Raw genomic sequence first — 56092 nt, 5'->3', positions numbered from 1 at the left:
GTTTCAATCGCTCTTTTGCCTCAGGCCAGTGCTGCAGCCGATCAGGTGAAAATGCTGTTTGATTGGATTCCTGGCGGAATTCACAGCGCCTGGTACGCGGGCGCCAAAAACGGCTGCTTTGCCGATCTCGACCTCGAATTCTCTTTTGACAGAGGCTCAGGAAGTGTCGACACCGTGGCCAAAGTCGCCGCTGGCTTGGGCGACATTGGCATGGCCGACTTTGGGACAATGATGCTGGGTGTTTCGAACAACGGGGCCAAGGTAAAGGCCCTGACGCCGATCTACAGTGATGCCCCATTCGGGATCATGACTGTTGCATCGACCGGGATTGGGTCTGTGTCCGATCTGGAGGGAAAAAAGCTGGCGTCCGGCCCGGGCGATGCTGGAATACTGATGTTACCATTGGCAATGGACCTTGCCGGAAGCGATTTTTCGAAAGTTGAATCCGAGAAGGCAGATTTTTCGGCTCTCCTCGGGCTTCTTCTTCAAGGAAAAATCGACGGGCACACCACGTTTCTTACGACGTCGAAAATTCTTTCGGCTGTCGTCAGCAATGCGGGCAAGACACCCCAGTTCGTGCATTTTGGTGAGAGCCTAGATATGTACGGAAGTGTGTTGATCGCCAACGAACAATTCCTGGCCGAGCGTCCCGATGTCGCGCGGCGCGCAATGGAGGCAACCCAATGTGCCCTTAAGGCTGCGCCAACCGATCCCGAGGCAGCCGTTGATGCCTTGCTCGAACTGTTCCCCGAGAAAAAGCGCGAGTCCGAGCTGGCCGCGATTGGTGGTGGGATCGAGTTGATCTTTGACTCGTCTGCACATGCTGAGAACGGGTTCAATTGGGATGAAACACGGGTGCGCACAACCCACTCGAATACGATGAAGGCGCAGGGACAGGCCGCTGAGTTCGGCAGCATGTCGGATTACATCCACAATTTCTGAGCCAGGTTGGCACAGGCGGTCTTCTGAATTGCCTGTGCTCACCAACCGCTTCTGGCTCAGGTACAATCCCAAAGGTTTCTCGGCAGGTTCTCTGTGAAAGACGTTCAGATCGAAAATGTCTCTAAGGTTTTTGGAGCGGGCGGGGCAAATCCGTTCACTGCACTGAAGGACGTCGATCTTGCAATCGACGGCGGCGCGTTTTTGTCATTGCTAGGTCCGTCGGGTTGCGGGAAATCTACGTTGCTGCGTTGCATCGCCGGATTAGAACAACCGACGCACGGAAACATCAAAGTCGGCGGCGGCCCAGCCAAACCCGGTTTTGACAACATTGGTCTTGTGTTCCAAAGCCCGAACCTTCTTCCTTGGTTAAGTGTTCTTGATAACGTTCTCTACCCGGTGCGCGTAAAATCCAGATCGCTCGTCAAGCAATATCGCGTTCAAGCAATGGAATTGCTTGAAAAAGTCGGGCTGTCCCATGTGGCCAACCAATTACCGGACAGCTTGTCTGGCGGAATGCAGCAACGGGCGGGGATTGCACGGGGGCTGGTCATGGACCCGGATATCCTGTTGATGGATGAGCCATTCAGCGCGCTTGACGCAATGACGCGCGAGGACCTTCAATTTGAGCTCATTCGTCTTCACCAGGAAACCGGAAAGACCTTTGTGTTCGTGACGCACTCGATCCCCGAAGCCGTATTCCTGTCAACGAAGATCGCCGTGATGGAGTCCTTTCCCGGCAGAATTTCCCAGCTGCTGAATGTCGATTTCACCTATCCACGTGCACTGGATATATTGAATTCAGAGCAGGCAATTGAAATCGAACACACCATCAGGGCTTCGATTTACGGAAAGACCCCAGTCGAGGTTACCACCGGAGAGGGCCACTAATCATGCGTCCCATCATCTTGCCGATTATCAGCCTCGCCGCACTTCTTCTGCTTTGGGAGGTCTATGTCTGGGCGTTCGAAGTTCCCGCATATCTCTTGCCAGCGCCAAGCTCGATCTGGGCGTCCGGAAGCCAGATACTGGGCGCGATGCCGGTTCACATCTGGGCGACGCTTTTCACTGTGCTCGCAGGTTTCGTCGTCTCCGTCCTTATCGCTATTCCGCTTGGCGTCCTGATCTCATTGAACCGGATCGCATCAGAGGCGATCTACCCGCTTTTGGTGTTTGCCAATGCAATTCCTGTGATCGCAGTCGCTCCCATTATCGTTGTTATGTTGGGGACCGGAATTGAATCGCGTCTGGTTATAAATTTCCTTGTGTGTTTTTTCCCAATCATGGTGGCAACGGCGACCGGCATATTGGACACGCCAAAGGCCTATCTCGACCTCAGCAGATCAACAGGTGCCGGTTTTCTGACGGGCCTTTTGACAATCAGGATGCCACACGCCGTCCCATTCATTTTTAGCGGCCTCAAGATCGGAATAACCCTATCGGTCATCGGCGCCGTTGTCGGCGAATTCATCACGTCAAACAGGGGGCTTGGTTACCTGATCGTATCTGCGACGACCAACTTTGACCTCGCACAAGCGATGTTTGCTGTCATCGTTCTTGCGATTATGAGCGTGATCTTGTTTCAGGGCGTCCAATACATGCAGAAATATTTCTTTCCATGGTCGATCAAGGCTCAGACATTGAACTAACGGGCGATCGGTCCGATTCCGAACCAGAGGCAGCACACTTGAGAAAAGCTTCACGTATTTTTCTGACTGTTGAGTTCCCAGCTTCGGGTGAAAATCTTCTGCGGAGCGATGAACTGACGGTCCTTCCCAATGTGGTTATCTGAAGAAACAAGCCATTCAGAAATGGAAGTCGAACAGTCGCAAAATCTGCTACCTGTAAGCTCGGGCTACGCCCGATCTTGCGCTCGCAGCGAAAGTCCGGTCTGACGGGCCGCACCGCGGCGAGGAAGGGAGGTGACCAATGTCCGGAATGGGCCGTTCATGTTGGGGGCGTGCGGCCCCTCAGGCGAACATGCTGCAACCGATCTAATGGCCGCGAATAGCCCTTATTGACCAATGCCGCAGTCTGCTTGAATGGCCGCTTCGCTTGGTGATGACGATAATTTCGATATCGCTGAAGTTTGAAAAATCGGCAGTACCAAAATTGATCCCGCCGTTACTCGCTTCATTTGCCACTACTATTTCGTGATAATCTCGGGGCCCATAAATGTGTTGGGCAAGACCGTTGAAATCCATGGCACATAAGTCACAAGGATCAGGAACACAAAGAGCACCGCGAGAAATGGCAATGCGGCACGCACCACGCTCATCATAGGCATACCAGCAACCCCTGAAGTCACGAAAAGGTTCAATCCGACAGGTGGCGTAATCATACCGATCTCCATGTTTACGACCATAATGATGCCAAGATGGATTGGATCAATGCCCAGCTCGATCGCAATTGGGAACACCAAAGGTGCGACGATGACTAATAGACCCGACGGCTCCATGAACTGGCCGCCGATCAACAGGATGATGTTGACGACGATCAAGAACATGACCGGCCCGAAACCGGCTGAAAGCATCGCATTGGCGATATGCTGTGGGATTTGTTCGTCCGTTAGAACATGCTTCAAGATAAGCGCATTCGCGATCACGAACAGCAGCGTAACTGTCAGCTTACCGGCATCGAACAATGTACGTTGCGTGTCTGGATGGAAAAACGCCGTTACAATGGCCCAAGGACGGCGGCGTAATGGAATGCTGCCGGGGGTTTCATTCACCGCCGCTGCGGACAGGCTGCGCGCCTGTCTATCAGCGAGTGGTCCCATATCCTTGTAGACGAAAGTCGCGATGAAGAACGCGTAGACTGCGGCGACCGCTGCCGCTTCGGTTGGCGTAAAGATGCCGCCGTAGATGCCACCAAGGATGATGACGATCAAGAAAAGTCCCCAGCCTGCATCGCGGCCAGAGGCGAGGATTTCGCCCCAACCCTGCCACTCACCCTTGGGCAATTTTTTAATTCTGGCGATGACATAGATGGTCGTCATCAGCATGAAACCGGCGAGCAATCCAGGGATGACCCCAGCCAGAAACATCCGACCGACCGAAACCTCAACCGACGCGGCATAGACCACCATTACGATCGACGGTGGGATCAAGATACCCAATGTCCCAGCAGTACAGATGACGCCTGCGGCAAAATCCTTGGAATAGCCCACCTGACGCATACCGCCGATGACGATCGTTCCGATTGCCACAACTGTTGCAGGGGAAGACCCTGACAAAGCAGCGAACAACATGCACGCGAAAACCCCAGCAATCGCCAAGCCGCCCGGCAAATGTCCGACGCAGGCGATTGAGAACCGAATGATGCGTTGCGCAACGCCGCCCGTCGTCATGAAGGAGGATGCCAGAATAAAGAACGGGATGGCGAGAAGCGTATAGTGGCCTTCAAACGCACTGAAGAGGGTTTGGGCAACTGACGCCAGAGAACTGTCCGAAAAGACCAATAGGAACAGGACTGACGACATGCCGAGCGAGATCGCGATTGGCACGCCGATGAGCATGAGACCGATGACCAATGTGAAAAGGATGACAACTTCCATTAGTTTTGTCCCCGCATCTGTTCACGAATTTCTTCCAATTCGTCTTCAACCTCATGGCTCGCAACGACACGGTCAGTCTTACCAATCCAGAGCGCCCATCCCGCTTGCACAAAGCGCAACAGCAAGAGCGCCATCGACAAAGGAAGAACAACGTAAGGTATCATGCGTGGAATTTTTTCGTATTCTTCGCCCTCGTTGAACACACTCTCCATCCATCCCAAAATGGCGGGATGCGGGATATCGTTGACCTCGTACCATCCCTTGCCGCGGTAGGTTTCTTCAAAGCCAAGTGGAAACCAGCGCCCTTCAGTTCCCGGAAGATTGGCGAAGTTGGCCCAGTAATCCCAAGCGCCTTTTAGCATCAACAAGCTGAATGAGATGCACACAGCCACGGCTGCCAACCCCATGATGCGGCGCGGTTGCGAGGGTAGTGCATTGACCACAATATCGACGCCGAGGTGAGCGCCTTTCTTGACCGCGTAGGACGCCCCAAGAAGCACAAGCCATCCGAACAGAAAGACGGTTAGTTCTAACGCCCAAAGAATGTTCTGATTGAAGCCGTGGCGCGTCACCACATTTGCGAATGTGATCAACGTCATAGCACCTAGGATGCCTGCAATCAGCGTTTCCTCAATGCGGTCCGTGAACGCTTTTGAATGATCCATCCTGAACCCTCCCTTTGAGCATCGAGGGCGGATTGCCCGCCCTCGATTGAATTAAGTTCAGCTTCCAGTGTTGAAGGACTGTGCGGCATCGATCATGTCCTGACCGACGTCACCAGAGAACTGTTCCCAGACAGGCTTCATCGCGTCGACCCATGCCTGACGCTCTGCAGCTGTCAGTGTGCGAACCTCTGCACCTGTATCAATGATGGCCTGACGGTTTGCTTGGTTGACCGCGTAGGACTCAGCATTGCGAAGCTCGGTAACCTCTTTCAAGATTGTAAGGAATTGCTCGCGCACATCCGCGTCTAGGCTGTCCAACCAATCAACACTAGTCACGACCAGATAGTCGATAACACCGTGATTGGTTTCAGTGATGCCGTCCTGCACCTCGAAAAACTTCTTGCCGTAGATGTTCGACCAAACGTTCTCCTGTCCATCAACAACACCCTGCTGCAACGCTCCATAAACCTCGGAGAAGGCCATCTTTTGTGGGGCACCCCCGATCGCTTCCATCTGCGCCACGAGAACGTCAGATGACATCACGCGGAACTTCAGCCCGTTAGCGTCGGTTGGTGTCATCAATGGCACGTTGGCGGACATTTGCTTCATGCCGTTGTGCCAGAAGGTCAAACCCTGAAGGCCGCGACGCTGCATGCTATCGAGCAAAGCTTGACCCGCTTCGGACGCTTGGAACGCATCAACCGCTTCGATGTCTTCAAACATGAAAGGCAAGTCGAAGATGCGGAATTGTTTGGTGAACTTTTCAAATTTTGACAGCGATGGGGCCGCCAATTGAACGTCACCCTGAAGCAGTGCTTCGAGCACTTTATTATCATCATAAAGGGTAGAGTTCGGGAAGACTTCAAGGCAGGCTTTACCGTTCATCTCTTCGTTGACGCGTTGCTCAAGAAGCGTCGCGGCGATGCCCTTGGGATGCTTGTCAGTGTTTGTGACATGGCTAAATTTGATGACCATTTCGCCCTCATCGCAAGCCGCCATTGCGGATGTCGCGCCAAGTGCCAATGTCATGGATAGTGCTGTGCTAAGCAGAAACTTCATTTTTTCCTCCGTTGAACCGTTGTTGCCGCGCCTCTTGTTTTCTTGGGCACGGCCTATGTCGTGAGAGATTACTGGGGTTTTGTTCGAAGATTAGTCGGCATAACTGATCAGTTTTCCCGATTAAACTTTCCGGTTTAATCTGAGATAGTGGATAAAATTCATGTCCTCAGGGAGTTCAAAATGTTCGAGGAATTCGTAGAGGAGCGTATTGATGGCGATGGTGCGACTTTGTTCGTCCGCCGCGCTGGACCCGTCGGTGCGCCGCCGCTCGTCTTGTTACATGGCTACCCGCAAACATCTGCCATGTGGCACGGGGTTGCACCGATTCTGGCACGTTCCTTTCAGGTCGTTTGCCCAGATTTGCGTGGATATGGTCGATCAGACAAACCAGCGTCCAACGCATTGCATGCGCCCTATTCAAAGCGCGCAATGGGCAACGACATCGTTGCGGTCATGCGGCGTTTGGGGCATGAGCGTTTTCTGGTGGGAGCTCATGATCGGGGTGCGCGCGTGGCACATCGGATGGGATTGGACCATCCTGATCACGTCGCGGCTATGACATTGCTCGACATCGCACCAACGCGAGAGATGTATGCCGATACCAGCGCTGCATTCGCGCGTGCTTATTGGCATTGGTTCTTTTTGATCCAACCACACCCTTTGCCTGAACAAATAATAGGTGCAGACCCGCAAGGGTTCTGGAAGCTTAAATGTTTTAATCAAGCAGGCGGCGAAAACCCTTTTGCTCCTGATGCTCTAGCCGAGTATTTGACTGCCTTCGAAGACCCCGCTGCCATTCACGCAAGCTGCGAAGACTACCGTGCCGCCGCGTCGATCGACATTGAACACGACGATGCCGACAAAGGGCGAAAGCTCGACATACCGATCCAGACGCTTTGGGCAAAACGCGGCGTGATTGAGACCTGCTATGATGCGCTTGGTCTTTGGCGGCAGCGAGCTTCGCACGTGAGCGGCGAAGCGCTCGACACGACACACTACATGGCCGAAGAAATCCCCGAAGGTATCGCAGCGCGCATGTCTGATTTCTTTGCCCGCAACCCTATCCACGCGGAGGTCATGAGATGAACCGTACCCTTTATGACAAACTGGTCGACACCCACAAAGTGTGTGATCTGCCCGATGGCGACATGCTGATCTATGTCGATTTCCACATCATGAACGAATACACCAGCCCGCAGGCTTTTTCTGGGCTCGATTCAAAGGGTTTGAACGTTTGGCGACCAGAGGCGCATCTGGCCGTGGTCGATCATGTGAATGCGACCCGCAGCAGTGAGCCCCATGATGCCGCCTCAAAATTGCTAATCGACAATTTAGGGGCCAATTGCACCAAACATGGCATCGCCTTTTACGGACTTGGTGATCCGCGACAAGGTATTGAGCATATTGTCGTGCCAGAACAGGGTCTGGTTGTACCGGGCATGCTGATTGCGTGCGGGGACAGCCATACGACCACTTATGGAGCCTACGGCGCGTTGGGCTTTGGCATTGGAACTTCCGAGGTTGAGCATGTGCTTGCCACCCAAACGCTACGCTACAAACGCATGAAAACAATGCGCGTCACTGTTGACGGTGAGACTGCGCCAGGCGTGACGGCGAAGGACATCATCATGAAAGTCGTGCAAGTCGTCGGCGCAGGTGGCGCAAATGGTTTCGCGGTGGAGTTTGCGGGCTCCGCTATTCGCGGTCTCGATGTGGCTGGACGAATGACCGTTTGTAATATGGCCGTTGAGTTGGGCGCGCGGGCGGCCTTGATTGCCGCCGATGACATCACGAAAGCAGCGTTGAAAGGCCACGCCCATAGCGGTCAGTTCGCATTCAAAGGTGAAAACTGGATGAGCGACCCCGAGGCAGTCTTTCATAAAGAGGTCACGATTGCAGGCACCGATATCGAACCGTTGATTACGTGGGGCACCAGCCCTGATCAATCGGTGCCGATCACTGCAAACGTGCCGGTCGCGTCAGACTATGTCTCTCCGAAAGTCAAAGCCGCTTTGGAACGCTCCCTGAAGTACATGGGGCTAACCGAGGGGCAATCCGCCAAGTCGATTGAGATCGACACGGCCTTCATCGGGTCTTGCACGAACAGCCGGATCGAAGATTTACGAGAGGCGGCCAAAATACTGGAAGGCCGGAAAGTGGCGACGGGCGTCGAAGCCATCGTTGTACCGGGGTCCGCAATGACACGTATCAAGGCCGAAGCCGAAGGCCTGCGCGACATTTTTGAGGCCGCAGGCTTTGAGTGGAGACCTGAAGCGGGCTGTTCGATGTGTCTGGCGATGAATGACGATATTGCCATGGACGGCGAGAGGGTCGCCTCATCAACCAACCGTAACTTTGAGGGACGTCAGGGCCGCGGCGCACGCACGCATCTTATGTCGCCTGCAATGGTTGCGGCGGCGGCGGTGACTGGGCATCTGGCTGACGTGCGAGACTTCAAACAAGAGACAAGCACATGAATAAAACCATCAAAGGGATTGCCGCCCCATTACCGCTGACCAATGTCGATACTGATGTGATTATGCCTAAAAGGTTTTTAATCACGATAACGCGTGAAGGATTGGCGGATGGTACTTTTGCCGACTTACGCTTTGAGAGTTCGGGTCAAATACAGCCTGATTTCGTCTTGAACAAGGCGCCTTGGACGCAGGCCAACATTCTGATTGTAGGTGACAATTTCGGCTGTGGTTCGAGCCGCGAACATGCCGTTTGGGGCATGCGCCAACTTGGAATTGATGCCTGCATCGGGACTGGATTTGCAGGGATATTCTACGACAACGCGCGCAAAAACGGCCTCGCACTGCCTATCGTCTCCACCGACACGCGCGACAGGCTTTTGCAATTCGCCAACAATTCCAACGGGGCTGAAGTGACAATTGATCTTGCAGCTCGAAAGATAACTACGGGTGAAATTTCAGCATCTTTTGAGATGGATGACGCAACGCAAACAGCGCTGATCCGAGGGCGCGACGACACCCTCGACTCGCTGGAATATGCGGACGCAATCCACGCATTCGAAGCCAACCTGGATGACAAAATGCGGGTAAGCGTCAGAAAATAGACGAACGAAGGGGCGCAAATTGGACATCAGACAGTTAGAATGCTTCGTTGCGGTCGCAGAAGAACTGCACTTCCGAAGGGCTGGTGAACGGTTGGGATTAAGCCAATCTGCGCTATCTGAACGAGTCTCGGCTTTGGAACACGAACTAGGTGCGCGTTTGTTTTTCAGAACGACCCGGCAAGTCAGCCTGACACAAGCGGGTTCGGAGTTCGTTCAAGACGCCAAAAGAATTCTCGCCGATATTGAAAAATCGGTTTCCAATGTGCGCCACACCGCCGAGTCTGATCTCCGCCACATCCGTGTGAGCGGTGTCGACGAAGCAATTTCGATGTTGTTACCCAAAGCTCTTATTGCGTTTCGCCGGATCGATCCAAAGGTCCACGTACAAGTATTGGAAATCTCGTCCTCTGAGCAACATTCACAAGAGCTGATTTCCCATCGTACAGATGTGGCTTTTGTGCGAACGCCGCAGGAAGACGAATTTATCTCCAGTGAACTAATTCATCGCCAGGCGATCGTTGTGGCCCTCGCCGACACCAACCCGCTTGCAGGCTCAGCTTCCCTTTCCGCATCTGATATCGCCGACCAACCGATAGTTGGGTATCCCAAACACGCACGCCCGATTTTGCACGAGGCTTTGTGGAGCGGTTTCCGCCAAATTGGCGCACAGCCAAACGTAGTTTGCGAGATCATCGACAAATCCACTTTGCTGCAATTCGTGGCTCAAGGCCTTGGAATTTCGTTAGTGCCAGCTTGGGTCATGAATATCGCCCCGCCAGGTGTTTCCTTCGTTCCGTATGCACCATGCGAAAACCTAATTGACCTTTATGTTGCGTTTCGAAAGTCGGGAAACTCAGACACGGTCAAAAGGTTTGTAGACACAGTCAGAACAGTCCCCAAATAGAGCTTTAAAATTGCGATTATCTTTTATGGCATCGCGCTTGGACCCATTGCTGTGTTTTACGAACGCTTTAGTTGCTTAGCTCTGGAAGCAGCCGTTTCTTAAGAAGCCGTCACAGTCCGGTTTGTCCGCACATTTCCCGTTCGTCGACCTAGAGATTTTGCTATCGCAGCGAATGACCGGAATGCGGGCTGCAACCGCAGAATGTTAGCGGGATGTCGAAGGTCTCTTATGGGCCGTTTACTACAATTTTCTTTGAAAATTGCGGTGTATCTCGTGATCTAAACGCGGCATTGCAAAGTTGTTCGACAACGCTGGTTGCGCCCCCCCGCAACCATCGTTCTCAAACAAGCCGCCGCAAGGTGGCTTTCTTCGTTTTGGGACATGCCCAACACCAACAACCCCGCTAATTCCCCAACCAATTCAATGGCTAACGCGCCGTCCTCTGGGATCAACCTGATCTCGGTCAACAGACCGCGAATGATAGAGGTCGCTTCCGCTTTGGCGGATGGCTCATTCAGAGCGGCACTCACTCGGACCGCGGGTCGCAATATCTATCGATCAAGTATACCGAACGGCTGGCGAGGCGAAAATCGCCCCGTCTGTCGGCAGCGTGGGGGCTTCCTATGACAAAGCATGGCCGAAACGATCAACGGCCTGTTCAAAGCGGAGGTCATTCACCGGCGTGGGCCGTGGCGCAGCTTCGATGCTGTGCAATACGCCACTCTCGAGTGGGTCGACCGGTTCAACAACCGGCGCCTGCTGGAGCCTATCGGGAATATCCCGCCAGCAGAGGCCGAAGCAAACGTCTACGCCGCTCTGGAAAGATCAGACATGGCCGGGCAACTAAGGCAAGTCAGCATCTGGTAAACCCGGCGCGGTTCATTTGTGATTTTGTTTCTACTTTTTCGCTATTAATCTTCGACTGGTGCAACCTTCACGGCACACCCTTTTTCCAGGGACACATAGGCAGCTTCCGCCAGTAAAAGCGCGCGCATGCCATCGTCAAACCCCACTTCGGGTTGTGTTTTGTTCAGCACGGCGCTGACGAACGAATCCAACTGGTGCTTGAACGCGTGGGTGTAGCGTTCGATGAAGAACGGTTCTAACGGGGCCGCTGTTCCAGTGCCCGCAGCGGTAAAAGTCTGCATTCCATGCGGTGTTCGGTTTGTGCTTTGGACCATACCCCCGTCACCATGTGCCTCCAGACGCTGATCATACCCATAAGGCGCTTGCCGCGCATTGTTGATAAACACCTGCCGTCCATTGGAAGATTTCATCACGATCATTGCGCAATCCACCTCGTTCAGGCGCGCCCCGCGTGCGGGATCAATCAACGGCGCCGCATAGGCGAAAACTTCAACCGGTTCATCATCGTCCAGCAAAAAACGGGCAAGATCAAAGTCATGGATCGTCATGTCCCGCAACATACCGCCAGCGCCGGTCAGATATTCATCGCTGGGCGGTTCAGGGTCACGCGACGTGATCAAAACTTGCACCAGATTACCAATGTCTCCGGCGCTGATGGCGGACTTCATCTGTGCGTGGCCGGGATCAAACCGCCGGTTAAATCCGATCTGAACCGGAACGTTGCTCCCCGCGATCTTGTTGCGACACGCCCGCACTCGATCAATATCCAGATCAATTGGTTTTTCACACAATACCGGTTTGCCAGCCTCCACAGCCTGCTCGATAAAATCGGCATGGGTGCTGGTGACTGAGGCGACGACAATCGCATCGACGTTGTCGTTGTTGAAAATAACCTCGGGTGTCGCGGCCACTTGGGTTTGAATGCTTTCAGCGATGGCCTTGGCTGCGGCGGGCACCGGGTCATACACGGCGGTCAACCGGCTTTGTGGGTGACGATCGATCAGGTCGGCGTGCATACGGCCAATACGGCCACAGCCAATAAGGGCGATATTCAGCATGGTTTGTACTCCCGGCTGGCTTCTGGATTGTCCGAGCTAAAGGGCAGCGCCATCAATTCTGCCCAAGCTTCGTCTGAAATAGGGAAGTTCGCCCAATCTACAGTTTGCTGGACACGTTCGGGTTTAGAAACCCCGCAAATGGTCGAGGTGACACGCGGGTCGCGTACCGAAAACTGCAACGCAGCGGCGCCCAGTAGAATACCGTGGCGCGAGCATATATCCTCGATTGCGCGGACAGGGGCCATCGCGGCATCATCAGCCTCTTGATAGGTGATCATCGAACTGCTGGCGGAACCTCGGGCCAAGACGCCACCGCAATAGGGGGCTGCATTGAAAATGGCGATGCCGCGAGCATGGGCCTGTGTAAACATTTCATCAGCTTCGCGATTGAGCAGAGTGAAACGGTTGTGGTTGACCAGCGCGTCGAACTCCCAGTTGGGCAGGATTTGAGTCATGATGCCCAAATCCCCCATGGCCAGCCCGACCGCGTCGACCAATCCCTCTTCTTTCAATTTGAACAGCTCATCCAGCGCGCCGCCCTTATCGGTAATCTCTTCGACGGACCGGCAGTATTCCGGGTCGTGCAGGTGCAGAATGTGCAACCGATCAAGGCTGAGTGCCTCGAGGCTTTCTTCGACCGAGCGACGGACCCGGTCTGCATCCAGACGGTTGTCGGAAAACCCGCGATCCAGCTTGGTGGCAAGGATCGTGTTTTTGGGCAGACCGCCGCGTTCCCGGATCACTGCGCCCAAACGTTCCTCGCTGCGGCCCATGCCATAGTTGCGGGACGTGTCGACAAAGCCTGGGGATAGGTCAAACATTGCGTGGATTGTCGCCCGTGCCTGTTCTTCGCTGACTTCATACCCATAGGTATCGGGCATGCTGCCCAACGGTGAGGTTCCAAAGCAGATCGAAGCAACGTCGAAGGGAAGTCTGGGGGCGGAATTGCTGGAATAGCTCATTGGATGATCCCGGTTTAAGTTGATGTATGAATGCAGGCGCAAGGATGGCTGTCCCGCCGAATGATAAGCTCGGGTTTTTGATTTGCGCAATCGGTTTGTGCCCTGTTGCAACGAGTGCGAAACCGACAACCAGATGGCGGATCAATCGGGCTGGGTACTTCGCCCTCAAGAATGATCCGTTGCTTGCGTTCGTCTGGTCTGATTTCGGGCATCGCAGACAGTAATGCCTGCGTGTACGGATGCAGAGGGTTTTGGTAAATCTGGTCCCAGGTGCCGATCTCAACGATATTGCCCAGATACATCACCGCCACCCGATCCGAGCAATGGCGGATCACCGACAGATCATGCGCGATGATGATATAGGACAGGCCGTATTGGTCCTGAATATCCTCTAGCAGGTTGATGACCTGCGCCTGAATTGACACGTCCAGCGCCGAAAACGGCTCGTCACATACGATGACTTCGGGGTTGACCGACAAAGCGCGTGCAATGCCGATCCGCTGCCGTTGTCCACCGGAAAACTGGTGCGGATAACGGCTGGCATCTTCGGCCCGCAGGCCCACCCGGGTCAAAAGCTCTTCGATCCGGGGTTTCCACTGCGCGCGGGGCAGGATGTCTGGAAAAATGACCCATGGTTCGCTGACGATTTGTCCAACGGTCATACGTGGATTAAGCGAGGCAAAAGGATCCTGAAAGATCATTTGCAATTCGCACCGCCGCTTGCGCATGTCTTTAGCCGACAGGGCGAACAAGTCCTCGCCCTTGTACATCGCCTGACCGCTCGTGGGTTCCACAAGTCGCAGCAATGCGCGGGCCAGCGTAGATTTCCCACAGCCAGATTCCCCCACAACTCCAAGGGTTTCCCCTTTGCGCAGGGTAAAGCTGACATTGTCCACGGCTTGTACAACCCGCTTACCGTCACGCCCGCCACCCGGAGCCGGGTAGTGTTTGATCAGATTTGAAACTTGCAAAAGTGGTGCAGCGTCGGAGCTCGAAGGTGTCGTTGCCGGATGCTGTAAAACGTCAGTCATTTGCGACCTCTTCTGCGAAATGGCAGGCGCTGAAATGGTCCTGTCCGATGTCGGTAATCTCGGGCACAGAAGAACGGCATACATCACGCGCCAGCGGGCAACGCGGCGCAAATACACAGCCTTGTGGCAACTGGCTCAACTTGGGCGGAGAACCACTGATCGCAACCAGTTTCTGCCCCTTCATTTCCACCTGTGGGATCGAGTTCATAAGTCCGATCGTATAGGGGTGTGACGGGCGATCTATGACCTTGGCTGTTGGACCAGTCTCCACTGGGCGACCGCCATACATCACCATCAACCGGTCGGTATTTTCAGCCACAAGCCCGATGTCATGCGTGATCAGGATCAGAGCCATCCCACTTTGTCGTCGCAAATCGCCCAGTAGTTTCATGATCTGCGCCTGCACAGTCACATCAAGCGCCGTCGTCGGCTCATCAGCGATCAGGATGTCCGGGCCCAGGGCAATTCCCAAAGCGATCATAATACGCTGGTTCATGCCACCGGAAAACTCATGCGGATAGCTGTCTACCCGCTCGCTGGCCGAATGGATGCCGACCGCCTCCATCAATTCGACGGCCTTGGCGCGCCGTTCACCGCGCGACATTTGGGGCCGATGAACCTTGAACAATTCTCCGATCTGCGTCCCGATTTTCAACCCCGGATTAAGTGAGGTGATTGCGTCTTGATAGACCATAGAAATGCGGTCGCCGTGGATTTTCCGGGTGACGGAAGCCGGCGCATTCAGCAGCTCTGTTCCGCGATAATCGGCTGAGCCCGTTATCATCGCGGGCGGGCTCTCCAGCAATCCCATCATTGCACCGACGCTCACGCTTTTGCCGGATCCGGATTCCCCTAGTATTCCAAGGGCCTCGCCAGCGGTCACCTGAAAGTCTATGCCGTTCACTGCATACACATGGCCGCGCGGTGTCTTGAACGACACTTTCAGATCGCGCACATCCAGAATGGTTTGTTGTTCCTGCATATCTCTCATCACATCAACCAACGCCATCTTTGAACCGGATCCATAACCGCGCGGAACCAATTCGCGACGAGGTTAAGGCTTAGTGTGGTCAGAAATATTGCCAGACCGGGCAGGGTGATCATCCACCACGCCTCGCGCATGTATTCGCGCCCACGCGAGATCATCAGCCCCCAGGACGGTTCGGGCGGCAAAAGACCAAACCCCAAAAAGCTCAGACCAGCTTCGGCCAACACCAAAAGGGCAACTTCGAGCGTGGCCAGAACCAACAAAGGCGAAATCATATTAGGCAGGATATGCCGCAGCATAATACGTGTATCGCTTGCGCCAATGGCGCGCGCTGCCTCGACAAATGAGGACTCTTTAAGCGACAACGTAATGCCGCGCGCCAGACGGGCATAAACCACCCAGCGAACCAAGGCAAAGATCAGCACCATATTTACCAGCCCGCCGCCGATGATGAACAACACAAATAGCGCGATCAGCAATGACGGCACTGCCATAAAGGCATCCACGGCACGCATGATGATCGCTTCAACGGCGCCACCATAATACCCGGCCAGAACACCCATAATTGTGCCCAGAACACCGGACACAAAAACCGACACCAAAGCGACAAAGATCGATGCACGGGCACCAAATATCAGGCGAGACAACATATCACGCCCCAATGCGTCAGTGCCCAACAGGTGAAACTGTTCGCTGCCATCCATACCGGTTGCGGTGGAAAGGGGCGGTAATCTGTTGGCAAAAATATTGGGCAACAACGGATCATAGGGCGCGACGAAATCGGCGAACACCGCGCTGAATATCAACGCCACCAAAAAGATCACAGACGCCAGCACCAGCAAATCTTTGAACAACGCGCGGACGATATCACGTGTGCCGATACCTTCGTCGCGTTCGGTGTCATCTGCGGGGGGCGGGGCGGTTTGTGAAAGGGATTCTTCGGTCATCGTTTCATCCAATCCGCAAACGCGGGTTCAAAAAGGCATACGCCAAATCGACCAACAGGTTAATTGTCAGAACCATGAGAACCAGCAGGAACACTGTTGCCTCGACCAACGGAACATCCCGTATCGATAGGGCATCTACGGTCAGGGCGCCGATGCCGGGCCAGCCAAAGATGGTCTCAATAATGATCACGCCTGTGACCACATTGATGGTTTCATCGCCAATGGTTGTCACAATTGGAATGGCCGCGTTTTTCAGAGCATGAAACGACGCCACGCGCCGCATGGGAATACCGCGCCCACGGGCTGCGGTCACATATGGCTTGGCCAGTTCATCCAGCAACGAACTGCGCGCGATCTGCGTGATCCGCCCAATGGGGCGCAAAGACAGCGCCAAGGCAGGGAGGATGACATGCGCAAAGCTGCCGTAGCCAGAAGTCGGCAACCAGGCAAACTGGACTGCGAAAACCAATACCAGAATCAAAGCGAACCAGTATTCGACAATTGATACCCCGGCCAACGACAGAACCCCGATTGCGCGATCTGGCGATGATCGCGGATGGACCGCCGCATAGAGGCCCATAGGTAAAGCCACCAGCACAGCGAAAAGAATAGTCGCGCCCGCCAGAAACAGGGTCGCAGGCAATCGTTCCATCGCGATGGGCAGCGTGTCCATAGAACTCGCGTCGCCGCCCTGAAACATCGAGTTGCTCATGCCAAAGCGATAGGTTTGCCCCAGATCGCCGGTTGCCAGCCCGAAAAGGAACCGACCATATTGTTCGGCCATGGGATCTTCCAATCCCATTTGTTGGCGCAACGCCAGGACGGCCTCTTCGCTGGCACCATTACCCAGCACCATACGGGCAGGATCACCGATTTGCCGGTTGGCAAAAAACACCATCGACATCACGACCACGAGAAGGATTAGCGAATTGACGACTCTTTTAAAAATATAGGTATTAAACGCGCTGTTGAGTTTCATGATGACCCGAGCATGACTGAGGTAAAGGAGGGGGCCGTAGACTTGATGCCCCCTCCCAGAAGAGCGGGTGCGCAAGGGAGGAGGCGCAACCCGCTTAGGTGGCGAGTTACTTTGTTTCTCGCATGTTCACCGCGATCATGCGGTGATCGACACCAAAGTCCCACTCAAAGCCCTCAGGCACACCGTAGGCCCGCTGTAACAGGCCAACGGGGGCCAGAATGTAGCGGTTGTGACCTTCGACTACCAAAGCTTCTAGAGCCTCATGACGTGCGTCGCCGACAAGCTGAGCCGCTGCATTGGCCCGCTCTTCGAAATCGGGATCACAGAACACCGACACCAGACCACCGCAGGAATAATGCGCGCCAAAAGTCAGCGCGTAATCCATCAAGGGATTGGCTTGGACGTGCAACCAAGCGTAGGAACGATCTTCGGTTGGTTTTGACACTGCGCGCGGATTGAAAATACCCGGCTCTTCGACGGCAATCCGGGTCGGAATGCCGACTGATCCCAGCATGGCACCGATGGCTTCGACCATTTCACCGTTGCGTGGGGTAGACCCCAAACGCGTGGTGACTTCAATCGTTGGGATTTCATTGCCGTCCGCCTTTAACTTTTCGACAATGGCGCGTGCACCCTCTGGGTCATAAGGGTATTGGCCGATTTCATCTGCGAAACCGGTTGCAACAGACGGCAACATTTGCCCGGCCAGCGGTTCGCTCAGTGCCATCAGATTTTGGCGAATGCCTTCCCACTGGATGCCAGTGAAAATGGCTTTGCGGAATTCTTCATTCTGCAACAGAGGATGTGCACCCTGATAGTCCAGACGGAACTGCAGAAATGTGTCGGATCCCTTGAGCATACAGTCGATACCGGATGCTTCGTTGAACCGGTCACATTCTTCGCGGGTCATAAACATGGCCACCTGGGCCTCGCCACTTTCAACCATCGCAGAACGGACAAGTGCTTCGGGGCGCCAGACAACTTTCAGGCTGTCATAATAAATCTCGCCATAAGTATCATCGGCTGTCGCGCCCCACCAATCGTCATTGGCCGTCGCGGACCAGTATTGCCCCTGCTTCCACTCATCAAAAACATAAGGGCCGGTGCCAATCGGGTGTACATTGTGCCCGTCCGGGTTCTCTAGAATTTGCTTTGCAGAGGTGACGCCGCCCAAATACATCCGACGCGGCAGCAAAGGATCAACCCCGTCGGTGATCACGGCAACCGTGTCTTCATCAACAACTTCTGCTGAGATTTGGGGGCCCATCATGTCCCGAATGACATAGCTGTTTTCCGCGCTCCACAGCCAGTTGATACTAACGGCCGCGGCCTCTGCATCCAAAACAGAACCATCGTGGAATTTCACCCCTGGGCGTAGATCAAAATGCCAGACCGTTGGTTCGATTTGCTCCCAGCTGACGGCCAACATTGGCAGAACTTCGTTGGTTGCGGGGTCTAGCCGAGTGAGCTGTTCGATGACATTCCGTAGACCGATTCCGTTGACTTCCTTGTGGGCAACCTGAGCCTGCATGGATTGCGGTTCCTGATTGCCAACAATGACAAGCTCGCCTCCTTCAGCGGCGTAAATCGATGAAAATGAAAGCGCTACCATTGTCGCAGATAGGCTGGCTATCCTCATAGTTTTTTGCATCCGTGTCTCCTCCCGGGCAAATTTTGCTGATAACTCCAAACGATGACGAAACACGCCATTTGGTTGCCGAAATCAGCAGTTTTCAGGTAGATAACCTGAATGTTCCTCCAGTAGACGTAGCGTAAAGCTGCATCTCGAACACGACGATACGGAAGTCGTGTTCAAAATGCAAGCGGTTGCAAAAAATTTGCATTTGTGCCTTGCTTTGCAGTAATAATGACAAGGCTGTGCAGAGCGTTGCGTAACGTAGTCTGGATATGGTCAAATACACTGGGAGCGATCCCAGAGACCGTAAGGCGACCGAATCGCAGATGCGCCGCAAAGAAATCAAATAGGCCGGTATTCCCTCTGGGGGCCTACGGTCGAAAAGGACAAGAATGACGCAGGGGCGTAAAGTTAGGAAAACCCACGGGATGGTAACGGCCCGGGATGTCGCCAGCGAAGCTGGGGTCTCTTTGACCACTGTTTCGCGCTGTTTTGGGGGCGGCGACCTTGTTACGAAAAAGACCCGGGAACGGGTGCTGCTTGTGGCGGATCGGCTTGGGTACAGCCCAAATATTGCGGGGCGCGTCCTGGCGAGCCGAAGGTCACGCCTGATTGGCCTGATGGTGGATGACTTCAACGATCCGGAAAATCTGGACCTGTTTCGATTCGTTTCCGCAGAAGCGCAAAAACGCAATTTCCACGCAATTCTGTTGAATACTTACCGCGAACGCGCCGAAGTCGGCTCGGATTCAATTGAGGCCGCGCTCTTGCAACAGGTGGACGGGTTGTTGGTAACTGCGAGCCATCTCAGTCAGGAAATGATCGCCCGCTGTGCCGCTCAGGACAAACGAGTGGTCATTGTTGGGCGTAAGTCGGGGCATCCTGATTTTAGTTCAGTGTATTGCGATAACGAAGATGGTGCTGCTCAAGTGGCGGATTACCTGTTCGCTCAAGGCGTTCAACGACCCGCATTTGTCGGCGCTAACCCGGAGGCAACAGTGACGCTTGAACGTCGCTCTGGCTTTGTTCAGAGAATAGAACAGCTCTACGGTATGCAGCCGATTGTCCGAGAGGCCGGCATTAATGACTATTCCAAGGGTTACGCCATCGGACAAGAGATGCTGACCCTGCCCAGACCTCCGGATGGTTATTTCTGTGCGACTGATCTTTTGGGTATTGGTCTTTTGGATGCGATGCAAACCGAGTCAGGGGCAAATGTGGACAAGCCCCCTTGCGTCGTAGGCTTTGGGTACTCGATGCTGTCACGTCTGACACGGTACAAACTGGCGTCGGTCGCCCTGCCCATGGAAGACATGGTGCGTACCGCAACGTCCCATCTGATCGACACGCTTGGAGATGCCATGACCGGACCAGAACGCATTGTATTTCCGTGTGAATTGACGATTCCCGCAGAGGATACGACGCCCGTTTCCGTAAGCCGTCCGTGAGCACATGTTTTGTCGTTTTTGGAATGGATGACTTGCAAAACGGCGCCCGACATCGTTCTGATGATTTGAGCAATTAATCGGGCGATCCGATAAAAAAGTCATACGCTATTAGCGCTCATTCATCGGACTCCAGCCTGCCGCGCGCATTGGCGTCAAAACGTCTTGGGCATGGCGCGGATCGACAAAAACGGAAGGCAGAATTTTGTCGATTGGAGCCTCCGGCCAGGCCTGGACAAGCAGATCTACCGCACCGCGTGCATCCTTGGTCTGACCTAATTCATGATAGGCCGCTGCCAAATAGCTGAGCGTGAGCGCGCCAACGGGCGCTCCTGATTGAACTGCTGCGCTATATCTGTCGGCGCTTTCCTGAAAGTAGCCAAGGTGAAACTCGGCAGACGCCGCAACATTGCGAAAAACAAGCTGCTCCGACACCGCACCGTTCCCCACATTTGCGTCGGCCACTTCTAACGCGCGCTCAAAATCCCCGCAGAACAGCGATATGATGGCATCAAAATTGAGCGTAAAGAGATCGTCTGGATCCAGACTTAATGCGCGCTTGGAATGCGCTGCGGCATCGCGACATTCGGCGTCAGAATATGCCGCCATCGCGGCGGCCGAATGCGACCATGCTGCATCCGGTGCTAGTTCGACGGCCCGCTGCGCAAGGTCCGTTGACGACAACACATGCTGTTCACGGGCGGGGCCTGCTGGCATTTGAACAGCCAGCAGTGCCTTTACCTGTGCAGAACCTGCGAACCCGGCATAATAAGCAGAGTCCAAATCGATAACCCGTTCAAAAAGCGTCAAAGCGGCCATCAACCGTTGCCGATCCAAAGCTGGAAACATCAAACGTCGTGCATCATCAGCCAGGTTTCTGGCTTGTAACTTCGCTGGAGACGCAGAAAACAGCGCTTCACGAACGGCCGTTTCTGACGCTGCTGATTGCGAAGGCTGTGATTTCTGTGGAAGAAACACATCAAACTTTGCGACGGCAAACGAGATGACTACAGCAGCAGCGACACCCAAAACCCCCACCCAAAGGAACGTTCGCGACGATAACACATTTCCTTTGGATTGTTCTGTAGTCTCTACGCTGCCTTCTGCGGGAACGAGTTCGTAGCGGGGTATGTACCCACCGGAATCAATGTAAATGCGGAGCGGATCAGAAAGCCCGGACCCTCGATAAAACGCGTCCAACCGTCTTCTCAGGCGCAATGCATCAACCCTGACCACGGCCAATGGATCAGACCCCTGATGAGAAAGAATTCCATAAATGTCTTCTGCTATTGTTTTGGCGCGGATGGCCGACCCACGACCTGCCAGTTCCTCCTCGACCACATAACTGAGAAACGATTTCAGTCGCGTTGCGCCGTCAAACTCAGTGCTTTTCTGAATGCGTTCAACGCCATCTCTTACGGCCTTGGAACTCGGGTCTTTGGTGTCCGAAATTCCGGGTTTTTGCGTGGATTTAGAGCCATTGGACATTGCATTTCCCAGCAATACGAGGCTGTTAACCTTCTGAAATTAAACATGTTACCCCGTAACGTACCCCAAGAAACCTATCAAGGCCACAAGAGTCTGAATTAACCTTAGTGACACCAAATCAAGGCGGCCAGAGATTGGTCCAACTCATGTTTCGGGAAAGGTCAAATAAGGTGGGGGCGTTGGAAGCGAACTTTTCTGCTCATCTTACCAAAATCAAGCTGCTCAGGCAGATGGATCAGGATTTCGACCAGATTTGTCGCGATTACGAACACCTCACCGCGTTGCTCAACGACCAGGAAAACCGGCACGTCGCGGCGGCACTTCAAGAAAGCCTCTCCGGACTGGGCGCGGAGATCAGGCAATACCTGAGACCCGAAATTGGGAACAACGCTTTGAAGGATTGAAGCAGCGTTTTGTCGCCACCGGAGTCCTTACCTGATGGCACGGATCACCGGCACCAACATCAATTTGCAAAGAAAGGCCAACACAATGAAACGATTACTTATATCAACGGTCGCGACTCTGGTCGCTCTGTCTGGGCAGGCCAACGCTCAGGATGGCGCCATTATACACGACGCGGAGTACTATATTCTCGAAGCTCAGAATGGCGAACGGTGGGCCGAAGATGACACCCGGATTGATGCAAAACTCGCCGCACTTCGAGGGGCCAACGCCGGCAAGCCACCCAACATTGTTTACATTCTTCTGGATGATCTCGGGTTCGGTGAAATCGGGAGCAAAGAGCTGAGCGTTGTTCGCGGATACGATACCCCCGCAATTGCGAAACTTGCGCAAGAAGGCCTGAGCCTTCAGCGTATGTACACCGAACCGTCATGCACTCCCACCCGCGTCGCGATGATGACAGGGCGGCATCCTGTCCGAACTGGCACAATGGAGGCAAAGGCGACAATCTCGGGCGAAGGGCTGCATGGTGACGAGGTGACGCTGGCCGAAGTCCTAAAGGGCGCGGGCTATTACACGTCGCACGTGGGCAAGTGGCACTTGGGGGACATTCAGCAAGCTTTTCCAAATGAACAAGGTTTTATGCATGCCGAATTTCCTGTTCATCAGCAGGGTCAGCTGGCGATCATGCATGCCGATGCCGAAGTGGCGGATGTCATACGTGGCGTAGATCCATCCAGCGCCGCCCAAACTTTTACGCTTGATACGACATTCGTTCCCAACCCGGCCCATATGGTAACAGGCGTCGAGATTAGGGACGGCCAGATGTATGAAATTGGCCTAGAGCCCGGCGAAACCTGGACGCAAGACAAATACGTTGAGATGAATGAGCGTTATCAAGATAACGCATTGGCGCAGCTGCGGAAACTGGCGGCGCAGGACAAGCCATTTTTCCTGAACTATTGGCCACTTTTGCCCAGCACGTTCACCCGGTCCGACATTTCCGAGTTCAAGACCCTGAATGGCGGTGTCTGGGCCGAGTCCATTGTGCAGGTCGACGAATGGGTCGGCGAAATTCTTGACGAGATTGACGCGCTGGGCCTCGCGGAAAATACGATCGTCGTGGTGATGGGGGATAACGGACCCTTCATGGAGTACCGCGGTCTGTCGGGTGGTGATGATCGCGTATACCGGGGTGGCAAGGCGCAACATCTGGAAGGTGGCGTTCGTGTGAATGCATATATGAGATGGAAAGGCGTTACCGAGCCGGGAAGCTACGCAGAGGATATGCTGCATGTCACCGATTTGTTCACAACTTTCGCACGCATTGCCGGTGCCAAAGACCAGATTCCACAGGACCGGATCATCGACGGGCTGGACCAATCTGGTGTTGTGCTGCTTGGCGAAACACATGGTCGGCGAGACTACGTTTTCGTTTATGAGGCCGCCGTTCTGAAGTCCGTTGTTAAGAACAAATACAAGATGCACTTGCCCGCGCCCGGAACCAATCCGATCATCGCGCCGATCTTTGATCTCTACAGAGATTCTCGCGAAATGCGTGCGATAGATTCGATTAAGTATGGCCCATGGGCGGGTGGGCAGTTCGTCGCGATGGTTAAGCGCCATATGGCAAACCGAAAAACGTACCCGGACCGCGAAGCTATTGTTAAAGTCCCCTATGAGGGCATCGTCAATCTGCGCCCGGAAACCCAAGAGATGGTTGAGCATTTTCTGAAAACACCAATGAAATAAGGGATTTATAACGCTTGGGGCGGCATCTCACACAGAGACTGCCGCCCCCACTTCCATCGATTAATGCCACAAATATTTGACGGTATTTGAGCCGCCCAACGACAGCCTGATTTCCCCGTCAATTGAAACGTCTAAAGATCAGCAAGAGAGCGCTTGAAACTCGATTATGTTGCTGCCGGGCTTGTCGCGTTCATGGGGCGGACACGTCAAAAAGTGACGCTCCCTCGCGGCTGGCCTTGTTTTTGATCTGCCAATTGACTACCCATAAGCCACGCGGGGGAGTCTCAACTGAGAGACTGAGAGGCGAATAGCAGCATAGCTGCAGTGTCGCGACCCTTTGAACCTGACCCAGTTGATACTGGCGTAGGAAGCATAGGGTGCACATCGCTCTTTATCCTGATGTGCGATCTGAAGTGGCGGTCCATATGGCCCGCTGGTTTCCCAAGCCGAAGCTCATCTGGTGTCTTTTTGAGTTACTGCTTGAGGAGCACCAAAAATGAATATCCCCAATCCCAAAATCACTTCGGGCGCATTGCCCGCGTCACGTAAGATATATGTTACGGGCAATCTGTACCCAGACGTTCAGGTCCCAATGCGCGAAATTGCTGTGCATCCAACCGCTGGCGAACCGCCTTTGCCGGTCTATGACAGCTCCGGACCTTACACTGATCCTGATATTGCGACCGATATCCGCGAGGGGCTCGCGTCATTGCGCAAGCCATGGATCATGGCGCGCGGTGATGTTGAAACGTATCAAGGCCGTGACGTCAGACCCGAAGACAACGGGTTTGTTGAGGGTGACAGGCTGACACCAGAGTTCCCGGTACGCCCGCGCCCTTTTAGGGCAAAAGATGGCAAGGCCGTCACGCAGCTGGCCTATGCGCGCGCGGGTGTGATCACCCCCGAGATGGAGTTCATCGCCATTCGCGAAAACCAATTGCGCGAGCCGGCCCCGTGTCATCGTGACGGCAATGATTGGGGCGCAAATATCCCTGACTATGTCACCCCGGATTTTGTACGCGACGAAGTGGCGGCGGGACGCGCGATTATCCCTTCCAATATCAACCACCCCGAATCCGAGCCAATGATCATTGGTCGCAATTTTCTGGTGAAGATAAACGCCAATATGGGAACCTCGGCCGTGACGTCGTCAATGGAGGAGGAAGTCGACAAATTGGTGTGGTCCATTCGCTGGGGGGCTGACACGGTGATGGACTTGTCGACCGGGCGTAACATTCACAACACCCGCGAATGGATCATCCGCAACAGCCCGGTTCCGATTGGGACCGTGCCAATGTATCAGGCCTTGGAAAAGGTAAACGGCATTGCCGAAGACCTGACTTGGGACGTCTTTCGCGATACGTTGATTGAGCAGGCTGAACAGGGCGTCGATTACTTTACCATTCATGCCGGTGTGCGTTTGCATATGGTGCCTATGACCGTGAACCGCGTGACCGGAATTGTCAGCCGGGGTGGCTCGATCATGGCCAAGTGGTGCCTGCATCACCACAAGGAAAGCTTTCTTTACGAGCACTTCGAGGAAATCTGCGATATCTGTCGTGCCTATGACGTGGCCTTTTCGTTGGGCGACGGCCTGCGTCCTGGATCAATTGCCGATGCCAATGACGAAGCCCAGTTCGCCGAGTTGGAAACCCTTGGGGAACTGACCAAGATCGCGTGGGCTAAGGATTGTCAGGTGATGATCGAAGGCCCGGGCCACGTCGCCATGCACAAGATCAAAGAGAACATGGACAAGCAGTTAGCGTGCTGTGATGAGGCACCGTTTTATACACTTGGGCCACTCACAACGGATATTGCGCCGGGATATGACCACATCACCAGCGGCATCGGGGCTGCGATGATTGGTTGGTTCGGGTGCGCGATGCTGTGCTATGTGACGCCCAAGGAACATCTGGGATTGCCTGATCGGGACGACGTCAAAACCGGGGTTATCACATACAAAATTGCCGCCCATGCCGCCGATCTGGCCAAAGGCCTGCCCGGAGCGCAACGGCGCGACGATGCGTTGTCGCGAGCCCGTTTCGAGTTCCGCTGGGAGGATCAGTTCAACTTGTCGCTGGACCCGGACACGGCGCGGGAGTTTCACGATCAGACCTTGCCAAAACAGGCTCATAAGGTGGCGCATTTCTGTTCCATGTGCGGGCCCAAGTTCTGTTCGATGCGGATCAGTCACGATATCCGCGCGGAAGCTCAGAAAGAGGGTATGGAGGCAATGGCGGAGAAGTTTCGTTCGGCTGGCGATCTTTATGTGCCTGTTGAGCAGAGCGCGTTGGAGCCGGGCGAGTGATCACCATTGCCGGGGCAGGCGTGGCAGGTCTGGCCTGTGCATGGGAGCTGGCGTCTCGCGGTGCGCAAGTGACTGTGTTCGAGGCGATGGAATCGCCCACTGAAAATCCATGTTCCTGGTTTGCCGGAGGTATGCTGGCACCGTGGTGTGAAGGTGAAACCGCCGACGCCGAAGTGGTCAGGCTGGGTGCCGGTGCGATTGGCTGGTGGGAGCAGATCACACCAGTGGAAAGACGTGGAACGCTGGTTGTGACACCGCCCAGAGATCACACCGAGCTGGCCCGGTTCGCGCGCCGGACCCAAGGGCACAAGTTGATTGACGCAGCCGGGGTGGCACGGTTGGAACCCGAAATGGAGGGGCGCTTTAATCAAGCGCTTTTCTTTGAGGACGAGGCGCATCTGGACCCACGTCGCGCCTTATTGGATCTGACGGCAGCAGTTCAGGCGCTGGGCGTTGAAATCCGCTATGAAACGCCCGCACCGGAACAAGTTGATGTCGATTGCCGAGGGGCGGCCTCAAACCTACCTGATTTGCGGTTTGTGCGCGGTGAAATGGCGATCATCGAGGCGAAGGACGTGATTTTGACTCGAACCATAAGGCTGTTGCATCCGCGTATCCCGCTATATCTCGTGCCGCGCGGTCAGGGGGGTTATATGATTGGCGCGACGATGATCGAAAGCAATTCGACACGGCCGATCACAGTGCGTTCGATGCTCGAAATTCTGGGTGCGGCCTTCGCCCTGCATCCGGGCTTGGGCGAAGCCAGTCTGGTTGAAACCGGAGTCGGGTTGCGCCCTGCCTTTGCGGATAACATCCCTCGCCTGCGCCAACAGGGCGCCACCACCCACATCAATGGGCTCTACCGCCACGGATTCCTGTTGGCCCCCGCGTTGGCGGGCCAATTGGCACAACAGTTTTTTCAGGAACATACACATGAAGATTATCGTGAACGCCGTCCCGCATGAAGTGACCAGCAGGATTATGTCAGTAGCATTAAGCGAACTGGGTTTCACTTCGAACGCCATGGCAACCGCGTTGAACGGGCGTTTCATTCCCAATATGGCGCGCGAAACGACAGCCCTGACCGAAGGCGACAAGTTGGAAATCTTGGCCCCGATGCAAGGGGGATGAATAATGCAGCTTTATGATACGGAAATTTCGTCGCGCTTGATGTTGGGTACGGCGCAGTATCCATCACCTGCAGTGTTGCTTGACGCGATCAGAGAAAGTGGTGCGGAGATCATAACCGTCTCGTTGCGCCGCGAAACGGCAGATGGATCGGGGGCAGGATTTTTTGATCTGCTCCGGCAATCCAATTGCCGCATCCTGCCCAATACAGCGGGATGTCATTCAGTCCAAGAGGCCGTGACAACGGCGCATATGGCGCGCGAGGTTTTCAACACCGACTGGATCAAGCTTGAGGTGATCGGACATTCCGACACCTTGCAACCTGACGTCTTCGCCTTGGTCGAAGCGGCGCGCATTCTGTCTGATGATGGCTTCAAGGTGTTCCCGTATACCACCGATGATCTGGTGGTTGGCGAAAGGCTGATAGAGGCAGGCTGTCAGGTTTTGATGCCATGGGGTGCGCCGATTGGGTCAGGTCAGGGATTGCGAAATCCCGGCGCCTTGCGGGCAATGCGGGCGCATTTTTCAGATGTTCCACTGATCGTGGATGCCGGGATCGGACGACCTTCGGATGCTACGCTGGCGATGGAGTTGGGCATGGATGCGGTCTTGTTGAACACGGCGGTCGCCAAAGCAGGTAACCCGAAAGAAATGGCACGGGCCATGGCGCGGGCGATTGAGGCCGGGCGCGCCGGATACAACGCCGACCCAATGGACCGGCGCGATATGGCCGTTCCATCGACACCAATCCTTGGCTTGGCGGAGCTGGCATGATGGAGCGATTTTATCTGATTGTCGGTCATGTTGGACGGCTCGAACTGCTTGTTCCGCATGGTGTTCGGCTCGTCCAGTTGCGGATCAAAGATCAGCCTATGACCGAGGTGCGCCGCCAGATTGCGCGGGCCCGCGATTTCTGTGCTGTGCATCGGGCCCAACTTGTCGTCAACGACTACTGGCAGGCCGCGATTGAGCTGGGCTGTGGGTTTGTCCATCTTGGGCAAGAGGATATGGCGCAGGCGGACTTTGCGGCACTCAGACGGGCGGGCATCCGGTTTGGTCTGTCTACCCATGACGAAGCCGAGCTTGACCGCGCGCTGTCGCATGACCCTGCTTATGTCGCCCTTGGGCCGGTCTATCCGACGCTTCTGAAAAAGATGAGTTGGGCGCCTCAGGGGCTGGACCGGGTGAGCCGATGGAAGAAAATGGCGGGTCAAACGCCACTTGTGGCCATTGGTGGCCTCACGCCTGATCGTTTGCCCGGTGTCTTTGCCGCCGGAGCTGACAGCGCTGCAGTTGTCACGGACATTCAGCAAGCCGACGACCCCGAAGCGCAAACCCGCATGTGGATCCGGGCGTGTGCGACATGAACCGATATGCACGCCAGATGATCCTGCCCGAAGTGGGCACCGAGGGCCAAGCGCGTTTGGCGCGCGCGCATGTTCTGGTCGTCGGGGCGGGCGGGTTGGGAAGCCCTGTTCTGCAATATCTGGCGGGGGCCGGCGTTGGGGTTGTGACCCTCATCGACCCTGATCATGTTGAAGAAAGCAACCTGCACCGTCAGCCTCTGTATCGCATGTCCGATTTGGGACAGGCCAAGGTTCATGCTGCGCGTGCGCATCTGCTGGCCTCCAACCCGGAGGTTAGAATTGAGGCCCATCATCTGTCTTTGCATCCCGGAAATGCGTCAACATTCGTGGCGCAGGCAGATGTTGTCATTGACGCTGCAGACAGTTTTGCCGTGTCCTACATTCTGTCCGACACGTGTCAGGCGCACCGGAAACCATTGATCGCAGCCAGCGCTCTGGGTCAGACAGGATATGCAGGCGGATTTTGTGGCCCGGTTGGCGCGCCATCGCTGCGCGCGGTGTTCCCTGACTTGCCAGACAGGGGCGAAACATGTGCCAGCGCGGGTGTTCTGGGGCCGGTCGTCGGCATGATCGGGGCGCTGCAGGCGCAGATGGCGTTGCAGGTTGTGTTACAGCATGACCCGTCGCCACTGGGTCAGATGATAACACTGGATTTGCAACATCTTCGGTTTGGCGGATTTGCCTTTCTTGGGGCACCGGAACCACCAAATGCAATCTCCTTTCTGGAAAAAGCGGACCTGTCGACAGAGGATCACGTGATAGAATTGCGCGATACCAGCGAAGCACCGAACCCTGTTGTCCCGTATGCCAAACGGCTGACAAGGCGAGAGGCACGTGACGTGACGATTGAGTCTGACAAACGTGTCGTTTTGTGTTGCTCAACCGGATTGCGTGCATGGCGGGCCGCAACGGAATTGCGGTCAAAAGGGCACGAAACCCTTGCCATTCTCGCCGCGAGCGCCTGCGCATGAAGCGTGTATTGCTGATCGGTGGCACAGACAGCAGCGGCGGTGCCGGGCTGACCCGTGATTGCGCTGTTGCGCATGATCTGGCGTGTTTTGCCAAACCAGTCGTGACCTGTGTCACTGCCCAGACGAACTCGGCCGTGTCTGCCATCCATGAAATGCCCGCGTCCGTGATTGGCTCGCAGATTATGGCAGCTTTTGAAGATACCCCACCGGATGCCGTCAAAATTGGAATGACCGGTAGCCAATCTGCCACAAATGCCATCGCCGATGCGCTGACCAACAGGCGTGTTCCGGTCGTTTTGGATCCGGTTTTGCGTGCCTCCTCGGGAGGTACTCTGGGCGACAGCGCAGCATTAAAATGCCTGTTTACCATCGCAGATATTGTAACGCCCAACCTCGACGAAGCGGCCATATTGAGCAACCGTCCCATTGCCGATTGCGAGCATGACCTGGCACTTCAGGCACAAGAACTGTGTGCCCAAGGCGCGCGCGTCGTTTTGATAAAGGGTGGGCACGGCCAGGGGGATATGTGTTGCGATCATCTTTTCGACACTGTGGGCGCGTGCAGGTTTTGCCTGCCCCGGCTCAGGCAAAACAAGCGCGGAACCGGGTGTTCGCTGGCAACAGCCGTGGCGTGTCATATGGCCAATGGCCAGGACACGCGCGAGGCATGTCGCAATGCCAAAGACTATCTCCACCGCTGGATCGCAGAATAAAGCTTTACCCAGCGCAAAAGAAAAAGTCTGACGCGATCAGGGAGCGCGTCAGACCAGTGGTTAAGACCCAATTGCGGTCCGTCGTGCCTTACAAATCGAACCGATCCGCGTTCATGACTTTGTTCCAGGCCGCAACAAAATCAGAAACCAGCCTGGCTTCGCCGTCAGAAGCCCCATAAACTTCGGCCAGGGCACGCAGTTGCGAATTTGAACCGATGGCAAGGTCTACGCGAGTTGCTGTCCAACGCTGTGCGCCGGATTGGCGATCCTGGCCATTATAGACGCCCGGAGTATCCGCCGCAGGTGCCCATTTGGTGCCCATGTCGAGCAAGTTGACAAAGAAGTCATTGCTCAGCGCACCGGGGCGATTTGTCAGTACACCATGCGAGGTTTGCCCATGATTGGCACCTATTGTCCGCATGCCGCCGATCAGCGCGGTCATTTCCGGCGCGGTCAATGTCAGCAACTGTGCACGATCCAACAGCAGTTCTTCCGGCGAAACAGCATACTCTGCCTTCTGAAAATTGCGGAAACCATCGGCAGGTGGCTCCAGAACATCAAACGAGTCAGCGTCAGTCTGTTCCTCTGAGGCATCGGTGCGCCCCGGTGCAAACGGAACCGAGACATCATGACCACCGGCTTTGGCCGCCTGTTCCACACCAGAGTTCCCGGCCAGAACAATCAGGTCTGCCAGTGACACCCGCTTGTTGCCCGATTGCGCGGCATTAAAGGTCTCTTGGATGTCCGTTAAGACGCCCAGCACGCGCGCCAGCTGAGTCGGTTCGTTGGCTTGCCAGTCCTTTTGTGGTGTCAGCCGGATACGCGCGCCATTCGCGCCACCGCGTTTGTCTGATCCACGGAATGTTGATGCAGAGCACCAGGCCGTGGACACCAATTCGCCGACAGACAAGTCAGATGCCGCAATCTGAGCCTTTAGGGCTGTTTGATCCGCAGCGTCGATCAGATCGTGATCTACAGCCGGTACATTGTCCTGCCAAATCAGTTCTTCGGCTGGAACTTCTGGCCCAATATACAAAGAGCGCGGGCCCATATCGCGATGGGTCAGTTTGAACCATGCTCGTGCAAACGCGTCGGCAAATGCGTCGGGGTTATCGTGGAAATTGCGCGAAAATGGCTCCAGTTCCGGATGCATGCGTAGTGACATGTCCGCCGTGGTCATCATAGGCGCGTGCATTTTGTCCGGATCATGTGCGTCGACAACCATGTGTTCGGGGGCGACGTCTTTGGCAACCCATTGTTGTGCGCCTGCCGGGCTTTTGGTCAGTTCCCATTCATAGCCAAACAGAACGTCAAAATAGCCGTTGTCCCACTGGGTCGGGTTGGGTTTCCAGGCGCCTTCGATACCGGATGTAGTTGTGTCACCTGCCTTGCCGCTACCATGTGCGTTGATCCAGCCAAGCCCCATATGTTCGATCGCGGCGGCTTCGGGTTCTGCGCCTACAAGATCGGGATTCCCTGCGCCGTGCGCCTTGCCAAATGTGTGCCCGCCAGCGACCAGGGCGACGGTTTCTTCGGGGGTCATTGCCATGCGCCCAAACGTGTCGATCACATCATTGCCAGACAGAACCGGGTCTGGATTTGCATCTGGGCCTTCGGGGTTCACATAGATCAGACCCATCTGAACAGCTGCCAGCGGGTTGTCCAGATCGCGGTCACCGGAATAGCGGCTGTTGGCCTGATCACTTGTGGCCAGCCATTCGGTTTCCGCACCCCAATAGATATCTTCTTCTGGCTCCCAAATATCGGCGCGTCCGCCTGCAAATCCAAACGTTTTTCCGCCCATCGATTCGATGGCGCAATTGCCTGCCAAAATCATCAGGTCAGCCCAGGAAATCTGATTTCCGTATTTCTGTTTGATGGGCCACAGCAGGCGGCGGGCTTTGTCCAGATTGCCGTTATCGGGCCAGCTGTTGAGCGGTGCAAACCGCTGATTGCCTGTTGAGCCTCCACCCCGGCCATCGCTGCTGCGATAGGTGCCGGCCGAATGCCACGCCATACGAATAAACAAGCCGCCGTAATGGCCATAGTCGGCGGGCCACCAGTCCTGCGAGTCTGTCATCAAAGCATAGAGGTCTTGTTTCAGCGCATCGTAATCCAACGATTTGAACGCCTCGGCATAATCAAACCCACCGTTCATGGGATCAGACAGGTTTGAGTGTTGGTGCAGTATCTTCAAGTTCAGCTGATTGGGCCACCAGTCGCTGTTTGAATTGACCCCAAGCGTCGCCTGACCGTGCATGACAGGGCACTTGCCCGATTGTCCGACATCATTTCCGTCCATGAAAACCTCCAGTTGTTCTGTTTGCACATCGTGGCGTTCTTGCGTTTCAAGTCCGGCGCGATGCGTGCCTTTTATTGCGTTGAGTCGGATGCGCGAGCATCCGTCCAATTGAGCCTAACAAGAGATTGGAATTATTCTAAGTTGCATTTTTTGATGAGATCGATAGTTTTTTCTTATGATAAATATTACCCTTCGTCAGCTCAGGTATTTCAAGGCGCTTGCCCAGCATGGCCATTTTGGCCGCGCCGCAGATGCGTGTTCGATTTCGCAACCTGCATTGTCAGTTCAGATCAAAGAGTTGGAAGATACGCTTGGCGTAAAGCTGTTTGAGAGAGCCGCAAGAAAAGTGCGCTTAACCGATTTCGGAGAACAGGTATTGGGCCGCGCTCAGGACATATTGCGGTCGGTAGAAGACCTGGGCGATATGGCGCGCGCGTCGGGAGACAGCTTCGCTGGCCGGTTGCGGCTGGGGGTGATACCCACGATTGCGCCGTATTTGCTACCCGCTATCGTCGGAAACCTGACCCGACAGTTTCCCGATCTGGATGTGCATGTGCGCGAGACGCTGACATCTAACTTGCTGCGCGAAATGAACGAAGGCCGACTGGACGCGGCGATACTCGCGTTGCCAATCACAGATCCGAACCTCAGCGAGGTTGAGCTGTTTAAGGAGGATTTTGTGCTTATCCGACCCGGGACCGATGCCGGTTCCCCGGTGCCGACAGGCGAAGCGTTGCGGAAAATGCGGCTGTTATTGCTGGAGGAAGGGCATTGTTTTCGCGATCAGGCGCTGTCGTTTTGCAATGCGGGGTCGTCCGTTCCTGCCGACGGTTTGGATGGCAGCAGCCTGTCGACGCTTGTTCAGATGGTTGGCGCAGGCATTGGGGTCACGTTGATTCCGGAAATGGCGGTGCCCATCGAAACCCGGTCCGCGCCGGTTTCTGTGGCGCGCTTTCAGTCGGCCGGGCCGGGGCGCTCGATCGGTATGATCTGGCGCAAAACGAACCCTTTGGTAGATCAATTAGAGCGGATTGCCGAAGTGGTCCGGCAATCCGCGAAACCATCAGCGACCTAGCTGGGCCGCGTCGCGTGCAAGGGCTTCGATCTCATCCCATGCGCCTTTGTTCACCAAGTCCTTGGGCGCAACCCAGCTGCCACCAGCACAAATCACGTTGGCAAGGCTCAGATAATCGTTGGCGTTTTTCGGGCTGACGCCTCCGGTGGGGCAAAACGAAATCTGGGGCAGGGGGCTGGCCAGTGATCCGATGAATTTTGCGCCGCCTGCCGCTTCGGCAGGGAAGAACTTCAGCATTTCGTAGCCACGTTCCAGCAAGCGCATGGCTTCGCTAGCCGAGGCCGCGCCGGGTAGCAATGGCAGGCCTTCGGCTTCGCAGGCGTCCAGCAAAACGTCGGTTGCGCCGGGGGAAACCCCAAATGTAGCACCGGCTGCTTTGGCCGCTTTGACGTCATCAGGTGTCAGCAGCGTACCGGCGCCAACCATGCCGCCTTTGACTTTGGCCATTTCAGCGATCACGTCCAACGCAGCAGGGGTGCGCAACGTGACTTCCAACGCAGGCAGGCCACCCGCAACCAGAGCTTCGGCCAAAGGGCGGGCATGTTCCACGGATTCAACAACCAAGACCGGTACGATTGGCGCGGCAAGGCAAATTTCGCGGGCGCTTCGGCTCGCTTCTGCAGGTGTAATTGGCATGTGTTCAGGTCCCAAATATTGATGCGCCATGTGTGGCAGAACCTACCGCGTTGCGGAAGGCAGAAAACAGTTCGCGACCGGTTCCGGCCTGATAGTCGGTCAGATCGGCCGTGGTGACGGCTCGTTTATCCAGATCTTCGACAAGAATTTCCAGTACCCCGGCTTCGGCATCAACACGCACAAGGTCGCCGTCCTTGATTTTTGCGATGTTGCCGCCGTCAAGCGCTTCGGGGCTGACATGGATGGCTGCCGGAATTTTACCGGATGCGCCTGACATGCGCCCGTCTGTCACCAGAGCAACCTTTTGGCCGCGTCCTTGCAGAATGGCCAGCATTGGCGTCAGGCTGTGCAGTTCGGGCATGCCGTTGGCACGTGGCCCCTGAAAACGAACGACCACGATCACGTCATCGGTCAGTTCGCCAGCCTTAAAGGCGGCTTTGACTTCTTCCTGATCGTGAAACACCCGTGCAGGCGCTGTGACCATGCGATGTTCCGGTGCGACTGCCGATACTTTCATAACGGCGGTCCCCATGTTGCCCGCCATGCGTTTCAAACCACCTGTGGGTTGGAACGCGTCTTTGGCAGGGCGCAGGATTTTGTCATTCAGGCTGACTTCGGTTCCCGGCACCCATGTTAGTTCGTCGTCGATCAGTTTAGGTTCCTGAGTATAGTTGCCCAACCCGTCGCCACCGACAGTTTTTGTGTCTGGATGCAGCAGGCCCGCCGACAACAATTCACCAATCATATACCCCAGACCACCGGCCGCGTGGAAATGGTTCACATCCGCCAATCCGTTTGGATAGACCCGCGCCAACAGAGGGGTCACGTCGGAAAGCTCTGAAAAGTCTTCCCAATCCAGAATGATCCCGCCCGCACGTGCCATAGCCAGCAGGTGAATCAACAGGTTTGTCGACCCGCCCGTCGCGTTCAGCCCGACGATTCCATTCACAAAGGCCTTTTCGTCCAGGATGTCACAGACAGGCGTATAGTTGTTGCCCAACGCGCTGAGCGACATTGCCCGCTTGGCGCCTTCTTTGGTCAACGCCTCGCGAAGTCCGGTATTGGGCGTCACAAAGCTGGCACCGGGTAGATGCAGGCCCATGAATTCCATCAACATCTGGTTGGTGTTGGCGGTGCCGTAAAACGTACATGTGCCCGGGCCGTGATAGGCGGCCATTTCGGCAGCCATCAAAGCGTCGCGTCCAACTTCGCCAGCAGCAAATTTCTGACGCACCTTGGCTTTTTCGTCATTGGCCAGACCGCTGGTCATAGGTCCGGCAGGAAGGAAGACTGCAGGCAAATGCCCAAACGCCTGCGCACCGATGACAAGGCCCGGAACGATCTTGTCGCACACCCCTAGGAACACAGCCGCATCAAATGTGTTGTGGCTCAGGGAAACGCTGGTCGCCAACGCGATAACGTCGCGCGAAAACAGGCTCAGCTCCATACCGGCTTCGCCCTGAGTCACACCATCACACATAGCCGGAACACCCCCGGCAACCTGAGCGGTGCCGCCCATCTGGCGGGCCGCATCCCGGATCAGGGTCGGGTAAGTCTCAAATGGCTGATGCGCAGACAGCATGTCGTTATAGGCTGTGATAATCCCAAGATTACCTGCACTTCCGGTTGCCAGCGCGTCCTGATCTGTCCCGGCTCCTGCAAAGGCATGTGCCTGATTGGAGCAGCTCAGATGGCCACGCGCCGGGCCTTTGCTCTTGGCGACACCCATGCGCGCCATATAGGCGCCGCGCGTGTCTGCGCTACGCTCGACGATGCGGTCAGTGACCCGTAGAATTGTGTCGTGCAGTGCCATTTCCGGCCCCTCATTATAAATTCGATTTCACACCCGGGCCCTCAGGACCCGATTGCGCGCCAACGTCTGCCATCCTTGTGGATAAGCATGAGCGATTCTTCTGGTCCTGACCCACCCGAATCATAGCTCGCTGGTTTTTGGGATGATTCCTGCCAGGCGCCGATAATTGGGTCTGCCCAGGCCCACGCGGCTTCGACTTCGTCTCCGCGCATAAACAAGGTCTGGTTGCCGCGAATGACATCCATAATCAAACGCTCATAGGCGTCTTCGGTATGCATGTCCTCGCCAAGCGCGTTGTCAAATGTCATGTCCATCGACACTTCGGTCAATCGCATGCCGCCGGGGCCGGGTTCTTTGATGGTTGTGCGCAGCTTGATGCCTTCATCAGGCTGCAACCGAATGATCAACGCATTCCCACGCCGTCCTTCCATCTTTGGAAAGATCATGTGCGGCGGGTCACGGAAAACAACCGCGATTTCGGACAAGCGCGCGCGCAGCTTTTTGCCAGTGCGCAGGTAAAACGGCGTTCCGGCCCAACGCCAGTTCGCCACTGCGACCTTCATCGCAAGATAGCTTTCCGTCCGGCTTTCCGGATTGTTGGCGTCTTCCTTGTATCCCTTGGATTCGTTCCAGTCATAATATTGACCGCGAACAATTTCGCTGGGATCGACCGGCTCCAGAGCCTCGATAACCTTAACCTTTTCGTCGCGCACCGCATTGGGTTCGAACCGCGAGGGCGGTTCCATCGCGATCAGGCACAACAGCTGCATCAGGTGGTTTTGCACCATGTCGCGCATCGCGCCGGACTGGTCATAATACTCACCGCGTCCCTCAACCCCAAGGCTTTCGGCCACGGTGATCTGGACGTGATCAATATGGGTCGAATTCCAAAGTGGCTCGAACAGAGAATTGGCAAAGCGCAACGCCATAAGGTTCTGCACAGTCTCTTTGCCAAGGTAGTGATCGATGCGATAAATCTGTTTCTCGTCGAAACACCGCAGCAAATCGGCGTTCAACGCCTGAGCCGAAGCAAGATCATGGCCAAAGGGTTTTTCGACAACAATGCGGCTGTCACTGGTCGCTATACCAGTGTCGCTTAATCGTTGTGCGATAGACCCAAACAGGCTGGGCGAAACAGAAAGGTAAAACGCGCGGATTTTGTTTTCGCGCAGCAAACCTGCCAATTTTTTCCATCCGGTGTCACCGGTTGCATCGACATGCACGTAATCCAGACATTCCAGAAAGGCTTCTACCTGGTCATCGCTGCGATCTTTTTCAGCAATGAATTCCTGTATAGCCTCCCGGATAAGGTCACGAAATTCGTTCGTATCAAATTTCGAGCGGGCGGCGCCGATGATTTTAGAATCGTCAGGCATCTGCCCGACACGAAACCGGTGGAACAGACCCGGCAGAATTTTCCGCCGGGCAAGGTCGCCCGTGGCTCCAAAGATGACCAAATCAAATGGATCGACTGGAATGACACGCGCGACCATGGCTATATCCTTTTAGCTAGTCAGAAGAGGATTTATGCCTGACGCAGCAGCTCACCCATACGGCGGCCGTTGTCCAGCATCCGGTTAGAGAAGCCCCACTCATTGTCATACCAGCTGACAACACGGATCAGACCACCACCGGTCACAGATGTTTGCGCAGAGGCAAAAACTGACGAATGCGGATCGTGGTTGAAATCAACCGAAACCAACGGGCCTTCTTCATATCCAAGAACACCGGCCAGACGACCTTCTGCGGCAGCTTTGATTGCGGCGTTGACGCCGTCTTTGGTTGCTGGCTTGTCAGAGACAAACGTCAGATCAACCATCGACACGTTAGGTGTTGGAACCCGTACGGCAGAACCTTCCAGTTTGCCTTCCAGCTGTGGCAGCACCAACGAAATAGCGCGTGCAGCACCGGTGGACGTCGGGATCATCGACAGCGCAGCGGCGCGGGCGCGATACAGGTCCTTGTGGTTGGTGTCATGGCTGGGCTGATCGCCGGTATAGGCGTGGATTGTGGTCATGTATCCGGTTTTGATACCGAACTCATTGTCCAGAACCTGTGCAACAGGCGCAAGGCAGTTGGTGGTGCAGGACGCATTTGAGACAATAACGTCGTCTGCTGTCAGGTCCTGGTCGTTGACGCCAAACACAACTGTGCGGTCAACATCTGACCCTGGCGCTGATATCAATACGCGGCGCGATCCGTTCTTAAGGTGACGACCGGCAGTTTCACGGCTGGTGAACAAACCTGTGCATTCATACGCAATGTCGACATCCGACCAGGGCAGTTCTTCGGGGTTGCGAATGGCTGTCAGGCGGATCGTCTGACCATTGACGCTCATGGTGTCGCCGTCCAGATCAACCTTGGCATTCAGGCGACCATGTACGCTGTCATACTTCAAAAGGTGTGCGAGGTTTTCGGGCGGGGCAAGGTCATTGATTGCTACGACTTCGATGTCTGTGGCGCCGCTTTCGATCAATGCGCGCAATACACCGCGTCCGATACGTCCAAATCCGTTGATAGCGATTTTAGTGGTCATCTTTGAAACTCCTTGATATTAGTCGCACCGGGGTCAGTGATGGCGCTACCGTTAGCGCTATCGGTAGTCGCTTTTTGCGCAGAAATCAACCCAAAATAACACCAACATGATACACGCTTTACAGCTTGCGGTTCCTTAAAATGTATCAGACGATCCGGGCATGGGAAAAAAGCTACTTCTGAAAGACATCGCGCAACTGGCTGGGGTCAGCGAAATGACCGCATCGCGCGCTATTCGAGGCGCGCCGGATGTGTCCGTTGCCACAAAGCGCAAGGTCGAAGAGATTGCCCGTCAGGTTGGATATGTCCCAAATCGCATTGCAGGCGCGCTTGCGTCGAAAAAAGTAAATCTGGTCGGCGTTGTTGTCCCAAGCCTGAGCAGTTCTGTTTTCCCTGAGGTTTTGTCTGGTATCTCGGCTGCCTTGGCCCCGTCACCGTTGAAACCTGTGATCGGGGTCACGGGTTATGACCTGCACGAAGAAGAAGAAGTCATTCGCGAAATGCTCAGCTGGCGACCGTCCGGCTTGGTTGTTGCCGGGTTGGAACATACGGATTCCGCCCTTCGCATGCTTGCGAATTCTGATTGTCCTGTTGTCGAGATCATGGACACAGACGGAGATCCCGTCGCGCATTGCGTCGGCATTTCTCATCTGCAAGCCGGGCGAGAAATGGCGTTACTGTTGTTGGAACGGGGATATCGCAGGATTGGATTTGTTGGCACAAAAATGCCGCAGGATTTTCGAGCCGAAAAGCGGCGGCGCGGGTTCATCGACGCGTTGACTGAACAAGGCATAACCCTGCACGATCAGGAACTTTATGCGGGTGCTTCGTCGATTGAAAATGGGCGGTTTCTGACCGACCAGATGTTGGCGCGCTCGCCCGATCTTGAATGCATCTATTATTCCAGTGACGTGATGTCGGTTGGCGCATATATGCATTGTCTGGCAACCGGATTGCGCATCCCGCAGGACCTTGCGATTGCTGGTTTCAACAACCTTGATCTGCTTCAGGGATTGCCGATGAAACTGGCGACAACAGACGCGCATCGATTTGAAATCGGACAGCGTGCCGCCGGAATTATCCTTTCAGGTGAAACCGGTGAAATTGCAGCGCGGCAAATGATCAAGTTGGATTCCGCTCTTTCGGCTGGTCAGTCTCTCTAAGCAATGTTAGCCCTACCACAGGCGCGGCTTAGTGCGTTTGCAATAAGGTTCGGGATCTCATCGGTTTCGCCCAGTGGCTGCAAAAGCTCACCGGAAAAGTTTGCCTTTTCAAGCGCCTGTGGAATGTCTTCACGACAATGATCGCCTTCAAGAGCAAAAAACGGCAAGCATAAAGTTTGTGATCCAAGCCCGGTTGCGGCGTCATTTACAAATGGTGGTTCCTCGATAAAACCCAATGTAATCGACATGCCCGAAAGCAGCGGGGACAGGCGATCTGCAAAGGATCGGGCAGCCTTTGCGGCGCGGGTGCCACGACCAGAGCCATGCGCGGCGAGCAACAGGTTGGACTGGGCTGCACGCCAGCCAAGCGCGACGAGTTTCTCTTTGATCAGGCGCGCCGCCAGTTCGGGAAGAGCATCATCAAACCCCAGAGGGGGCAGGGTGGTCAGCGGCGTTTCTCCCAACCTGTCCGGCAGTACCCGCGACACAAACCACCCGTCCGACATGAACATCGGATAGATCAGCCCGTTGTCGGGCATTTCAGCCACTTCAGCTTCCAGACGTCCTGCAGCTGCGATGGTGGCAGAGCGGATGCGCCACCCAGGCAAAGCCGCTGCGACACGTTCAGCCAGGGCGGCCAGATGCCGCTCTGGCGGTTCGGGGTCTGAGGGTTGCCCGTGCGCAACGATCAGAGCTTGCCGTAGCGGCGTTTGGGTCACGCCACAGACTCGACAGCCGCGCGTAAATCGTCGGGCAGGTCAAATTCACTTAATGCCCGTTGGCGTGCGTCTGCAGACATTTTTCTGGCAGTTTTGTGAACAATATCAACAACTTTTTCGGGTGTGTGTTTCGCTGCAAACGGGGCGAAATACCATTTCAGAAACACAAAACAGATAACATCTTCCAATGCCTGAACCAAATCATTGCGCTTGATACCTTCTTTGCGCAGCATCTGCCCGACCTGTGCGATGTCGTCAGAGCCATAGCCGTTCCGCGCCATGATCTCACCCACACGGGTTGCGTGATGGCCTGCCAGATCGCGCCGCCATTTCAGATAACCAGCGCGCCCTTCGGGGTAATCTGCGCGTTTGAGTGTCCAGCGTTCAATGTGCTGGCCTCGGGCCGCAATCTGTAATGCGTCCTCAGCATCCGGAAACAGGCGGGCGACTTCTTCGCTCATGCGTGACCCATAAAGTAAGGCTTCCGGCTGTCCTTCGTCCTGTCTGGGGTCCAGCGCATTGGCGGCGTCGATGGCGGTCAGGACGGCAGTGATGTTGGACATGAAATCTGGCTCCGATGGCTATTTTTCCGTGGAGCAACCTATGCGCGCCATGGACGGGGGGCAACCCGGTTGCCGGTGTCATGATCCGGTTTTGCGGCGTCGGTATTGCGTCGGTATTACGTCGGCAGCGCGTCGGCGTCATTTTTTCAGCATATGACGTTCAATTGGGCGCGGCGGTTTCCACAAATCCGCGCAACGCGTCAGGGTCGATCGGTTTGTAAAGCAACGCCGCCCCCAAACGCGTGCATTCCAGGGACAGTGGAACGGCGCGGTTAGCTGAAATCACACAGGCTGGAATGTCACCAAATCGGGCTCGCAAATCGGCAATCGCGTCGGTGCCAAACTGGCCATTATCAAGCTGGTAATCGGCCAATACCACATCCGGAGCGATATCGATTTCTTCCAGCAACGCCAGAGCTTCGGCGCCACCTTTGCAAGGCAAAACATCCGCGCCCCAGCTTTCCAGCGTCAGCGACAAAGCGTTTCGCAGGTCCGCATCGTTTTCGATCAGCAACACGATGCGTTTGGAAAGGCATGCAGTTTGTCGGGCGACCGGCCTGCCAAGGTCAAGCTCTTCCTGCACAGATTCCGGGAGTTCCAGCATAAATGTTGTACCTTGTCCCGGCACCGACTCCATTTCCAGCGGATGTTTGAGCAATCGACACGCCCGTTCAACAATGGCCAGCCCAAGCCCAAGCCCCTCAGAAGGGCTGGCCTGAGCGTTGACCCGGTGAAATTCGTCAAAGATTTTTTCGTGTTGCTCTTTGGGAATGCCCGGTCCGGTATCGTGTACGATAACACCAATCCGGCCCGGCTTGCGGGTAAGCGTCACGCTCACTGCGCCGACTTCGGTATAACGCAGCGCGTTGGAGATCAGATTTTGCAGGATGCGGCGCAAATAGGTGGCGTCACTGGTGACCATTGCCGGGTCTGCGTCGACGGTAAATTCTAACCCCTTTTCCTGTGCAAGTGGCTGCATTTCATCGCGTAATTGTGCCAACATCGCTTGTAGCGACAGATCGGTGATATCCACTGCAGCTGCACCTGAATCCAGACGCGAAATATCCAGCAATGCCCCCAGAATGTTCTCTACGCTTTGTAGGGCACCGCTGGTTTTGGTCATCCGTTCGCGCAGCTTGGCATCCTCCAGATCGCTTTCCAGAGAGGCAACAAACAGCTTGGCCGCCGACAAAGGCTGCAACAGATCATGGCTGGCCGCCGCGACAAACCGGGATTTGGAAGCATTGGCACGTTCGGCTTCTGACAGCGCGTCTTCCAGCTCCAACGTGCGCTCCATGACGCGACGTTCCAGCGTTTCGTTGACCTCGGAAATGGCCCGCACCGCACTGCGTTCGGCGGTGACGTCGGTAAAGCTGATCACAAAGCCGCCGTCCGGCATTTGTTGGGCAAACACCGCCAGCGTCCTGTCGCCCGATATGGTCAGTTCCAGCGACAAAGGCGCACGGCGCGCATTATGCGCGGCCCAGTTTGTCAGGATTTCCGCGTCCCCATTGGGTTGGGGTGGCATGTCCTGCAGCAGCAATCCATAGACTGTCTGAAACCGCGACCCAAGACGAAAGCGACCTGCCGGAATGGACAGCAACTCGCCAACCCGGCGATTCCACCCAACCAGCCTTGTTTGGTTGTCAAATATGCAAATTCCCTGATTGAGATGTTCAAGCGTGGCTTTGATCAGCTGTGCCTGATCGTCCAGCAGGCGTTCGCGTTCCTGACGTTCAATCAACACCATGTCAGTCACATCTGTCTGCAACACGACGGTGCCGCCATCACCGGTGCGGTGCTCGCTAACCTGCAACCAGCGGCTTCCGGTCATGCGGGCGTTGAACACCACATGATTGTCTTTGTGACGCAACATGCGCCGCGCTGCCCAATCCTGAGAGGTCACGCCGTCGGGCAGTTCCAAAAACGGGCTGCACGACACCAGCCGCACATATTCCTGGAACGGCAAACCGGGTTTGAAATGGTGGTGAATGTCCTGCATATGCTTGCCGAAACGGCTGTTGCACATGACCAGAGTTTCGTCCGCATCAAACAACGCAAAACCTTCTTGTACGGTTTCGATCGCATTGGCGAGGTTGGCGCGGGCTTCTTCAGCTGCAGCATTGGCCTGGCCTAATTGCGCGTTGGATTCATTGAGCAAATCCAATGCATGTTCCAGTTCGCGAGTACGTACACGCACCTCTTCCTCAAGCATCGCGGCGCGCTCGAACTGAGCATAAGCCATACCGGCCGGGTCGCTGCCCTGTTCTGTGCGGCGCATGAGCGTTTCGACAATTTTGAGCAGCTTTTCGTTTTGCCGTTCAAGGCTGTCAGTCGGGTCGATCAAATGGTGCGGCATGGGCTAGTGTTTGTCCGGCGGATAGATGGCCACCCCGGTCAGGGTCTGGTTCACATGCATTGAATTGACCTGTTCGCCATAGGTGGAAAAGCCAACAACCCGGTGTTTGGCCAATAGTTTTGACAGGCCATGCACAACCTGTTTCTGTTCAGCTTCGACGCGTCGCAACAGGCAGTCACAACCAAGGATCATGTCCGGTGCGCCGTTTTCAGACAACGCCTCCAGTTCGCGGTCCAGATGCACAACCATGTCTTCCGGTTCGGCCAATGTCAGAACAACGCCTTCGTCGATGGCGGAAAAGAATATCAGGTCGCCATTGTCTGCGACGCGCTGAATGGCACGCACGTGGGTTTTGTCGCCGATGCGCACCACGACAGGATGGGCCGCAAAGGTAAATGTCGACAATTGTTCGGGGTCTTTGCCCAACACGCGCGCATATTCGCGCGCGGCGGGTTCGGCGTTTATCTCGCGTACAAGGCGGCTGTTGGGATCGGCGCAGGTGACCACCATGCGTCGGTCGGTGGGTTGCAGATGGTCGGCCTTGAAAACGCGGATAGGGCAGTCTGACCTGACCTGCACCAGAACGGCTGCGTTTGCGTGGATCTGACCGTCGTGCAAAATCCAGGTTTCGCCAAAGTCTTCACCGTCGCCCGCAGAGCCGCCGAACAATGGCACTGGCCCAAGCCCGACCGCAAGCTCGGACGCCAGCGCGTCTTCGCGCATAGACATGCCGTCCACCAGCAGCAGGGCAAATTCGTAGTCCCAGTCCGGCGCCTGTTTGGCAAGCGCGTTCCGGTTGCGGATCATGTCGCCGATCAGGTCCTGTGTTTGGATGTCATTGAGATCATCGATCAACATTGTGCTGACAGTAAAATGCGAGCAGGGCAGGCCGACAGCAACGATCTGGTCCGAGGTGTAGCCCTGATGGCCAATTTCGCCAGCCGTTGTGCAGCCGACAACCTGCGCTTGGCCAAAGCGGCCATTTGCCTTGGCCAAAAAGTCGTTCAGATCGGTGTTGGGGGATAAAAACACAACCACAAGGCACAGGTCCTGAGGCGTTAGGGCTGCAACCAGCTGGTCCACAGCGTCGGGCGCCCGACAATCTGCAATTGCCGTGCGTACGATGTTTTGCGATTGGACATGATCCTGCATGGCCAGGTCTTTGACCTGATCCATATGATCTCCTCCCTTACTCCTTTGGTCCTCACTCCGATTTCAGAATAGGCGGGCTAGGCGTCATTGTGCAAGACCCTGTCAAAACTGGTTTCCTGTGCAATCAGGACCGCCTGGGTCCGGCTGTGAACGCCCAGTTTGCGCATGATCGCTGTGACATGCGCCTTAACGGTGGTTTCAGCAATCGACAGATCAAAGGCGATTTGTTTGTTCAGCTTGCCTTCGCAGATCAGCTTGAGGATACGCGCCTGTTGCGCTGTCAGTGACGCCAGACGGCTGACCGCATCGTCGCGTTCAACGTCGTCGTCCTCCTTCAGCAAAACGCACCCTTCGGGCAAGAACGTCTCGCCCTGCGCCAGGGTTTCAAGGGCGCGTCGGAATACTTCGCGCTGGCTGTGTTTCGGGATAAAACCCGATGCGCCTGCGTGGATGGCCGAGCTGACAACGCGATTATCGGTCATGGAGGAGACAACCACAATTGCGCCGCGGGTGGCCTTGCGCAAACGCAACAAGCCATCCAGACCTTTGACATCCGGCAAATTCAGATCGAGCACGATGATATCCGGGCTGGTTCCGTTTTCCAGAATGGACAAAGCGTCGCCAAGGCAGGGGGCGGTTGTGATGGTGCGGACAGTGGACACCGCCTGAAGGGTCATGGACAGCGCGTCACAAAACAGGGGGTGATCATCCACGACAAGGGCAGAATGAAAGGGAGGTTTTGACAGGTCTGGTTTGGCGTTGTTCATCGGCTCTTGCTGCTGTTGGGTCATACAAGCCTAGCAAAACCCGGACAAAAGGCCAAATGCGCCATTGGTCGTAGTATCAGACACATGGGCAAAGAATTGCCGGGGTGAACTGGCGATGCTTGAAGCACGCTTATGTCACCCTAAATTGGCTCGGTAGAGTTCAAAGGAAACCCCAAAATGTCTCACACATTGTCTCGCGCTGGTCTTGCCGCCACGCTTTGTCTTGCCGCGCTGCCGGCTTTGGCCGAATTTCGCACATTAGAGGGCACGGTTGCCTATCGTGCGCGGATTGCCATGCCACCCGAGGCGGTTGTGAACGTGCAATTGGTGGATATTTCGCTGGCCGATGCCCCATCGGTCATGTTGGGTGCGGTTGCGGTGCGTCCCGGGGGGCAGGTGCCAGTGGGCTGGCAGTTGACCTATGACGACGCCATGGTGTCCGACACGGGCCGTTATGCAGTACAGGCGGAAATCACATCCGGTGAAAAAACGTTGTTTCGTACTACACAGGTTTTTCCCGCCCTGACATCGGACGCGCCAGAGAAGGTAGACGTGATGGTTGAAATGTCACCCAAGCCTCAAATGCCCTCGTTGGCAGGTACAGCCTGGATTGGAGCGGAGCTTCCGGGTGTTGAGCTGGACCCAAAGAGAGTGCCTGAGCTGACATTTGGTCCGGAGGGTCGGGTCAGCGGTACATCCGGATGTAACCGGTTGAACGGAACCTATGAGAGCCAAGGTCAAAACGTGACATTCGGGCAGTTTGCTGTAACGCAAATGGCATGCCCGGGGCCATTGAATGACCAGGAGCGCGCGTTTTTCAAAATGCTCGATCAGGTGCGCAGTTATGCCATCGAAGATCGGGAGATGGTTTTGATGAATCACACCGGAGATGTTTTGATGCGATTTAACATCATGATTTAATCGGCATCTGACACAGATCAAAGATACATACCGATTAATGAATATATCTGACGGTAATCGTAAAATCTTGTCAGGAGTCGGCTATGTTGCGCCTTGCCTTTGTATTGCATCTGTTCATTGGAACCACGTTGGCCGGGATCGGCGTTGTCGCCGCGCTGGCCAGCGGAATGGACACGTTGACGCCCATTCTGGTGGGAGGTGGCCTTGGCTATCTGCTGTCATTTCCCGCCACCTGGGGCGTGGCAAAAATGATTTACGCAGCCGGGGCCTGACCCAGCCAAGCCTGAACTGATGCGATGAATTCGTGCGGTTTTTCCGCGTGCAGCCAGTGGCCTGCACCTGTGATCTTGGCGAACCGTGCCTTGGGGAACAAGGCGCGGATTGTCGGGCGGTGCTCTGGCAAAACGTAATCGGAATTCGCCCCCGACAGAAACAGCGTCGGTCTGCCGTATTCGCCAGTAACCTGTGGATAGGCAAGAATTTTCGGCATCTCGGCCTCAAGCGTGTCCAGATTCAGCAGCCAGCGCTTTTCGCGCACATCCAGCGACTGGGTGAAAAAGCTGCGCAGCGCAGCGTCGTCGATGGTTTGGCTCAGCTGATCCATCGCGTCCGAGCGTTTTTCGACCTGGCTCAGGTCAACGGCTCGCATGGACTGGATATGTTGGTTCTGATCATGGCTGTAGGCAACCGGGGCAATATCGGCCACGATCAGCCGGTTCACCAGTTCGGGTCTGGTTTGCGCCAGAACCATTGCCGCTTTGCCGCCCATTGAATGGCCCAGAACATCCATCGTCACGCCCTGCGCCGTGATCACTTCGGCCAGATCGCGCGCCATGTCTTCATAGGAATGCGTGTCGAACCACGGGCTGTGACCATGATTGCGCTGATCAACAGACAGAACGCGGCGCGTCAAGGCCAAGCGCTTGCCAATCGCGCTCCAGTTTCGCCCCGACCCATAGAGCCCATGTACGATTAATAAATCAGGTGCGTCGGTGCGGGTGCCATATTCGATCACGTTCAACATGGCCCTGTGATAGCGCGGGAAACCCGCTTGTTCCAGAGTGGTTGAGCCGCCGCGCGCGCATCGTTAGGATGCGGCCATGATTGATCCCGCCGATATTGACCGCAAAAGCCAGCGACTTTTGAAACTTGCGCGTGAAAAGTTCGGCGTGAAGGCCGAGACGCTTGAGGTGGCCATGCGCAAGATCGGGCGACGTGTGCCCAAACAGGTGCAGGCGCAGGCGCGGGTGATCGTTTTGGCGCAACAACAGGCCGGGCATCCCAAACTGATGCTTCAGACCGATGCACAAAGCATCGAGGCCGCTTATGAAGCCGTGCACAAACGATTGAAGGAAGAAGACACTGCAGATCGTCGTAAGGGCGCTATTCTGGGCACGTTAGGGGCGCTGAGTTTCAACCTGATCGCGCTTTGTGCGTTGCTTTTGGGCGTTCTGGTCTGGCGTGGGTTTCTTTGACCTAAGCCCGCCCAAGCCCGGCGCCCTGATCCGGTTGGGCACCTTCTAGGATTCGGGATGCGGCGCACAGTCCCACGCAATATTTGGCGTCCCGACAAAGCGCGCCATGCGGATCAGTTCAGCGTCCAGTTTGGTGGCGCGGGCCGGGGTCCATCTGACCCCTTGTTCGGCCCACAGTTTGTACACCGTTAAAACGCCCGCCTTACGGTCCGCCTTGGCTTCAATCCGCCCGACAAACCGGTCACCTTCCAGAAGGGGATAGACATAATACCCCCATTTACGTTTGGCGGCGGGCACAAAAATCTCGATCCGATAGTCGAACCCAAACAACCGCTTCATTCGGTCGCGGTCGCGCACCACCGGGTCAAACGGGCTGAGAATGCGCAGCCGGGATGTGGCGGCGGACGCATTTTCCAACCGGTCCGAAATATCAGGCGGTGCCAGCATAGTGATCCATTCGCGGGCCGCCGTTTCCACCTGTACCGGGCGCAGATCAGCGCCGTCTACCCAGGCGCGTATTTCGACCGCGCTGGCCGTGTCCCAAAATCGCTGAATTTCTCCGGGGCTGGCAAATCCCAGACGGTCGACCGCCTGACGGCATAACCAATCCAGCGCCACACCCTCATCGATGTCCGTATCCCGCATTGCGTCCGGGATCACGCGTTCGCTCAAGTTATAGAACTTGCGAAAATTCTCGCGGTAACAGGTCGAAAGCTCGCCCGTATACCACATGAAATCCAACGCCAGCTTGTGCGGAGGGCGCTTCCACATTTCCTTGGCGCCCTGAATTTTCGTGTCAAACGCCATCGTCGACAACGCGCCCTCATTGGCAATGCGCGCCTTGATGGCCTGACGATCCTGCGGCCCCGGCAACCCCTTGAACCACCCGGCCTGTGACATGATCTCGGCCTTGCGACGGAACTGGCGCCGCCAGTAGGGATAGGTTTCTATGGGCAGGACCGAGGCATCATGCGTGAAATGCTCAAACACGCTGCGGTCTTTGGCGAGCAACTTATCCAGCATCGGTTCGCGGTAATTCTGGTTGCGCGACCACAAGATATGATGATGCGCACGGGCAAGAACCTGTATCGAATCCAGCTGAACAAACCCAAGCTGACGGATTGTGGTCAACGGATCGGCCGGGCCCGTTGGGGTGGCCGCCAGCGCCTGATTGCTCAGCCACAGGCGGCGGGCATCGCGATTGGAAATTCTGAATGTCATTGGGGCACGCTAACGGGTGCTTGCGAACAAATAAAGAACAAACAGGCAAGGGCACACCATGTTTGCGCGGCAGCACAAGCTCGCCAAAGGCGAGCCATGCCCAACGCTTTGTGACGCGGCTTGCCGCGGGTCAAAGGGGCGGGAGCGCTGGCGGGCCTGAGTGTGACCGACCTTGTTTGTCTGTCGGTGTGCCTGTATCCTGAACGTGGTTCAAAAAAGGGAAACCAACGTGGCAGGAAAAGTAGCGGCGCGCAGGGCAGACCTCAGGCAAAAGCTGGTCAGCGTGGCGCAGGCACAGATCGAACAAAACGGGTTGGCCGCCGTCAAGGCGCGGGATCTGGCCAAAGAGGCGGGCTGCTCGCTGGGGGCGATCTATAACGTGTTTGACGACCTCAACGACCTTGTCCTTGAGGTGAACGGCATCACGTTTCGCAAACTTGGTCAGGCCGTCATCGCGTCAGTGGCCGGGTCCGGGGCAGGGCCCAGACAGCGGCTTGTCCTGATGTCACATGCCTATCTGGACTTTGCATCCGGGAACGCAAATCTGTGGCGCGCGCTGTTTGATCTGCGTATGACCGCAAATGGCCCGGTGCCCGATTGGTACTTGCAAGCCCTTGATCAGCTGTTCGGAAATATCCGCGATCCTCTTTGCGAGCTGTTTCCCGACATGTCGTCTGAGGACCTTGAGATGATGACGCGAACGTTGTTCTCATCAGTTCATGGTATTGTGCTGTTGGGTTTGGAAAACCGGATCTCTGGTGTGCCCACTGAAAACATCCGCAAAATGATTGCTCAGTTGCTCTTGAGAATTGGCGCCGAAGAAAAAAATTGAACATTGTTCAAAAACCTCTTGAACAATGTTCACGATGCGCTATGTTCAATTTGTGAACGACGTTCATAAATGGAGAGTGACATGTTGGGTACTTTAAAAACTTTGATGATCGGCGCTTCTGCGCGCAGCGAAGAAAAGGTCAGAGACCAGTTTGCAATCGAGTTGATCGACCAGAAAATCCGGGAAGCGACAGATAACCTCAAAGCCGCCAAAGTGGCATTGGCAAGCCTGATACAGCGCGAACGGGCCGAGACGCGCCAGATGGAAGCGCTTGACGGCCGTATCAGCGATCTGATGGCCCGGGCAGGCGAGGCCCTGCAAGGCGGGCGCGAGGATCTGGCCACCCAAGCGGCGCAGGCTGTGGCAGATCTGGAAAACGAACGCAGCGTGCGGGAAAACACGGTGCATCGTCTGCAAAACCGCATCCTGCAACTGCGCCAGTCCGTGGCAACAGCCCATCGTCGTATCATCGATCTGAAACAGGGCGCGGTTGCTGCGCGCGCTGCCCGCAAAGAGCAGGGCATTCAGCGCCGGGTGAACCCGAACCTGAGCAAAACCAGCCCGTTTGAAGAAGCAGAAGAGCTGATCTCAAAAGTTCTGGGTCAGGACGATCCGTTTGAGCAGGGCGAAATCCTGCGAGAGATCGAGACCGGGCTGGATCACAGCGATCTTGCCGGGCGCATGGCAGATGCCGGATTTGGACATCAGGACAAATCCACCGCAACAGATGTCTTGAACCGTATCAAAGACCAGAAAACTCAATAATTTCGGCCCGACGCAGGGCCAACCTTCACTCCAAATTCAATAATTTATCAGGAGATTTTAAATGCATAATGACCGTACAGACAGTGGACTGATCATGTTAATCAATGGCGCAGGCGTTGCGTTGGCCTATGGGCTGCTGGCCATTTCGCTGTGGCTTTCGACCGATGTGCCGCTGTCTACCAAGGGATATTGGGGCATGGGGATCGTGCTTTTGACGATCAGCCTGATCAATGTTGTCAAATACCGCTTTGACGCGCGCTCCAGCGAAGACCGCATCCGCCGGATCGAAGATGCGCGCGACGAAAAGCTTCTGGAAGAAGCGTTGATGGACCCCGCATCCAAGGTCTGACGCTACAAAATACGCGCTGATGCACCCGGGGTCTGCCCCGGGTGTTTTGCGTTTCACGATCGGGCAGCAGACAGCACCCATTTCATAAACGCCTTTTGCCGGGAGCTTTTGGGCCCGGGTAACGTTATCAGATAGTACCCAAGGTCTTTAACCGGCAGGCGACATATCCGGATTAACGTGCCGTTTCCAACGTCTCGTTCCACTAGCGATTTGGGATGCACGGACACCCCCAGCCCTGCCAGAGTAGCCGACAATACAAGTTCGTTGGTTTCCAGAACGGTCACGTCGACACGGTCAAGTTCCAGACCGGCATCTTCCACGACCGGTCGCCATTCCAGCATGTGCGTCTCCATGATCCACGGCAGCATGGCGACGTCCAGAAGGCCCGAGACGGCGCGATCCTGAAGCAGCCCGGGGGCAGCCACGACCCAGAATTCGCCATGCGTCAGCAACTGGCAGTCCAGCCCTTTCCAGTCCCCGTCTCCAAATCGGATCGACATGTCAAAATTGTCACGCTGCAGATCGACCAAAGCGATGCTTGGGTTGATGTTTAGTTTGACGTCCGGGTGGGTTTGCCAAAAGCTGCCGATCCGGGGCATCAGCCAATTGGCCGCGAAGGACGGCGTGACGCTGACATTCAGCGGTTGGGTTTCCTTGCGTCTCTGTAATGTGGCGACACCTTTGGCAATTATGGCGAAGCCTTGGCTCAGGTCTTGGGCGAGCCCACGTCCGGCTTCGGTTGTGGCGACACCTCGCCCTGACCGGTGCAACAGTGGTTCGACCAACACCTTTTCGAGCTGTCGAACATGCTGCGCAATGGCAGCGTGGGAGACGTTCAGTTCCCGTGCCGCGGCGCTGAGGCTGCCGTGCCGAGCGGCAGCTTCAAAGGCACGTAGTGCCGAAAGTGATGGCAGTGCGGACCAATCCATAATGTAACTCCAGCTTACAGTTCAAAAACCATATTGAATGGAAAATATCGAAAAAGTCCATAAATTACCGACATAGAACAGAACTGGAGTATGAAAATGTTTGGAATACTTTCAAATGCATTCCGTGTTGCAACGCGCGAAGGTCGTTGGGGATCCGGTGATTTTCCCCGCAGCCCGAAAGAGCTTCTCCCGTCTCATCAGGGGCTGCGTTCGCGAGGCAAGGGAACGCGCGTGTCGCCCAAGAACCGGCGAAGCGATTCTACGGCCGCCACGTCGGAACGTCGATAGGCTGAAGCGAAAACGCCCGGCCGTTGGGCCGGGCGTTCGTGCATTCAATCCGGTTGGCAATCCGGTTGGATTACAGGTTGGGATACATCGGGAAGCGGGCGCAAAGCTCGGCCACTTCGGCTTTGACCTTGGCTTCCACGTCGGCATTGCCGTCTTCGCCATTGGCAGCCAAACCTTCGACAACTTCGATGATCCAGTCTGCGATCTGGCGGAATTCAGCCTCGCCAAACCCGCGCGTCGTGCCCGCCGGGGTGCCCAGACGAATACCGGATGTTACCATCGGTTTTTCAGGGTCAAACGGAATGCCGTTTTTGTTGGTGGTGATATGCGCACGCCCCAGCGCTTTTTCGGTGGCGTTGCCTTTGACACCCTTGGGGCGCAAGTCGACCAGCATCACATGCGTATCGGTGCCGCCGGTGACGATATCCAGCCCGCCTTTCATCAACTGATCCGACAGGGCGACGGCGTTGGCGCGCACCTGCTTGATGTAGTCTTTGAATTCGGGACGCAGAGCTTCGCCAAAGGCCACGGCCTTGGCTGCAATCACATGCATCAACGGGCCGCCCTGAATGCCGGGGAAGATCGCTGAGTTGACCTTTTTGGCGATGGCTTCGTCATTGGTCAGAATCATGCCGCCGCGTGGGCCGCGCAGGGTTTTGTGCGTGGTTGTGGTGGCAATGTCCGCATGCGGAAACGGCGAGGGGTGTTCGCCTGCGGCCACCAGACCGGCAAAATGCGCCATGTCGACCATCAGAAGCGCGCCAACCGAATCTGCGATCTCGCGGAATTTGGCAAAGTCGATCTGGCGCGGGATGGCGGATCCACCGGCGATGATCAGCTTGGGCTGATGTTCGGTCGCCAGCGCCTGAATTTCATCATAGTCGATCAGGTTGTCTTGTTTGCGCACACCGTATTGCACAGCGTTGAACCATTTGCCCGACTGGTTGGGCGCTGCGCCGTGGGTCAGGTGCCCGCCTGACGCAAGGTTCATCCCCAGAATGGTGTCACCGGGTTTGATCAGCGCCTGAAACGCGCCCTGGTTGGCTTGTGAGCCCGAATTTGGCTGAACATTCACAAAGTCACAGCCAAACAACTGTTTGGCGCGGTCAATTGCCAGATTTTCGGCCACGTCCACATATTGGCACCCGCCATAGTAGCGGCGTCCGGGATAACCTTCGGCATATTTGTTGGTCATGACCGACCCTTGCGCTTCCATTACGGCGGCAGAGACGATGTTTTCCGAGGCGATCAGCTCGATCTCGTCGCGCTGACGGCCCAGTTCGTCGGTGATCGACGCAAAAAGCTCGGGGTCGCGGCTCGACAGAGCCTCGGTAAAGAAACCGGTGTCGCGGTGTGCGGTCATGGATATTGCTCCAGGTCAAGTGGTCAGGTGGCTGCGTTGGCGGTGTACCTAAAGGAAAGGGCATAGGGTTAAAAGGTCCCAAAGCGACACAAATCCTTGCCCCAACGCCTTCTATGGTGCAGTGGATAAACATATGTCCCGATCGGAAACATGCGTGCGGGGCAGGGAAACATTTGTCCGAGGCTGTCATGTCCCAGAGAATCGCTTTTCTAGCCAGCGAGGCCCCCGTGGCCCAAACCGCACGCGCGGCCCTGATTGGGCGTCATGGCAATTGTGCGCCCGAGGCAGCGGATGTGATTGTCGCGCTGGGCGGGGACGGGTTTATGCTGCAGACCCTGCACACCACACAATCGCTGAACATCCCGGTTTATGGGATGAACCGGGGCACGGTTGGCTTTCTGATGAACGCTTATTCCGAGTCTAACCTGCCAGAGCGGCTTGCCGCAGCGCAGGAAGAGGTGCTGAACCCGCTGACCATGCACGCCACATGCGTCGATGGCAGCCACCACGAAGCGCTGGCCATCAACGAAGTATCCCTGCTACGTGCCGGACCTCAGGCGGCCAAGCTGCGCATCACCATCGATGAGCGCTTGCGCATGGAGGAACTGGTCTGTGACGGCGCGCTGGTCAGCACTCCGGCCGGATCCACCGCCTATAACTATTCCGCCCACGGTCCGATCCTGCCGATTGGGTCAGACGTGCTGGCCCTGACCGCAATCGCCCCGTTCCGCCCACGCCGCTGGCGCGGCGCTTTGGTGCCAAAATCGGCTGTCGTCCGGTTCGAAATCCTGAACCCGGAAAAACGCCCAGTCATGGCCGAAGCCGATAGCCGCGCCGTACGGGATGTGGTTTCGGTGAGTATTCAGTCCGAGATGCGTGTCCAGCACCATATTCTTTTTGATCCCGGGCATGGGCTGGAAGAACGGCTGATCCGCGAACAGTTTGTGTGACGGCGGCAGGCCCGGCTTACGCACAAAACGGTCGTAAGTTCGCCCAAGCTTAATGATCCTTTTCAGTTTTCCATCAACATCTGCTTCCTAACCTGGCGGTTAGGCGCCTGCATGCCTTGCCAATCACAATCGGAAAAAATAGAAAGTCAAAATGTTATGATATAACATACCGAATCGACAAAAACAGGAACCTTCCCATGCAACGGACAATCCTCAAACAAGCAGGCGTTATCGCATTTGGTGCGCTGATCGTATTTTCGACTCAGGCACTGGCCCAGACAACGACAAATTCCGACAAAGCAGCGGAACATAAACACGCGCATCAGGCTAAGGAACCATCTTTGATCAACGAGGCCGAGATACAGCCCCGCAGCTTGTCTGACTGGGCCGGTGACTGGCAATCTCTCTACCCCCACTTACAGGACGGCACTTTGGACGTTGTGATGGAGCACAAAGCTGAAAGCGGGAAAAAGACAGCAGAGGAGTACCGCGCGTATTACGAGGTTGGCTACAAGACGGATGTGGAGCGTATTCTGATCGATGGCACGAGCGTGACGTTCTTTCGGGAAGGGCAGCCGGTGCGGGGACAATATGCGGACGATGGATACGAAATTCTGACCTACAAATCGGGCAACCAGGGGGTGCGGTTCCTTTTTGAAAAGTCTGGCGGCGACGAAGCCGCGCCTCAGTCTATCCAATTCAGCGACCACAAAATCGTGCCGACCAAAGCCGATCACTATCACCTTTATTGGGGGGACGACCGGGCTGAGTTGCAAAGCGAAGTTACCAATTGGCCAACATATTTTCCGTCTGATCTGAGCGGTTCAGAGATCGCATCCGAAATGATGGCTCACTAAAAATTATGGCGCAGGCGGATATTCTGTCGCGCCAGAAAGCGGGGCACAGGCCACTTGGGCAAGTGTCCCGCCTCGTTTTCTAAAAAAGGCCTATCGTCTCAAGGACCCGGCCAAATGACATTCAAATTGATGATCCTTTTTCGAAATGGTTCCGTGCGCCGGTGGTCGGGTGTTGGGCATGGCTGAAAAGAAAGATGCCCTTGCGCGGCGCGGCAGCAATGCCCGCACGAGTTTACGCCGAAAAAAACGGACAGGAGACCCGATGGCCGCCTATAATCGGTTGCCAGCAGACCTGCGGGCATGGCTTGCATACGCCGCGCTGCCCTGGTCGCTTCGGTCTGCTTTGCGGGTTTGGCGGTCTGCGATAAAAGCCAACGGTGATGACACGACTGCAGCGCGATTGTACCTAAGCCAGCTAGAGCAAAAAAGGCTCGATCAGGAAGCTGGTAAAATCTGGGGTGCCGACTAAGCGAAGGCGGTCAGGCGGGCACTTGACCCCACCAAATGGCCCCGTGATGGCCGAAGCTGACAGCCGGTGTTTGCGTGATGTGAATTCGGTCAGTATCCAGTCCGAAATGCGTGTGCAGCACCTTATCTTCTTTGTTCCGGGGCAGGGGGTGCTGGAACGGCTGAACCGAGAACAGTTAGTGCGATGGTCCAAAGTCCGCCCCGTGGGGCGGTTTCAACGGGTGAGTGCAACACTTTAGTCTCTTTTGAAAGATGGAGTGTTGGAGATGAAGTATCGCACAAGGACGTTTTACACTGACGAACAGAAGTCCGAGATGTGGGATCGGTGGCAACGCGGAGAGTCGAT

The 56092-nt window shown here is 55.6% G+C and carries 55 protein-coding genes, 1 pseudogene and 1 riboswitch (1 of these 57 cut by a window edge); of the genes and pseudogenes, 30 read left to right on the top strand and 26 right to left on the bottom strand.

Going from position 1 to position 56092, the window contains the following annotated elements; genetic code table 11:
• The 3 genes from ABJI08_RS04330 to ABJI08_RS04320 all read left to right on the top strand — a co-directional run.
• Positions 1-942: the 3' portion of an ABC transporter substrate-binding protein gene (locus ABJI08_RS04330; protein ID WP_348400601.1), read on the top strand. Its footprint begins 36 nt before the window's first position; 942 of the gene's 978 nt are visible here — the last part of the coding sequence; the start codon falls outside the window, past its left edge; its stop codon occupies positions 940-942.
• Between the two features lie 93 nt (positions 943-1035).
• Positions 1036-1830 carry an ABC transporter ATP-binding protein gene (locus ABJI08_RS04325; protein ID WP_348400600.1) on the top strand — a complete coding sequence of 265 codons (795 nt, stop codon included), beginning with the start codon at positions 1036-1038 and terminating at the stop codon, positions 1828-1830.
• A 2-nt stretch (positions 1831-1832) separates the two neighbouring features.
• Entirely contained in the window at positions 1833-2588 is a 756-nt protein-coding gene (locus ABJI08_RS04320) for an ABC transporter permease (RefSeq protein WP_348400599.1), read from the top strand.
• Between the two features lie 497 nt (positions 2589-3085).
• Here ABJI08_RS04320 and ABJI08_RS04315 read toward each other — a convergent pair whose 3' ends face one another.
• From ABJI08_RS04315 to ABJI08_RS04305, 3 genes are read right to left on the bottom strand one after another with little or no spacing between them, the layout of a single operon-like run.
• On the bottom strand, positions 3086-4495 hold the full coding sequence (locus ABJI08_RS04315) for a TRAP transporter large permease (RefSeq protein WP_348400598.1): 1410 nt from the start codon (positions 4493-4495) through the stop codon (positions 3086-3088).
• A complete protein-coding gene (locus tag ABJI08_RS04310; protein WP_348400597.1) occupies positions 4495-5160 on the bottom strand; it encodes a TRAP transporter small permease in 666 nt (221 codons plus the stop codon). The genes ABJI08_RS04315 and ABJI08_RS04310 overlap by 1 nt, the downstream gene beginning before the upstream one ends.
• A gap of 57 nt (positions 5161-5217) precedes the next feature.
• Entirely contained in the window at positions 5218-6219 is a 1002-nt protein-coding gene (locus tag ABJI08_RS04305) for a TRAP transporter substrate-binding protein (RefSeq protein WP_348400596.1), read from the bottom strand.
• A gap of 180 nt (positions 6220-6399) precedes the next feature.
• Between ABJI08_RS04305 and ABJI08_RS04300 the strand changes: the two genes are divergently transcribed.
• Genes ABJI08_RS04300 through ABJI08_RS04285 form a run of 4 tightly spaced genes read left to right on the top strand, consistent with a single transcriptional unit; the run spans position 6400 to position 10202 of the window.
• On the top strand, positions 6400-7305 hold the full coding sequence (locus tag ABJI08_RS04300) for an alpha/beta hydrolase (RefSeq protein WP_348400595.1): 906 nt from the start codon (positions 6400-6402) through the stop codon (positions 7303-7305).
• On the top strand, positions 7302-8696 hold the full coding sequence (leuC, locus tag ABJI08_RS04295) for a 3-isopropylmalate dehydratase large subunit (RefSeq protein WP_348400594.1): 1395 nt from the start codon (positions 7302-7304) through the stop codon (positions 8694-8696). The genes ABJI08_RS04300 and leuC overlap by 4 nt, the downstream gene beginning before the upstream one ends.
• On the top strand, positions 8693-9298 hold the full coding sequence (leuD, locus tag ABJI08_RS04290; RefSeq protein ID WP_348400593.1) for a 3-isopropylmalate dehydratase small subunit: 606 nt from the start codon (positions 8693-8695) through the stop codon (positions 9296-9298). The genes leuC and leuD overlap by 4 nt, the downstream gene beginning before the upstream one ends.
• Positions 9299-9317: 19 nt before the next feature.
• On the top strand, positions 9318-10202 hold the full coding sequence (locus ABJI08_RS04285; protein ID WP_348400592.1) for a LysR family transcriptional regulator: 885 nt from the start codon (positions 9318-9320) through the stop codon (positions 10200-10202).
• A gap of 278 nt (positions 10203-10480) precedes the next feature.
• Here the strand turns inward: ABJI08_RS04285 and ABJI08_RS04280 are convergent, their stop codons facing one another.
• Positions 10481-10732, bottom strand: coding sequence for a hypothetical protein (locus ABJI08_RS04280; protein WP_348400591.1), 252 nt, complete (start codon positions 10730-10732; stop codon positions 10481-10483).
• On the opposite strand from ABJI08_RS04280, the pseudogene ABJI08_RS04275 reads away from it, so the two are divergent.
• A pseudogene (locus ABJI08_RS04275) lies at positions 10730-11069 on the top strand (integrase core domain-containing protein); the annotation flags it as partial. The gene ABJI08_RS04280 and the pseudogene ABJI08_RS04275 sit on opposite strands and share 3 nt — an antisense overlap.
• A 44-nt stretch (positions 11070-11113) precedes the next feature.
• Here the strand turns inward: ABJI08_RS04275 and iolG are convergent.
• The 7 genes from iolG to ABJI08_RS04240 all read right to left on the bottom strand — a co-directional run bounded on the left by iolG (position 11114) and on the right by ABJI08_RS04240 (position 18685).
• Positions 11114-12127 carry an inositol 2-dehydrogenase gene (gene iolG / locus ABJI08_RS04270; RefSeq protein WP_348400590.1) on the bottom strand — a complete coding sequence of 338 codons (1014 nt, stop codon included), beginning with the start codon at positions 12125-12127 and terminating at the stop codon, positions 11114-11116.
• Positions 12121-13089: an aldo/keto reductase gene (locus ABJI08_RS04265; protein ID WP_348400589.1), complete on the bottom strand. Its 969-nt coding sequence runs from the start codon at positions 13087-13089 to the stop codon at positions 12121-12123. Before ABJI08_RS04265 ends, iolG begins: the two co-directional genes overlap by 7 nt.
• 14 nt (positions 13090-13103) lie before the next feature.
• Positions 13104-14120, bottom strand: a complete 1017-nt coding sequence (locus tag ABJI08_RS04260; RefSeq protein ID WP_348400588.1) for a dipeptide ABC transporter ATP-binding protein — start codon at positions 14118-14120, stop codon at positions 13104-13106.
• On the bottom strand, positions 14113-15129 hold the full coding sequence (locus ABJI08_RS04255) for an ABC transporter ATP-binding protein (protein WP_348400587.1): 1017 nt from the start codon (positions 15127-15129) through the stop codon (positions 14113-14115). The genes ABJI08_RS04260 and ABJI08_RS04255 overlap by 8 nt, the downstream gene beginning before the upstream one ends.
• A complete protein-coding gene (locus ABJI08_RS04250; protein ID WP_348400586.1) occupies positions 15111-16055 on the bottom strand; it encodes an ABC transporter permease in 945 nt (314 codons plus the stop codon). The genes ABJI08_RS04255 and ABJI08_RS04250 overlap by 19 nt, the downstream gene beginning before the upstream one ends.
• Positions 16056-16059: 4 nt before the next feature.
• Positions 16060-17034, bottom strand: coding sequence for an ABC transporter permease (locus tag ABJI08_RS04245; RefSeq protein WP_348400585.1), 975 nt, complete (start codon positions 17032-17034; stop codon positions 16060-16062).
• 106 nt (positions 17035-17140) lie between these two features.
• Positions 17141-18685: an ABC transporter substrate-binding protein gene (locus tag ABJI08_RS04240; protein ID WP_348400584.1), complete on the bottom strand. Its 1545-nt coding sequence runs from the start codon at positions 18683-18685 to the stop codon at positions 17141-17143.
• A 413-nt stretch (positions 18686-19098) separates the two neighbouring features.
• On the opposite strand from ABJI08_RS04240, the gene ABJI08_RS04235 reads away from it, so the two are divergent.
• Positions 19099-20118 carry a LacI family DNA-binding transcriptional regulator gene (locus tag ABJI08_RS04235; protein ID WP_348400583.1) on the top strand — a complete coding sequence of 340 codons (1020 nt, stop codon included), beginning with the start codon at positions 19099-19101 and terminating at the stop codon, positions 20116-20118.
• Between the two features lie 108 nt (positions 20119-20226).
• Here ABJI08_RS04235 and ABJI08_RS04230 read toward each other — a convergent pair whose 3' ends face one another.
• A complete protein-coding gene (locus tag ABJI08_RS04230) occupies positions 20227-21603 on the bottom strand; it encodes a hypothetical protein (RefSeq protein WP_348400582.1) in 1377 nt (458 codons plus the stop codon).
• Between the two features lie 179 nt (positions 21604-21782).
• Between ABJI08_RS04230 and ABJI08_RS04225 the strand changes: the two genes are divergently transcribed.
• From ABJI08_RS04225 to ABJI08_RS04185, 9 genes are all read left to right on the top strand, one after another.
• Positions 21783-22007, top strand: a complete 225-nt coding sequence (locus tag ABJI08_RS04225) for a hypothetical protein (RefSeq protein ID WP_348400581.1) — start codon at positions 21783-21785, stop codon at positions 22005-22007.
• Positions 22008-22092: 85 nt separating this feature from the next.
• Positions 22093-23757, top strand: a complete 1665-nt coding sequence (locus ABJI08_RS04220) for a sulfatase-like hydrolase/transferase (RefSeq protein ID WP_348400580.1) — start codon at positions 22093-22095, stop codon at positions 23755-23757.
• A 265-nt stretch (positions 23758-24022) separates the two neighbouring features.
• A riboswitch (TPP riboswitch) is annotated at positions 24023-24144 on the top strand.
• A gap of 109 nt (positions 24145-24253) precedes the next feature.
• Positions 24254-26065: a phosphomethylpyrimidine synthase ThiC gene (gene thiC, locus ABJI08_RS04215; RefSeq protein WP_348400579.1), complete on the top strand. Its 1812-nt coding sequence runs from the start codon at positions 24254-24256 to the stop codon at positions 26063-26065.
• The gene (locus ABJI08_RS04210) at positions 26062-27030 is read left to right on the top strand and encodes an FAD-dependent oxidoreductase (RefSeq protein ID WP_348400578.1); all 969 of its coding nucleotides are present in this window, start codon (positions 26062-26064) and stop codon (positions 27028-27030) included. Before thiC ends, ABJI08_RS04210 begins: the two co-directional genes overlap by 4 nt.
• The gene (gene thiS, locus ABJI08_RS04205; protein WP_348400577.1) at positions 26999-27196 is read left to right on the top strand and encodes a sulfur carrier protein ThiS; all 198 of its coding nucleotides are present in this window, start codon (positions 26999-27001) and stop codon (positions 27194-27196) included. The genes ABJI08_RS04210 and thiS overlap by 32 nt, the downstream gene beginning before the upstream one ends.
• A 3-nt stretch (positions 27197-27199) precedes the next feature.
• Positions 27200-27967 (top strand): thiazole synthase, encoded by a 768-nt coding sequence (locus tag ABJI08_RS04200; RefSeq protein WP_348400576.1) that lies wholly within the window; start codon positions 27200-27202, stop codon positions 27965-27967.
• A complete protein-coding gene (locus ABJI08_RS04195; protein WP_348400622.1) occupies positions 27967-28560 on the top strand; it encodes a thiamine phosphate synthase in 594 nt (197 codons plus the stop codon). Before ABJI08_RS04200 ends, ABJI08_RS04195 begins: the two co-directional genes overlap by 1 nt.
• Positions 28557-29531, top strand: coding sequence for a HesA/MoeB/ThiF family protein (locus ABJI08_RS04190; protein WP_348400575.1), 975 nt, complete (start codon positions 28557-28559; stop codon positions 29529-29531). The genes ABJI08_RS04195 and ABJI08_RS04190 overlap by 4 nt, the downstream gene beginning before the upstream one ends.
• Positions 29528-30244, top strand: coding sequence for a hydroxymethylpyrimidine/phosphomethylpyrimidine kinase (locus ABJI08_RS04185; protein WP_348400574.1), 717 nt, complete (start codon positions 29528-29530; stop codon positions 30242-30244). The genes ABJI08_RS04190 and ABJI08_RS04185 overlap by 4 nt, the downstream gene beginning before the upstream one ends.
• A gap of 88 nt (positions 30245-30332) precedes the next feature.
• Here ABJI08_RS04185 and katG read toward each other — a convergent pair whose 3' ends face one another.
• Complete coding sequence (katG, locus tag ABJI08_RS04180; RefSeq protein WP_348400573.1) at positions 30333-32546, bottom strand: catalase/peroxidase HPI; 2214 nt, start codon at positions 32544-32546, stop codon at positions 30333-30335.
• Positions 32547-32721: 175 nt separating this feature from the next.
• Between katG and ABJI08_RS04175 the strand changes: the two genes are divergently transcribed.
• Positions 32722-33621 (top strand): LysR substrate-binding domain-containing protein, encoded by a 900-nt coding sequence (locus ABJI08_RS04175; protein WP_348400572.1) that lies wholly within the window; start codon positions 32722-32724, stop codon positions 33619-33621.
• On the opposite strand, the gene eda is transcribed toward ABJI08_RS04175, so the two are convergent.
• From eda to gap, 4 genes are read right to left on the bottom strand one after another with little or no spacing between them, the layout of a single operon-like run.
• On the bottom strand, positions 33610-34257 hold the full coding sequence (gene eda, locus ABJI08_RS04170) for a bifunctional 4-hydroxy-2-oxoglutarate aldolase/2-dehydro-3-deoxy-phosphogluconate aldolase (protein WP_348400571.1): 648 nt from the start codon (positions 34255-34257) through the stop codon (positions 33610-33612). The two genes, ABJI08_RS04175 and eda, sit on opposite strands and share 12 nt — an antisense overlap.
• Positions 34258-34261: 4 nt before the next feature.
• Positions 34262-36070, bottom strand: a complete 1809-nt coding sequence (edd, locus tag ABJI08_RS04165; protein ID WP_348400570.1) for a phosphogluconate dehydratase — start codon at positions 36068-36070, stop codon at positions 34262-34264.
• A gap of 41 nt (positions 36071-36111) precedes the next feature.
• Positions 36112-37563, bottom strand: a complete 1452-nt coding sequence (gene zwf, locus ABJI08_RS04160; RefSeq protein WP_348400569.1) for a glucose-6-phosphate dehydrogenase — start codon at positions 37561-37563, stop codon at positions 36112-36114.
• A gap of 32 nt (positions 37564-37595) precedes the next feature.
• The gene (gap, locus tag ABJI08_RS04155; RefSeq protein ID WP_348400568.1) at positions 37596-38606 is read right to left on the bottom strand and encodes a type I glyceraldehyde-3-phosphate dehydrogenase; all 1011 of its coding nucleotides are present in this window, start codon (positions 38604-38606) and stop codon (positions 37596-37598) included.
• Positions 38607-38766: 160 nt separating this feature from the next.
• On the opposite strand from gap, the gene ABJI08_RS04150 reads away from it, so the two are divergent.
• A complete protein-coding gene (locus tag ABJI08_RS04150) occupies positions 38767-39768 on the top strand; it encodes a LacI family DNA-binding transcriptional regulator (protein ID WP_348400567.1) in 1002 nt (333 codons plus the stop codon).
• Here ABJI08_RS04150 and ABJI08_RS04145 read toward each other — a convergent pair.
• The 5 genes from ABJI08_RS04145 to ABJI08_RS04125 all read right to left on the bottom strand — a co-directional run bounded on the left by ABJI08_RS04145 (position 39765) and on the right by ABJI08_RS04125 (position 45352).
• Positions 39765-40487: a CbiX/SirB N-terminal domain-containing protein gene (locus ABJI08_RS04145; protein WP_348400566.1), complete on the bottom strand. Its 723-nt coding sequence runs from the start codon at positions 40485-40487 to the stop codon at positions 39765-39767. The two genes, ABJI08_RS04150 and ABJI08_RS04145, sit on opposite strands and share 4 nt — an antisense overlap.
• A complete protein-coding gene (locus ABJI08_RS04140) occupies positions 40484-41050 on the bottom strand; it encodes a DUF4202 domain-containing protein (RefSeq protein ID WP_348400565.1) in 567 nt (188 codons plus the stop codon). Before ABJI08_RS04140 ends, ABJI08_RS04145 begins: the two co-directional genes overlap by 4 nt.
• A 160-nt stretch (positions 41051-41210) precedes the next feature.
• Positions 41211-43409 (bottom strand): PAS-domain containing protein, encoded by a 2199-nt coding sequence (locus ABJI08_RS04135; protein WP_348400564.1) that lies wholly within the window; start codon positions 43407-43409, stop codon positions 41211-41213.
• Between the two features lie 3 nt (positions 43410-43412).
• Positions 43413-44585 carry an FIST N-terminal domain-containing protein gene (locus ABJI08_RS04130; protein ID WP_348400563.1) on the bottom strand — a complete coding sequence of 391 codons (1173 nt, stop codon included), beginning with the start codon at positions 44583-44585 and terminating at the stop codon, positions 43413-43415.
• A 53-nt stretch (positions 44586-44638) separates the two neighbouring features.
• A complete protein-coding gene (locus ABJI08_RS04125; RefSeq protein WP_348400562.1) occupies positions 44639-45352 on the bottom strand; it encodes a response regulator transcription factor in 714 nt (237 codons plus the stop codon).
• 153 nt (positions 45353-45505) lie between these two features.
• On the opposite strand from ABJI08_RS04125, the gene ABJI08_RS04120 reads away from it, so the two are divergent.
• A complete protein-coding gene (locus ABJI08_RS04120) occupies positions 45506-46249 on the top strand; it encodes an META domain-containing protein (RefSeq protein ID WP_348400561.1) in 744 nt (247 codons plus the stop codon).
• An 83-nt stretch (positions 46250-46332) separates the two neighbouring features.
• Positions 46333-46521, top strand: a complete 189-nt coding sequence (locus ABJI08_RS04115) for a CTP synthetase (RefSeq protein ID WP_348400560.1) — start codon at positions 46333-46335, stop codon at positions 46519-46521.
• Here the strand turns inward: ABJI08_RS04115 and ABJI08_RS04110 are convergent.
• Positions 46503-47273 (bottom strand): alpha/beta fold hydrolase, encoded by a 771-nt coding sequence (locus ABJI08_RS04110; protein ID WP_348400559.1) that lies wholly within the window; start codon positions 47271-47273, stop codon positions 46503-46505. The two genes, ABJI08_RS04115 and ABJI08_RS04110, sit on opposite strands and share 19 nt — an antisense overlap.
• A 76-nt stretch (positions 47274-47349) precedes the next feature.
• Between ABJI08_RS04110 and ABJI08_RS04105 the strand changes: the two genes are divergently transcribed.
• On the top strand, positions 47350-47724 hold the full coding sequence (locus ABJI08_RS04105; protein ID WP_348400558.1) for a hypothetical protein: 375 nt from the start codon (positions 47350-47352) through the stop codon (positions 47722-47724).
• A gap of 45 nt (positions 47725-47769) precedes the next feature.
• Here the strand turns inward: ABJI08_RS04105 and ABJI08_RS04100 are convergent, their stop codons facing one another.
• The gene (locus ABJI08_RS04100) at positions 47770-48945 is read right to left on the bottom strand and encodes a crosslink repair DNA glycosylase YcaQ family protein (RefSeq protein ID WP_348400557.1); all 1176 of its coding nucleotides are present in this window, start codon (positions 48943-48945) and stop codon (positions 47770-47772) included.
• A gap of 229 nt (positions 48946-49174) precedes the next feature.
• Here ABJI08_RS04100 and ABJI08_RS04095 point away from each other — a divergent pair, with 229 nt between their 5' ends.
• The 3 genes from ABJI08_RS04095 to ABJI08_RS04085 all read left to right on the top strand — a co-directional run bounded on the left by ABJI08_RS04095 (position 49175) and on the right by ABJI08_RS04085 (position 50891).
• Positions 49175-49777: a TetR/AcrR family transcriptional regulator gene (locus ABJI08_RS04095; RefSeq protein WP_348400556.1), complete on the top strand. Its 603-nt coding sequence runs from the start codon at positions 49175-49177 to the stop codon at positions 49775-49777.
• Between the two features lie 81 nt (positions 49778-49858).
• Complete coding sequence (locus ABJI08_RS04090) at positions 49859-50542, top strand: PspA/IM30 family protein (protein WP_348400555.1); 684 nt, start codon at positions 49859-49861, stop codon at positions 50540-50542.
• Between the two features lie 61 nt (positions 50543-50603).
• Positions 50604-50891 carry a hypothetical protein gene (locus tag ABJI08_RS04085; protein WP_348400554.1) on the top strand — a complete coding sequence of 96 codons (288 nt, stop codon included), beginning with the start codon at positions 50604-50606 and terminating at the stop codon, positions 50889-50891.
• A gap of 53 nt (positions 50892-50944) precedes the next feature.
• On the opposite strand, the gene ABJI08_RS04080 is transcribed toward ABJI08_RS04085, so the two are convergent.
• Positions 50945-51820 carry a LysR family transcriptional regulator gene (locus ABJI08_RS04080; RefSeq protein ID WP_348400553.1) on the bottom strand — a complete coding sequence of 292 codons (876 nt, stop codon included), beginning with the start codon at positions 51818-51820 and terminating at the stop codon, positions 50945-50947.
• A gap of 358 nt (positions 51821-52178) precedes the next feature.
• Positions 52179-53471 (bottom strand): serine hydroxymethyltransferase, encoded by a 1293-nt coding sequence (gene glyA, locus ABJI08_RS04075; RefSeq protein WP_348400552.1) that lies wholly within the window; start codon positions 53469-53471, stop codon positions 52179-52181.
• 188 nt (positions 53472-53659) lie between these two features.
• Here glyA and ABJI08_RS04070 point away from each other — a divergent pair, with 188 nt between their 5' ends.
• The 4 genes from ABJI08_RS04070 to ABJI08_RS04055 all read left to right on the top strand — a co-directional run bounded on the left by ABJI08_RS04070 (position 53660) and on the right by ABJI08_RS04055 (position 55985).
• Positions 53660-54421 carry an NAD kinase gene (locus ABJI08_RS04070; protein WP_348400551.1) on the top strand — a complete coding sequence of 254 codons (762 nt, stop codon included), beginning with the start codon at positions 53660-53662 and terminating at the stop codon, positions 54419-54421.
• 197 nt (positions 54422-54618) lie between these two features.
• Positions 54619-55278, top strand: a complete 660-nt coding sequence (locus ABJI08_RS04065) for a metal-binding protein ZinT (RefSeq protein WP_348400550.1) — start codon at positions 54619-54621, stop codon at positions 55276-55278.
• Between the two features lie 145 nt (positions 55279-55423).
• Entirely contained in the window at positions 55424-55747 is a 324-nt protein-coding gene (locus ABJI08_RS04060; RefSeq protein ID WP_348400549.1) for a DUF6525 family protein, read from the top strand.
• Between the two features lie 22 nt (positions 55748-55769).
• Positions 55770-55985, top strand: a complete 216-nt coding sequence (locus tag ABJI08_RS04055; RefSeq protein ID WP_348400548.1) for a hypothetical protein — start codon at positions 55770-55772, stop codon at positions 55983-55985.
• Positions 55986-56092: the final 107 nt, after the last annotated feature.

The sequence above is a fragment of the Shimia sp. genome, from assembly GCF_039969785.1.
Taxonomy (GTDB): domain Bacteria; phylum Pseudomonadota; class Alphaproteobacteria; order Rhodobacterales; family Rhodobacteraceae; genus Shimia.
Note: the sequence above shows the minus strand (reverse complement) of the source record. Positions and strands in the feature narration are given on the sequence as shown.

Excerpts from the sequence above, each read along its gene's own strand:
- ABJI08_RS04250 (WP_348400586.1), bottom strand. The coding sequence starts at position 16,055 with ATGACCGAAGAATCCCTTTCACAAACCGCCCCGCCCCCCGCAGATGAC.
- ABJI08_RS04080 (WP_348400553.1), bottom strand. The coding sequence starts at position 51,820 with ATGGATTGGTCCGCACTGCCATCACTTTCGGCACTACGTGCCTTTGAA.
- ABJI08_RS04110 (WP_348400559.1), bottom strand. The coding sequence starts at position 47,273 with ATGTTGAACGTGATCGAATATGGCACCCGCACCGACGCACCTGATTTA.
- iolG (WP_348400590.1), bottom strand. The coding sequence starts at position 12,127 with ATGCTGAATATCGCCCTTATTGGCTGTGGCCGTATTGGCCGTATGCAC.
- eda (WP_348400571.1), bottom strand. The coding sequence starts at position 34,257 with ATGCCAATTACACCTGCAGAAGCGAGCCGAAGCGCCCGCGAAATTTGC.
- ABJI08_RS04070 (WP_348400551.1), top strand. The coding sequence starts at position 53,660 with ATGTCCCAGAGAATCGCTTTTCTAGCCAGCGAGGCCCCCGTGGCCCAA.
- ABJI08_RS04115 (WP_348400560.1), top strand. The coding sequence starts at position 46,333 with ATGTTGCGCCTTGCCTTTGTATTGCATCTGTTCATTGGAACCACGTTG.
- ABJI08_RS04175 (WP_348400572.1), top strand. The coding sequence starts at position 32,722 with ATGATAAATATTACCCTTCGTCAGCTCAGGTATTTCAAGGCGCTTGCC.
- ABJI08_RS04140 (WP_348400565.1), bottom strand. The coding sequence starts at position 41,050 with ATGTCCAACATCACTGCCGTCCTGACCGCCATCGACGCCGCCAATGCG.
- thiC (WP_348400579.1), top strand. The coding sequence starts at position 24,254 with ATGAATATCCCCAATCCCAAAATCACTTCGGGCGCATTGCCCGCGTCA.
- leuD (WP_348400593.1), top strand. The coding sequence starts at position 8,693 with ATGAATAAAACCATCAAAGGGATTGCCGCCCCATTACCGCTGACCAAT.
- ABJI08_RS04315 (WP_348400598.1), bottom strand. The coding sequence starts at position 4,495 with ATGGAAGTTGTCATCCTTTTCACATTGGTCATCGGTCTCATGCTCATC.
- ABJI08_RS04255 (WP_348400587.1), bottom strand. The coding sequence starts at position 15,129 with ATGGCGTTGGTTGATGTGATGAGAGATATGCAGGAACAACAAACCATT.
- ABJI08_RS04260 (WP_348400588.1), bottom strand. The coding sequence starts at position 14,120 with ATGACTGACGTTTTACAGCATCCGGCAACGACACCTTCGAGCTCCGAC.
- ABJI08_RS04240 (WP_348400584.1), bottom strand. The coding sequence starts at position 18,685 with ATGCAAAAAACTATGAGGATAGCCAGCCTATCTGCGACAATGGTAGCG.
- ABJI08_RS04130 (WP_348400563.1), bottom strand. The coding sequence starts at position 44,585 with ATGGATCAGGTCAAAGACCTGGCCATGCAGGATCATGTCCAATCGCAA.
- ABJI08_RS04065 (WP_348400550.1), top strand. The coding sequence starts at position 54,619 with ATGCAACGGACAATCCTCAAACAAGCAGGCGTTATCGCATTTGGTGCG.
- ABJI08_RS04245 (WP_348400585.1), bottom strand. The coding sequence starts at position 17,034 with ATGAAACTCAACAGCGCGTTTAATACCTATATTTTTAAAAGAGTCGTC.
- glyA (WP_348400552.1), bottom strand. The coding sequence starts at position 53,471 with ATGACCGCACACCGCGACACCGGTTTCTTTACCGAGGCTCTGTCGAGC.
- ABJI08_RS04200 (WP_348400576.1), top strand. The coding sequence starts at position 27,200 with ATGCAGCTTTATGATACGGAAATTTCGTCGCGCTTGATGTTGGGTACG.
- ABJI08_RS04310 (WP_348400597.1), bottom strand. The coding sequence starts at position 5,160 with ATGGATCATTCAAAAGCGTTCACGGACCGCATTGAGGAAACGCTGATT.
- ABJI08_RS04265 (WP_348400589.1), bottom strand. The coding sequence starts at position 13,089 with ATGAGCTATTCCAGCAATTCCGCCCCCAGACTTCCCTTCGACGTTGCT.
- ABJI08_RS04195 (WP_348400622.1), top strand. The coding sequence starts at position 27,967 with ATGGAGCGATTTTATCTGATTGTCGGTCATGTTGGACGGCTCGAACTG.
- ABJI08_RS04300 (WP_348400595.1), top strand. The coding sequence starts at position 6,400 with ATGTTCGAGGAATTCGTAGAGGAGCGTATTGATGGCGATGGTGCGACT.
- thiS (WP_348400577.1), top strand. The coding sequence starts at position 26,999 with ATGAAGATTATCGTGAACGCCGTCCCGCATGAAGTGACCAGCAGGATT.
- ABJI08_RS04150 (WP_348400567.1), top strand. The coding sequence starts at position 38,767 with ATGGGAAAAAAGCTACTTCTGAAAGACATCGCGCAACTGGCTGGGGTC.
- ABJI08_RS04060 (WP_348400549.1), top strand. The coding sequence starts at position 55,424 with ATGGTTCCGTGCGCCGGTGGTCGGGTGTTGGGCATGGCTGAAAAGAAA.
- ABJI08_RS04085 (WP_348400554.1), top strand. The coding sequence starts at position 50,604 with ATGCATAATGACCGTACAGACAGTGGACTGATCATGTTAATCAATGGC.
- ABJI08_RS04090 (WP_348400555.1), top strand. The coding sequence starts at position 49,859 with ATGTTGGGTACTTTAAAAACTTTGATGATCGGCGCTTCTGCGCGCAGC.
- ABJI08_RS04135 (WP_348400564.1), bottom strand. The coding sequence starts at position 43,409 with ATGCCGCACCATTTGATCGACCCGACTGACAGCCTTGAACGGCAAAAC.
- ABJI08_RS04305 (WP_348400596.1), bottom strand. The coding sequence starts at position 6,219 with ATGAAGTTTCTGCTTAGCACAGCACTATCCATGACATTGGCACTTGGC.
- ABJI08_RS04235 (WP_348400583.1), top strand. The coding sequence starts at position 19,099 with ATGGTAACGGCCCGGGATGTCGCCAGCGAAGCTGGGGTCTCTTTGACC.
- leuC (WP_348400594.1), top strand. The coding sequence starts at position 7,302 with ATGAACCGTACCCTTTATGACAAACTGGTCGACACCCACAAAGTGTGT.
- ABJI08_RS04190 (WP_348400575.1), top strand. The coding sequence starts at position 28,557 with ATGAACCGATATGCACGCCAGATGATCCTGCCCGAAGTGGGCACCGAG.
- ABJI08_RS04120 (WP_348400561.1), top strand. The coding sequence starts at position 45,506 with ATGTCTCACACATTGTCTCGCGCTGGTCTTGCCGCCACGCTTTGTCTT.
- gap (WP_348400568.1), bottom strand. The coding sequence starts at position 38,606 with ATGACCACTAAAATCGCTATCAACGGATTTGGACGTATCGGACGCGGT.
- ABJI08_RS04100 (WP_348400557.1), bottom strand. The coding sequence starts at position 48,945 with ATGACATTCAGAATTTCCAATCGCGATGCCCGCCGCCTGTGGCTGAGC.
- ABJI08_RS04230 (WP_348400582.1), bottom strand. The coding sequence starts at position 21,603 with ATGTCCAATGGCTCTAAATCCACGCAAAAACCCGGAATTTCGGACACC.
- ABJI08_RS04220 (WP_348400580.1), top strand. The coding sequence starts at position 22,093 with ATGAAACGATTACTTATATCAACGGTCGCGACTCTGGTCGCTCTGTCT.
- ABJI08_RS04185 (WP_348400574.1), top strand. The coding sequence starts at position 29,528 with ATGAAGCGTGTATTGCTGATCGGTGGCACAGACAGCAGCGGCGGTGCC.
- katG (WP_348400573.1), bottom strand. The coding sequence starts at position 32,546 with ATGGACGGAAATGATGTCGGACAATCGGGCAAGTGCCCTGTCATGCAC.
- ABJI08_RS04125 (WP_348400562.1), bottom strand. The coding sequence starts at position 45,352 with ATGACCCAACAGCAGCAAGAGCCGATGAACAACGCCAAACCAGACCTG.
- zwf (WP_348400569.1), bottom strand. The coding sequence starts at position 37,563 with ATGGTCGCGCGTGTCATTCCAGTCGATCCATTTGATTTGGTCATCTTT.
- ABJI08_RS04320 (WP_348400599.1), top strand. The coding sequence starts at position 1,833 with ATGCGTCCCATCATCTTGCCGATTATCAGCCTCGCCGCACTTCTTCTG.
- edd (WP_348400570.1), bottom strand. The coding sequence starts at position 36,070 with ATGGCACTGCACGACACAATTCTACGGGTCACTGACCGCATCGTCGAG.
- ABJI08_RS04105 (WP_348400558.1), top strand. The coding sequence starts at position 47,350 with ATGATTGATCCCGCCGATATTGACCGCAAAAGCCAGCGACTTTTGAAA.